Genomic DNA, 57,213 nt, shown 5'->3' on the forward strand with positions numbered 1-57,213 from the left:
GGGAGTCGATGCCACTGCGTGGCGATCGGTCGCTCACCGCGATCCGGTCCGGCTGTACGGCGGCGGCGCGCACGGCTCTCCCGCCCGCACCGGGATACAGCGACGCGAACACGGGCCGCCAGCCCGTCGAGCGTGGCCTCGGGTTGCCCGCCCAGGCCGGGCGTTCAGACAGCGAGCACCGCACGCGCCTGCTCGACCGATCCGAGCGGGCCGACGAGTGTGGCGATGCATGCAACGGTGCTCAACACCTTGTCGCGGTTGGCGAACCCGTCGCCGACCAGCCCGCACCGCCTCCGGCTTCCAAACTTGAGGAGTTCCCGCGCAGGAGCTCGTCGAACAGCAGCTTGCCCACGCCGGCATCGAACGGCGGTGGATCGCCCTCCACCGCGAGCAGGGCCGCCATGAAGCGCGAGCACGCCTTCGCGCACCACCTTGGTCAGCACCTCCACAGGCGGGCATGACGACGGCCTCATCGCGGAGCCTCGGCGCTCCGTGAACGCCTTTGCACTGCGTCTACCCACGCGCGGCTCACATCCTCGATGGACCCGAGCCGCCGCACGACGCCGCCCTCGAGCAGGTCTCGCAACGCTTCGACGCCATGCGGCAATCGCGCCACTCGGCCTCCGCCCGCGCCGCAAGGACGACCCGGATCGGTTCAGGTTCTCACGAAAAAGGCGCGAGCGCCCACAACAACTTTGCTCGAGATCCTTCCCCAGGTCCCGGCATAGTCGACCGCAAGCAGCAGCGGTCGTCCCGCTTTGCGCTGAATGTCATCAGTTCTCCGTGATCCACGCCACGCCGCAAACTCCTGCCGTCCAGCCCGCTCCGAGTTGCCGCTTGCACAGCTCGCGGACTAGACGCGTCTGCCGCTTCCCACCCGGCGCTGTCACCAGCCGGATCGCAAGCCCGGGCGTCTCGCACCACGCGGAAAAATCCGCGAGCATCGCCTCGCGCCCCGACATCGCCACGACTCCGCGCTCGGCGCGCAGCAGACGAAATCCGGGATCGACATGTCACCGGCCGGCAACTCTCGATACGGCTCCTCGAGCCGACGCCGACGGTCGTGGCGCAGCCACAATACCGCTCCGCGCCATCCCAGGCGGCTTCGGGGGGTCGGCCTCGTCGAGGTGGACGGCGTGAGCCGCCGCTGGCGATCGCGGCGCGCCGGCAACAGACGGTGCATGTCCACGTGCTCGTACGTCTGCACGCGTCCACCCCCAGCTTCCAGCTTGCCCACGACCTCTGGATCCGCGGCGCCAGAAGCCCCGCACGATGTCGGGATGAGCCCCTTCGTCAGCCACCAGGGTCTGCAAGCTCCCCATGAGTACATCGTCCCAGCCACCATAGCCGAGCACCACAAGCAGCGCCGGCTCGATCCATCGCCGCAGCGTCGACGGGAGCTGCCTTCGCTCGCGCTGGAGCAGTCGATCGGTGTGCAGGGTGTCGGCGCCGAACCAGTACCCGTGCACGTACACCACGTGCGTGCCATCCCCGCTGCGCTGTCCGGGGATTGCCGTCGCGCGTGAGTACCGTCCTGCGCGCCCGTACCCTGCACGCTTCACGGCGACCTCGATAGCCGGGTCAAAGTTCGTCGTAAACACCAGTCGCCCTGGGTCCTGCTGCAAGATCTCGCCGAGTGCCACGACAGAGGGACGCAGAGGAGCCAACCCGCGGGCGCATCGAGGAGTTCCTGGCACGCCGCGTGGCGGACCTCCCGAGTGGCCGACGACACCCGGGCTCGACGCGCATTGTCGAGGTATCGTGAGCCTCGAGCACCGCCTCGAGGATGACGCGATCGACCGCATCTGTCCGCCGCCACGGCGGAGCGGGGCATCGAAGCCTTCGCGGTACGCGACGCCGGGGATCCCCTACCGAACCACTTTCGTCGGCCCGCGCGACCGCCTCGTCGAACTTCACGCCACCGTCGCCCGCGAGCGCCGTGCGCAATCGATTCACCACCCCGCACGTCCGGGACTCCGACAGCCCGGGTCCTGGCTGCATCGTCAGCCGAACCCAACAGCAGCACTATCTTCCGTTCGCTCTTGACGATCCGCGCGATCAGATCGCGTGCACCCTCGCTGAGCTCACCTCCAGAGACCTCGGGCGCAGGCATGCATCATGGTATCGTCCTCCTGACTACTTGAGAAGTGCACGGCACACCGCACGGGCTCCGTCGACGCTACGCCGATCTCCTCTGCCCGCTTGGTCGACGCCCAGCCCACGTGCTGCTAACCATCTCCACCCAGCAAGCGCCTTCGTCCTGAACCGAGCGCTCGGGCCCTTTACAAGCGGGTCCGTGGTCCTTGACCTCGACGAACGTGGCCGACACGCGACATAAGGGCCTCGGAGGTAGGATTGCGAGGGCCGCCGCCACGCCCCCCGCCGTGTGACGCCTACCAAGACACGCCCCACCTCGAATCACTCTCACGCCGTACTTCCAGGCGTGGTGCAGGCCCCGCGACACCGGACGACACCCCACAACATGTCCCAAGCGACATGTCCGTACCGCCATGTCGCCCGCTCAGGGCCGGTGCGGTCCGGCTTCTCGGCGACGCCGACCGCACCGGCCTTTAGCGGAGGCTTGCCGTGCCGGAGGGCCGAGAGGGGTGTCGACCGAGTCCGGCGTAGACCGGGGAGTCACCCCGGCGACGGTGTGTCAGGGCGTGTTTGAGGGCGACCCCCCTCTCGGACATCCGGCTCCTCGAGCCTGCCCGCGCCCCCAGCCGGACCGCACCGGCCCGTGCCACGTCACCCGCGCCCCGATCGCTCACAGCACCGAGCGACTAACGCCGCCCGCGACCACCACCACCACCACCCACCACCACCCGAGCCCCACCCCCGCGACCACCACCGCCCCCGCCCCCAGCCGCCCGCGGCGAGCGCGGAGCCGCCGGCGCACGCGGCCCCGAGTTCGCCGCAGCGCCCTGGGCGCCCGAGCGTCGTCGGCCCCGGAGGCGGCCGCGACGGCGGATACGGGTGATTGTCGACCCGCTCGATGTGCTCCCCGAGCAGCCGCTCGATGTCCGCCAGGAACGGCCGCTCCTCGTCGTCGCAGAACGACACCGCGATGCCCGACGCGTCGGCGCGACCGGTGCGGCCGATGCGGTGCACGTAGGTCTCCGGCACGTTCGGCAGGTCGAAGTTGATCACGTGCGTCACCCCGGTCACGTCGATCCCACGGGCCGCGATGTCCGTCGCGACAAGCACCGCCAGCTCGCCCGACTTGAAGCCGTCGAGCGCGCGCGTGCGGGCCCCCTGCGACTTGTTGCCGTGGATCGCCGCCGCCGTCACGCCCGCCTTGTGCAGGTGCTCCGCGACCCGGTTGGCCCCGTGCTTGGTCCGGCTGAACACCAGCGCCCGCTCGACCTCCGGCGCCTTGAGCACGTGCAGCAGCAGGTTGCGCTTGGCGTCCTTGTCGACGAAGCAGACCCGCTGCGCCACCTTCTCCGCCGCCGACGACACCGGCGACACCGCGATGCTCACCGGGTCACGCAGCAGCGACCCCGCCAGCTCGCGGATCTCCGGCGGCATGGTCGCCGAGAAGAACAGCGTCTGCCGCACCTTCGGCAGCGCCGCCACGACCCGCCGCACGTCCGGCAGGAAGCCCATGTCGAGCATGCGGTCGGCCTCGTCGAGCACGAAGATCTGGATGTCCGCCAGGCTGATCAGGCGCTGCTGCATCAGGTCGAGCAGCCGCCCCGGCGTCGCCACCAGGATGTCGATGCCCCGCTTGATCTCCTTCTCCTGCGGCCCCTGGCTGACCCCGCCGAAGATCACCGCGTGCCACAGCTCGAGGTGCTTGCCGTAGCGGGAGAAGCTGTCCTCGATCTGCGCCGCGAGCTCGCGCGTCGGCGTCAAGATCAGCGCGCGCAGCTTGGGGTCGTCGCTCGCCATCGCGTCGATGCGCTGGAGGATCGGCAGGGCGAAGGCCGCCGTCTTGCCGGTGCCGGTGCGCGCGCAGCCGACGATGTCGCGGCCGGCCAGCGCCGGCGGGATGGCCTCGATCTGAATGGGAGTGGGGTCGGTGTAGCCCGCGTCGGTCACGGCGCGGACAAGGCTCGGTAGGAGCCCCAGGTCGCTGAAATGCACGCGCCTCCCCTGACACATTCCCGGCCGCACGTCGAGTCACTTCCACCGGCGCCCGCCGCGTGCGCGCGTGTTAGCCTGCCCGCGATGAAGCTGCGCGAGGCCAGGCGGCGCCTGCCGATCGTCGAGAGCTTGCCGCCAGGACGCGGCAGGCGGGTCCTGCCCGCCCCGCGCGGCGAGGTCCAGCGGCCGGGACTCGCCGTGTGGGAGTTCACGCTGGCCTGCGACCAGCGCTGCCAGGCCTGCGGCCCGCGAGCGGGCAGCGCCCGCCCGAACGAGCTCAGCACCGAGGAGGCCCTGCGCCTGGTCGACGAGCTCGCCGAGCTCGGCGTCGGCGAGGTCGTGCTCATCGGCGGCGAGGCCTACCTCCGCAACGACGTCCTGCTCGTCATCCGCAAGATCCGCGAGCGCGGCATGACCTGCTCGATGACCACCGGCGGCCTCGGCCTCACCCGCCAGCGCGCCGAGGCCCTCGCCGAGGCCGGCCTGCAGACCGTGTCCGTCTCGATCGACGGCCTCGAGGCCAGCCACGAATTCCTGCGCGGCACCCCCGGCGGCTGGCGCCGCTGCTTCGAGGCCCTCGCCCACGCCCGCGCCGCCGGCATGACGATCGTCGCCAACACCCAGATCAACCGCCACAGCTGGCGCGAGCTGCCCGCCCTGCTGGAGCTGCTCGCCGCCGCCGGCGCGCGCGCCTGGCAGATGTTCCTGACCATGCCCCACGGCAACGCCGCCGACCACCCGGAGCTGCTCCTACAACCATATGACATGCTCGAGCTCTTCGAGATCGTCGACCGCGTCATCGACCGCTGCCAACAATTAAACGTCCGCTTCTGGCCCGGCAACAACCTCGGCTACTTCGGCCCCCACGAGGGCAAGATCCGCCGCCTCCTGCAGAGCGACGGCCACTACAAGGGCTGCGCCGCCGGCCGCACCGGCCTCGGCATCGAGGCCGACGGCACCATCAAGCCCTGCCCCAGCGTCGGCGGCCCGCCCAACGAGGGCGGCAACTGGCGCGACCACGGCCTGCGCGCGTTGTGGGAGCGCGCCCCGGAGATCCGCTATATCGAGCACCGCACCCTCGATGATCTATGGGGATATTGCCGCGACTGCTACTACGCAGATACCTGCATGGCCGGCTGCACCGCCATGAGCGAGCCCCTGCTCGGCCGCCCCGGCAACAACCCCTATTGCCACCACCGCGCGATCGAGATGCAGCGCATGGGCCTGCGCGAGCGCGTCGAGCAGGTCGCCGCCGCCTCCGGCCAGCCCTTCGACCACGGCCTGTTCCGCCTGATCCGCGAGCCCGCCGACGCGGCCGAGCGAGCCATCCGCGGCCCGGTCCAGATCGACGACCCCCGCAGCCCCCGTACGCAGGACCCCCACGGCCCCGGCACCCGCTCCACATCCCCCGAGACGAGCCCACGACCTGAGCCCACGTCGTGCCATTGTCGAACGCCCCCAGCCTTGCTACCGTCGCCGCCCATGAAGCCCTGCACCCGCTGCCACCGCCACGTCCGCCGCGCGGCCGCGGCGTGCCCCTTCTGCGGCGAGGCGCTGCTCGAGCTCCCCGCACCCGCCATCGCCGCCACACTCGCCGCATGCGCCCCCTGGGCCCTCGGCCTCGCGGTCTTCGCCGCCTGCGGCGGCAAGGACGACGGCGACACCGACAGCACGAGCACCAGCGAAGCCAGCACGAGCACCGGCGAAGTCACCACCACCGTCGCCCCCACCACCAGCGCCACCGATGCCGCCAGCACCGGCTGCCTCACCGGCTGCAGCGACACCACCGTGGGCACCGGCTTCATCTACGGCACGCCTGACACCGGCGACACCCCCCTCGAGTGCGACGTGCAAGCCGAGGACTGCCCCGCCGGCGAGAAGTGCATGCCCTGGGTCGACGGCGGCGGCGCCATGTGGAACGCGCTCAAGTGCGTCCCCGTCGACCCCGCCCCGGTGGCCGTCGGCGAGCCCTGCGAGGCCCCCGGCGGCGGCCTCACGGGCGTCGACAATTGCGACAAGCACGTGATGTGCTTCGAGGTCCAGGGCAACACCGGCGTGTGCCGGGCGATGTGCGACAGCGGCACCTGCGAGGCCGGCTTCAACTGCTTCATCGGCAACGACAACGTCCTGCAGCTGTGCCTCCCCGCCTGCGACCTCAACATGCCCGACTGCCCGCCCGGCCGCACCTGCCTGCCGGTGGCCGGCGGCGGCGTGTGTGCCCCCGGAGGCTGATATGCCCGTCTTCTGGGCCGAGCTCACCGGCACCGCGCTGCTGATCGTCCTCGGCGACGGCGTGGTCGCCGGCGTGCTCCTGCGCCACAGCAAGAGCGAGAACGCCGGCTGGATCGTCATCACGATCGGCTGGGCCCTCGCCGTCACCCTCGCCGTCTATGCCGTCGGCAGCGTCAGCGGCGGCCACTTGAACCCCGCCGTCACCCTCGCGCTCGCCAGCGTCGGCGGGTCGCGTGGGCCCAGGTGCCCACATACCTGCTCGCCCAGCTGCTCGGCGCCTTCCTCGGCGCCACCCTCGTGTGGCTGCACTACCTCCCGCACTGGCGCGCCACCCAGGACCCCGCCAGCAAGCTCGCGGTCTTCTGCACCGCCCCCGCGCTGCGCCACGCCCCCGCCAACTTCCTCAGCGAGGCCCTCGGCAGCTTCATCCTGCTGTTCGGCCTCACCGCGATCGGGGCCCACCGCTTCGCCGAGGGCCTGGGTCCCCTGGTCGTCGGCGCGCTCGTGCTGGCGATCGGCCTGTCCCTCGGCGGCACCACCGGCTACGCGATCAACCCCGCCCGCGACCTCGGCCCGCGCCTCGCCCACGCCCTGCTCCCGATCGCCGGCAAGGGCGGCTCCGACTGGTCCTACGCGTGGATCCCCGTGCTCGCGCCGATCGTCGGCGCCGTCGCCGGGGCCGCGGCCCACCGCGCGCTGTTCTGACGCGAGCCCGCGTGCCTGAAATGAGCTCGTCCCCCGGAATGCCCGGGGGCCGCCCCACGTTGCCAGCGGCGCGAGGGTGTATCCTCGCCGACCAGGAGATTCCGCAATGCGTAGACCGTGGCGACGTGGGCCCCTCGCCGGGCTGGTAGCAGCTGTGTTGATGACCTCGCTGGCGCTGCCAGCCTGCACCCGCTCCGGCAGCCAGGCCGCCGCCGACGTCGTCGCCGACCCGCAGCTGCAACAGCTCCTGCGCCACGTCCCCGCCGACACCCCCTACGCCTTCATCGGCATGGGCAGCGCCGGCACCCGCGGCTTCATGGACAAGATGTACGGCTCGCTCACGCCGATGCTCAAGCTGCTCGACAGCAAGCGCGCCGAGCTCGAGCGCGGCATCCCGGCAGAGCACCGCAAGCTGGTCACCGCGATCCTCGACGAGCTGCAGGGCAAGCTCTCGGTCGACGGCCTCGCCGCCCTCGGCCTCGACGTCGAGGCCCGCTTCGCGATCTACGGCCTCGGCCTGCTCCCGGCCATGCGCGTCCAGCTGCGCGACGCCAAGGCCCTGCGCGCCGCCATCGACCGCGTGCAGCAGAGCGCCGGCGTCAGCTTCCCCACCCGCAAGCTCGGCGAGCTCGAGTACTGGCACATCGCCGGCAACTATGTCTCCGGCGCCGTGGCGATCGTCGACGACCAGCTGGTCCTCGGCGTCGCGCCGACCAGCCTCGCCGACCGCGTGTTCGCCCTGCTCCTCGGCAGCGAGCTCCCGGCCCAGTCGCTCGGCAAGTCGGAGCGCTTCCAGCAATTGCTCGTCGACCACGACCTGGCCCGCATCAGCGCCGGCTTCATCGACGCCCGCACCATCGCCGAGGCCTTCCTCGGCGAGGGCGACGCCCTCAACAAGGACGTGCTCGCCGCCCTCGCCCCCGAGCTCGCCGCCCGCTGGCCGCAGCTCGGCGACGTGTGCAAGCAGGAGATCCGCCAGCTCGTCGCGCTCGCCCCCCGCATGGTCTTCGGCACCGACAAGATCGACGCCGACGGCTTCTCCGGCAAGTTCGTCGTCGAGCTGCGCCCCGACCTCGCCCAGGAGCTGATGGCGATGCGCGCACCGGTCGGCGGCCTCGACCCCGCCAGCATCGGCGAGCCGATCTTCGCCATGGGCGCCGCCCTCGACATGGACCGCGCCCTCAGCTTCGTCCAGAACAAGGCCATGGCGATCCAGAGCGCCCCCTACGCCTGCCCCCAGCTCGCCGAGCTCAACACCGCCGCCAGCGACATCAGCCGCGAGCTCAAGTCGACCCCGCCCGAGCTGTGGAAGGCCCGCGGAGGCGCCCTCGTCCTCGACGACCTCAAGCTCGCCGGCTTCCTCCCCAGCGAGGTCCGCGGCTACGTCTCGATCGGCTTCACCGACACCAAGGCGCTGCTGAACGCCGCCCGCCAGATCCCGCCGCTCCAGAGCCTCGCCCTCAGCGACGATGGCAGCGTCCACAGCCTCCCCGACGGCACCATCCCCTTCCTCAACGGCCTCGCCTACGGCGTCCAGGCCGGCCGCGGCGGCGTGCTGGCGATCGGCAAGGACTCCGAGGCCCGCGTCAAGGCCCTGCTCGCCGAGCCCGCCTCCAGCGACCCGCCGTTGATGATGATGGCCTACGACATGCACCGCTTCGGCGAACTCATGGGCCAGCTCTCCAGCGCCACCGGCCCGATGCCCAGCGAGATGCAGATGGTCATGGACTTCTACAAGTCGGTCGGCGTCGTCACCTACGACGCCCACGCCAGCGAGCGCGGCGTCGTCATGACGACCCGCATGAAGCTGCGCTGAGCCCCCGCCGCCGCGCGAACACCACACCGAACGCCGCGCGGCTGCGACTGCAGCCGCGCGCGCCCGCCACGGCTCAGCGGACGAACACCACGCCGAACGCCGGCACGCTCTTGTCGCCGTTGTCGGGCGTGCAAAACGCGATGTTGCCGACGGAGCGCTCCGGACCGCCGCATGGGGCGCCCTGGTTGCCGATGCCGATATACGAGTCGCACGAATTGCAGTCCATCTCCTGATTGCCGAGGATGCCGATGCGGGTCCGCGACCCACCACAGGTGCCGTCGAAGCCCTCCCGGCTGCAGTTGGTCTGCAGCGAGCTGGCCGTGATCAGGGCCTTCCAGGCCGGGCGACCGATCGTCGACGGGACATACACATTGGGCGACATCAGGGCGAACATCGAGGCCTTGGCCCCGGTCGGGATCTTCTGCGTCTTCAGGTTCAGCGCGCCCATGTTCAGGATCGGCGACTCGAGCCCGATCAGCACATCCGTGAAGGCCACCGTGTTCCAGCTCGAGAACTTCGCCTCGTTGCGGTCCAGCGCCGTCATGCCGGCGTTGAGCAGCGCGTTGTTGGTCCACAGCACGGCGTCGTACAGGAAGGTGGCCTTGGAGCCGTCGGCCTTGAGCACCAGCGTCCAGCCGCCGCCGTCGGTCGTCATGTCGCAATAGATGTCGAAGGCCGGGACCGGCCCGTTGCCGTCCGGGTCGATGTTGAAGATCCCATCCTTGGCCATCGGGTCGGCGGTCTTGATCGCCTTGCAGCTCGGGGCCACGGCGCACTTGTTCATGGCGCAGAAGCCGGTGCCGCAGTCGCTGCCCTTCGTGCAAGCCAGCCCGAGCGCGCACTTGGGGCAGGCCGCCCCGCAGTCGATGTCGGTCTCCATCCCGTCCTGGATCTTGTCCATGCAGGTCGGCAGCTTGCACATGTTGGTGCACATGTCGAGGTTGCTCATGTTGCCGTCGTCGCACTCGTCGACCGTGTCCTGCACGACCATATCCCCGCACTTGGCGCTCTTGCAGGTGGTGAGACAAGCGTCGGTCTCGACGTCGTTGCCGTCGTCGCACTCCTCCATGCCGGCGAACACCGCCAGGTCGCCGCACACCGCGTTCTTGCAGGTGCTGAGGCACGCATCGTCGTCGGCCGCGTTGCCGTCGTCGCACTCCTCCATCCCCTGCACCTTGCCGTCGCCGCAGCTCTCGAGCTGACAGTCCGCGCCACAACCGTCGCCGTCGACCATGTTGCCGTCGTCGCAGCCCTCGACGCCCGCCTGGACCAGGCTGTCGCCGCAGATCGCCAGCACGCAGGCCGCGGTGCAGGCCTTTGTCGTCGCCGTTGTCGGTGCCGTCGTCGCACTCCTCACCCGGGTCGACCACGCCGTCGCCACAAACAGGACCCACGCCCGTGCTCCCGGTCGCCGTCGGGTCCGTGCTGCTCACCGTCGGGTCCGTGCTGCTCACCGTCGGGTCCGTGCTGCTCACCGTCGGGTCCGTGCTCGTCGGGCTGCTGCTACCCGAGCCGCCGGTGCCGTCCGTCGTCGAGTCTCCGGAGGTGGTCAGCGCGACCGTCGTCGTCACCGCCTCGGTGGCCGACGCGCTGCCAGATCCGCTCGATCCGCCGCTCGTCGCGCCGCCATCATCGCCACCGCAGCTGGCGAGCACAACCAGCGCCATCCCTACAACACCTGAAGCATATCCAAGTAGATTTTTCATATCTTCACCCAACCCCCAAGATCCGAACCTTCTCACATTCCGCTCATTCGCAACACGTCTGCGTTTGCCAGGGCGCGCGCGGCAGGCCCACGGACCGGGCGCACTATTGCCATTCGCCGCCGATCGGCGCGCCGGGCGCTCATGGCGGCCGCGTCGGCCATCTCGCACATTCACCATATTCCACGAACAAGCATTCAATGCGGCACATATGACTCGCCACGATTCGTAACCGAGTATCCGCCGCCCACGCGACGCGGCCCTCAGGCCTTGACCGCGCACACCCCGATCGCGTCGCTGTCCGGCGGGGTGTTCGGGTCCATCGGGTCGAACCACTGCACGCACTCCGTCCCCGGCGGGCACATCGTGTCCTGCTTCACGAAGTCGCAGAACGGCGAGCAACAGCCCGTGGAGCCCTTCATGCACTCGCTCGAAGCGCTCGTGGTGTTGAGGCAAACGAGGCCCTTGTCGCAGCCATTTACGAACTCGCACGGGTCCCCGGCCTTGCCCCCGGCACCCGAAGCGTCGAGGACGCAGAGGAAATTGTTGCCGTTGGGAATGCACAGGTCGGTGCCAGCGCAGTCCTGAAGCAGCGGGTCGCAAGTCGGCAGGCACAGGTTCAGCACCCCGTCGTTGGCGATCGCGCAGGCGAAGCCGTCGTCGCACACGGGCGCGTCGGGGCTGCCCGTGCACAGCGCGACGCAAATACCCTCATTCTTGTCATTGACGTTCCAGCACATCGCCCCGGCCTCGCAGTCGTCCATCCCGCTGACGCCGCCGCCCTCCGTCGTGCACAGGTCGCCGGGCACCTTGTCGCCCGTGACCTCGACGCACTTCGTCGCGTTCCAGGTCCCGCCTCCGTTATCCCCCATGCCGTGCACTTCTTGCCGGGCCCGCAATCCTGGGCAAACACGTCACACTCGATCTCAGGGTCCGGGCCGCCGTCGGGGGCCGCGTAGATGAACCCTCCGGCCTCATCGCTCGCCGTGCACTCGTCGCCGCAGCTGCTCGCGCCGCTCGTGCCCGTGACCGCGCCGCTCGTCGGAGCCCCGCCGGTCGAGCCACCGCCAGTCGTCACCCCGCCCGTCGAGACCTCGCCCGTGCTGTCCCCCTCGCTCGCGCCGCTGCTGCCACCACTGGCCTCCCCCGGCTTCCCCGGGCCGCACCCGACCAGCAGCGCCACGCACAGCCCCCACGCCGCCGCCGCGACCGGAGCGGCCACCTCGATCAACGCAGCGCCGCAGAACGGACAACACGCGTCCGCCCGGCGCACGTGACGATGACAGCGAGTACACGGCTTCATGACCGTTCATGCTATCAGCCCGCGCCCGGCAGGAACACCACCAGGCGAGCGGCCGCGGCGCCCGGCCTCACTGCGCCAGCGCGGCGAGCCAGGCCGCGAGCACGCGCCGCTCGTCGTCGACCACGCGCCGCAGATCGGCGAACGCCGCCGAGTCCCCCGCGAGCTGCGGCAACCGGGCCAACCGCTCGCTACACGCCGCCCGCAGCCTGAGATCGGCACCACTCCCGACCCGCGCCCGCAGTGCCTGCAGCGCCGATGGATCGACGGCCCCGTCCGCGTCACCGCCGTCGCCCGCCGCGAGCATGACCTCGCCGTGGCCAGGCAGCTCGAGCGAGCAGGCCCGCGCCGGGTTGTCCGCCTCGGTGAAGCCGTAGTTGAGCAGCAGGCGGGCGTTGCTGATCTCGCCGTAGCTGTGGTGCAGCTCGGCGCCCGCGGCCAGCGGACGCACCGCTCGCAGCACGAAGTCGCCGCGCGCGTCGAGCTGCCAGCCCGTGTTCGGCTGCGGGGCGTGGTTGAGCAGGTCGGCGAGGGGCACCAGCGCCTCGCCGTGCAGCTCGCCGAGGAAGAAGCAGCGCGAGCCGACCTGCGCCCGCGCGTGAAACCAGCGCGGCGCGTCGAGGCTGCCCATGCCCGGCACCTTCGCCCGCAACCACGCGAACTCCTCGACGATCTGCGCGTGCCGCTCGCCCATCCGCAGGGCCAGCGAGGTGCTGCACAGCGCCTCCGCCTCCGCCGGATCGTAGTACAGCGGCAGCCCCGGCAGCCGCGCCGGCAGGCTGTCGCGATAGGCCTCGCGCATCGGATCGTCGCGGGCCACCAGCAGCGCCGCGAGCAAGATCTGGTCGTGCGAGGGCCCGCGCCATTCGGCGGCGATCGTGCGCCCGAAGGCCGTGTCCGCGGCGCACTCCGGCGTCAACAGACAGGCCCGCGGCAGCGCCAGCAGCAGCTCGCCCTCGGCGATCGGCGCCGTCGCGAACACTCCGCGACCGGCCCGCGCCGGTCCGACCCGCAGCGAGCCCACGCGCCCGCCCGCGGCCACGATCCAGGCGATCAGCCGCGCGACAGCCGGGTCCTGCGCGACGGCCTGCACCGCGGGGATGGTAACACCACGGCCGCGCCCCGACCCGCCTGCGGCTACTCCGCCGGCTCCGGGTGCGGCTCACGAAAGTCGGCCAGCTGCAGGTCGCCGATCTCGAGCCGCGTGTTGAAGATCGAGTAGATGAGGAACGCCGCCAGGGTCGGCTGATTCTTGATCCACGCCGGCTCGTAGCGCGGCGGCGCGATCGCCCCGGCCCGGAAGTAGGCGTCGAGGTCGAGCACATCGCCGAGCGCCATCCGCCCGGCGAACAGGTCGCGAATATACTCGGGCCGGCTCTGGTGAATCGCCTTCAAGAAGAATGTGTGCACGCTGATCAGCCCCTGCAGGTAGACCACGTCCTTGGTGAACACCAGCCGCCCGCGCACGTCGCCGCCGCGAAACACCCGCGCCGACGAGTAGTAGCTCTCCTCATGGGTCTGGCCCGCCTCGAGGAAGAAGCGAAACAGATCGATGAAGTCGGCCCCGTCGAGGCCCATCTGGATCGCCTTCACCCGCAGCGCCAGACGCCGCAGCCGCGGCAGGTCCATCGCGTTGGTGATGAGCTCCGCGAAGGTCGCCATGCCCTCCTGCGTCGCCGTGGTCCTCGGCGCCCCGAGGCCCATGCTCTTGAGCACCGGCTGCTCGCGCCCGTTGATCGACGTGAGGCTGTGCACGAACACCTCGTGCTCCGCCAGCTGGGCGATGTCCTGCACCGAGAAGCAGGTCGCCCCGCGGATCCGCACCCGCGTGGCCCCGGCCGCCGCCTTCGAGGTCATCTCGGGGTCGATCTCCACCGCGATCGGGTGGTCGGTGAACACCGGTAGCACGCGCTCGAGCAGCCGCTCCGCGACGTACTCCGGGCGCAGGCAGACCTCCTCCGGCGCGTCGCCGACCCGACGAAAGTCATCGGTGAGCGACAGGAACTGTTCGGCCGCCTGCAGGTTCGTCACCGCGTTCGGGCCGATTCGATCGCCCGGCGCGCCGTAGAGCTCGATCGATCGCTGCGTGAACTCCGGCGTCCCGACCCGCTCGACCATCCGCGCCGCGGTCACATAACTGCGGGCCGTGCGGTACATGTAGCGCCCGATCGGCTCGTCCAGGTCACACGCCGCCATCACCGCGAGCAGCTCGTCCGTGTTGTCGTCGAGGCGCAGCCGCGGCCGCGGCGGATCCGGCAGCCGCGGGTTGGCGCTGCGCCAGTGCTTGAGGAACTCGTCCAGCAGCCGCGCTGGCCAGGCGAGGATGCTCAGCACCTTCAGGTCCTTGGCGGCGGCGACCAGGCGGCTGTCGGCGGCCGTGATCCGCTGGAGCGTCTCCGGGTCCATGGCCGTGCATCTTACGCGCGTCGGCGCAGGCGGTGAAATCTCCACGGCGCCGCGCCGCGAGTCCACGCCAGCGCGCAGATCGATGGCCGCAGCGCCCACGCAGAAAGCCCGGCTCCGCACGCGCTCACACGCCGCCTCGCAGCCCGCCCAGCGCCTCGCAAGACCCACGCAGCACGGACGCCTGTCCGCACGTCGCGCCGGTTGGCAGCGCGGCGACGCTGCCGTATTGTCTCGCCTGCTCATGGCCTTCAAGGTTGGCGAGGACATCGACGCGTGGTGCACCAAGTGTCGCACCGATACCCTTCACGTCGTCGTCGCGCTCAAGCCCGGCGCGCCCACGCCGAAGCGCGTCGAGTGCAAGGAGTGCCACGGCCAGCACATGTATCACGCGCCGAAGATCAACCCGGTGAAGCCCGCCGCCGCCGCGCCCGCGGTGCACAACCGGACCGCCGCCGCCCGCACGCCGCCGAAGCTCGCCCCGCCGCGGGCCGCCGCCAAGGCCCCCGGCGCCGCCAAGGCCCCGCGCGCCGCCAAGTCCAGCACCGCCGCACCGACCTCGCTCGGCGCCCGCGAGTGGGTCCGCCGCATGGACGAGTTCGCGTTGGACCACGACCGCATCATCCGCGCCTACTCGATGCGCGAGACCTTCGCCCTCGGCGAGCCGATCGACCACCCCAAGTTCGGCAAGGGCGTGGTCCTCGAGATCCTCGACGCCAAGAAGGTCGCGATCCTGTTCGAGGACGGCCGCAAGGTCCTGGCGATGGCCGCCACCGGCTGACATCCGGCTGGCCTTCGGCTGCGCCCTCGCCTGCGCCCCCAGAGCGCCGACAGCGGCGCGCGAGCGAGGTTCCCGGGCAATCCTCACTTCGTCGATAGCGCCGCGAATTCGCGGCCTGTCGGGCAAAGTCGCGGCGGCCGCGGAACCATCGCGAGGCCGGCCTGTCTGCTGCCCTCGCCATGTCCAAGCCCGCCCCGCTCCCCGCCCCTCGCTCCCCCCGTCGCCTGCTAGCGATCGCCTTGACGCGAACCGGCGCGCTCGTCGGTGCCACGCTCGTCGCGTGCAGCCCCACGCCCGACCCCTACTTCGTCGACCCGGACCAGGCGATCGAGGAGAACCGCTTCCTGCGGGTGATGCACAGCCCCGATCCGCTGCCCGAGGAGGAGGAGCCCCCCCCGGACGACCAGGAGAACACCGACGAGATCGCGGGCACTGGCCAGCGCCACCGCGGCGAGGAGGGCAAGATGGGCAGGCCCACCTCGAAGTCCAAGTCGGGCCTCTACGCCATGCGTGGCCCGAGGGACGCCATCCCGGCCGTGACCGCGCCCGGCGAGTGCCTCGGCTGCGAGGACCCCGGCCGCGACAGCTACTCGCGGCCCGATGACAACCCGTGGACCCGCGCGCTCGCCGAGCCGCTCTCGACCTTCTCGATCGACGTCGACACCGCCAGCTACAGCAACGTGCGTCGCTTCCTCCGCGGCCGCTCGCTGCCGCCGACCGCCGCGGTGCGCAGCGAGGAGCTGATCAATTACTTCGACTACGACTACGCGCAGCCCGGCGACGGCCGCCCGCTCGCCGTCCACGCCGAGGTCGCCCCCTGCCCGTGGAACCCCACCCACAAGCTCGTGCACGTCGGCCTCCAGGGCAAGCTCGTCACCTCCAGCGAGATCGGGCCGCGCAACCTGGTGTTCCTGGTCGACGTCTCGGGCTCGATGGAGAGCGAGGACAAGCTCCCGCTGCTGCGCGCCGGCCTCAAGCTGCTGGTCGCCGACCTCAAGCCGCACGACCGCATCTCGATGGTCGCCTACGCGGGCGCCTCCGGGCTGGTGCTGCCGCCCACCTCCGGCGCCAACAAGCTCCAGATCCTGCGCGCGATCGACGAGCTCTCGGCCGGCGGCTCGACCAACGGCGGCGCCGGCATCGCCCTCGCCTACGCCCAGGCCCGCAAGCACTTCATCCAGTCCGGGGTCAACCGCGTCGTGCTCGCCTCCGACGGCGACTTCAACGTCGGCGTCACCGACCACGACGAGCTCGTCCGCCTGGTCGAACAACAGCGCGCCAGCGGCGTGTACCTCAGCGTCCTCGGCTTCGGCCGCGGCAACCTCAACGACCACACCATGGAGCAGCTCGCCGACAAGGGGAACGGCAACTACGCCTACATCGACTCGGAGCGCGAGGCCGAGAAGGTCCTCGTCACCGAAGCCGCCGGCACCCTCGTCACCGTCGCCCGCGACGTCAAGCTGCAGGTCGAGTGGAACCCCGCCGCCGTCGCCGCCTACCGCCTCATCGGCTACGAGAACCGCCGCCTCGCCGCCCAGGACTTCAAGGACGACCGCAAGGACGCCGGGGAGCTCGGCGCCGGCCACGACGTCACCGGCATCTACGAGGTCGTCCCCGCCGGCACCCCCGCGCCCGGCGGCGGCGTCGACCCGCTCAAGTACCAGCTGCCGGCCGCCTCCGCGAAGCCAGGCGCCGAGCTGATGACCGTGAAGGTGCGCTACAAGCCCGAGGGCGCCGACGCCAGCAGCGAGCTTCAGCTCGCGGTCAGGGACACGAGCCAGCACGCCGGCCGCGGCTCGGACGCGCTGCGCTTCGCCGCCGCCGTCGCGGCCTTCGGCGAGCGCCTGCGCGACCCCCACGGCAAGGACGGCATGAGCTTCGCCGACATCGCCACGCTGGCGCAGTCGGTCCAGCTCCCGGACCCCCGCGGCGACCGCAAGGAGTTCATCCGCCTCGTACGCGAGGCCCAGAAGCTCGTCGGCGACGCGCCGATCGTCGTCGCCCGCCTCCAGGACGACGAGCTCGGCTAGCCAACGCCGATCGTCGTCGCCCGCCGCGAGGACCACGAGCTCGGCGAGCCAACCAACGACAAGGGGAGCGCAGGCCGTCGCCGCGCTCCCCTTCGTGTCGATCCGACACTCTCTCTACAGGTGCGCCTCGCCGCGCTGCTCGCCGCCCGGGCCCCGGTCGCCACGCTCGCCGCGCTCGCCATGCCGCTTGGCCTTGAACGCGGTCAACTCGGCGCTGCTCAGCTTGCCGTCCTTGTCGGTGTCGACCTCGGCGAACTTGCCCGCGAGCTTCGGGTGCTCAGCCACCTCGGCGGCCGACAGCGAGCCGTCCTTGTCGGCGTCGAACTTGTCCAGCATGTGCGCGGCCCGCTCGGCCGGGTCCTTGCCGTGCCACGCGCCCTTGCCCTCGCCCTTGCCCGGAGGCCCCTTCATCGCCTGCAGCTCGGCGCTGCTCAGCTTGCCGTCCTTGTCGGCGTCGAGCTCGGCGAAGTGCTCGGCGAGGCGCGGGTGATCGCCGACCTCCTCCCTGGCGATCGCGCCGTCCTTGTTGGCGTCGAACTTGCTCAGCATGTGCGCGGCCCGCTCGGCCGGGTCCTTCGGCCCGTGCTTGCCGTGCTCGCCCCCAGGCCCGCCATGGTGGCGCCCGCCGCCGTGGCGGCCCTTCATCGCCTGCAGCTCGTCGCGGCTCAGCTTGCCGTCCTTGTCGGCGTCGAGCTCGGCGAACTTGTCGGCGATGCGGTGATCCTTCGCCTCGGCCTGCGAGATGAAGCCGTCGTTGTCCGCGTCGAGCCGCGCGAGCCCGCGGTGCCCGTGGTGGCCCTCGTCGTCGGTCTTGGCCGCGACCGCCTCGTCGTTCGGCTCGGCGTTGTCGGTGTCCTCACGGTCGCAAGCGGCGAAGCACAGGGCCAGCGGGAGGAGGAAGAACTTGATGTTGCGCGTCATGGCGGGTTCCCTTCGTTCGGGGTTATCGACCCCGGCTACGGCTCTGTTATTCCGCATCCCAGCAGCCCACGCCCCCCGCTTTACGGGCACTTTACAGCCGCTTGCACGCGCTTCACAGGCCCGCTTGCGGTCCACTCGCCGCGCAGGCGCATGAGCATGGGTCCGCGATCACGCCGCCGAGGCCGCGTAGCGCTCGACCTCGGCGATCAGCGCGAGCTTGCGGTCGTGGACCAGGAACGAGGCCTGGAAGCTGTTCTTCGCCAGGGCGACCACCTCGGCGCGGGTCAGCCCCAGCGCCTGCGCCGCGGCGACGTAGTTGTCAGCGACGTAGCCGCCGAAGTACGCCGGGTCGTCGCTGTTGACCGTGACCATCAGCCCGCGGTCGATCATCCGCTTGAGGTTGTGCTGCGCCATCTCGGGGAACACGCGCAGCTTCACGTTCGACAGCGGACACACGGTCAACGGGATCTGCTCGCGCACCAGCCGCTCGACCAGCTCCTCGTCCTCGAAGCAGCGCACCCCGTGGTCGATGCGCTGGGCCCCGAGCAGGTCGAGCGCCTCGCGGATGTACGACGCCGGCCCCTCCTCGCCGGCGTGGGCGACCACCCGGAAGTTCTCCTCGCGCGCCTCATCGAACACGCTCTGGAACTTGCTCGGCGGGTTGCCGGCCTCCGAGCTGTCGAGCCCGACCCCGCAGATCCACGGCCGAAACGGCACCGCGAGGCGCAGCGACTCGAGCGCCGATGACGGGCTCAGATGCCGCAGGAAGCACAAGATCATCCGCGAGCTGATCCCCAGCCGGCTCTCGGCGTCCACGCAGGCCCCACGGATGCCCGTGATCACCGTCTCGAAGGGCACGTCGCGGCGCGTGTGCGTCTGCGGGTCGAAGAACAGCTCCACGTGGCGCACGTTGTCCTCTGCCGCCCGCTTGAAGTAGCTAAAGGTCAGGTCGTAGAAGTCCTGGACGTGCTGCAGCACGTCCGCGCCGCGGTAGTAGATATCGAGGAAGGACTGCAGGTTGTGGAAGTCGTAGGCCTGCCGCAGATCGTCGACGTTGTCCCAGGGCAGCGCGATGCCGTTGCGCCGCGCCAGCGTGAACATCAGCTCCGGCTCGAGCGCCCCCTCGATGTGCACGTGCAGCTCGGCCTTCGGGATGCCGCGGATGAATGCCTCGAGGGACGGATCGTGGATCATCGTGCGCTAGCGTCGCTCCAGTCGCGGCGAGGACGCAAGCCCGAAGCAGCGCCCACGCGCACGCGCGCCCAAACCCCGCCGGCGCGGCCCTTACAGCGAGCCCTCGCGTCCGCACGAAACCGCACGAGCCGCGCCGGGGCATTCCACCGCGGGGCCGCCCAGGGCCGCCCAGAGGCCATACGGAGCCATGCGGAGCCATGCGGGCCCACGCGAGCCCGCCCCGGTCCACGCGAGCCCGCCCCGGTCCAAGCCCGCCCGGTCCACGCGAGCCCGGATGGCCCGGTGTGGCCACGCGTGCGAGGCTCCGCACGCGTCCCGGACCGCGAGCCAGCGATGACATCGCCGATGATCAGCGTTTCCCCGCGGCCAGGATGTCAGCCCTCGACGACCGCGAAGCCACGCCGACCCGCCTCGGGGCGATCGTCCACGCCGCCAAGGTCCGCGTCCACCAGCTCGCCCGGACGCTCCGCGACCTCGGCTCCGAGCTCCACCCGGCCAGCCCGGGCGACGCGCTGCGCGGCGGCCCGCTGCTCGCCGAGTCGCGCAGCCGCCTGTGGACCGCCGAGGACCCGCGCGAGTGGCCACTCGAGCAGGGCAAGGTCGAGAACCTGCGGATCGCCGCGCGCAAGCTCGACGGCCTCGAGCTCCCCGCAGGCGCCACCTTCAGCTTCTGGGCCCAGATCGGCCGCCCGACGCGGTCCCAGGGCTTCGTCGCCGGGCGAGAGATCCGCGAGGGCTGCATCGTCCCCGCGATCGCCGGCGGGATCTGTCAGCTCTCCAACGCGCTCTACGAGGCGGCCCTGCGCGCCGGCCTCGAGATCCGCGAGCGCCACCCCCACAGCCGCACCGTCCCCGGCTCGCAGGCGGCGCTCGGCCGCGACGCGACCGTGCTGTGGAACTACATCGACCTCCGCTTCCGCAGCGACCGCCCGCTCCGCCTCGAGGTCCTGCTCGACGCCGAACAGCTCGTCGTCCGCCTCCGCGGCCCCGCGCCGCGGCACCGTCACCTACCTGTCCTTCAGGACAGCATCGCGGCCCCGAAGCTCGAGCACGACTGCCACACCTGCGGCGAGACCGTCTGCTTCCGCCACGACGAGCCCGCCATCGCCCCGGCCGGCCGCAGCGCCTACCTGGTCGACGAGCTCTGGCCCGAGTTCGACCGCCACCTCGCCCGCGAGCGCCACCGCGGCGACCTCCTGCTCCTCCCCCTCGACGGCCGCATGCTCGGCCGCCCGCGCTACGCGTGGAGCAGCGCCGGCTTCACCGCCCTGCAGCACCCCCGCGCCGCCCTCCTGCGCGCCTTCCACAGCCGCCGCCTCGCCGCCCAGGGCGCCGCCCGCCAGCGGGCCCTGCTCGCCGACGACGACCGCCTCGCCCTGGCGATGGCCCGCAGCCTGCCGCTCGACGTGCGCCACCTCGTCGTCGCCCAGAACCTGCTGCCCGCGTTGTGGCGCCACGGCACGCTCGGCGGTCGCCGCTTCGAGGTGCTCCTGACCCGCCTCCCGCTCGCCGATCTCCACGCCCGTCTCGACCGCGCCGCGGCTGTCCTGAAGGACAGCCCGACCCTCGCCGACTTCCGCGCCGAGGCCTGGCGCGTCGACGCCGAGCAGGCCGCCCTCGCCGCCGCCGATCGGGTGATCACCCCGCACGCCGGCCTGGCCGCGCGCTTCCCCGGCCGCTGCGAGCGACTCGCCTGGGAGCTCCCGCGAATCACCCCCGAGCCCGCCGATCGCCCGTCTCACGTCCACCCGCCGATCGCCCGCGAGCCCGCCGATCGCCCGTCCAGCCCTCGCCCATTGATCGCCTTCCCGGCCAGCACCGTCGGCCGCAAGGGCGCCTGGGAGCTGCGCGCCGCCCTGCGCGCGCTGGACCGCGAGGTCACCGTGTGGGTCGCCGGTCGCCCGCTCGAGGGTCCGGAATTCTGGCGCGGCCTCGACGTGCGTGAGGGCGGCGAGTGTCCTGGCCGACCCGACCTCGTCGTGCTCCCGGCCCACATCGAACACCAGCCGCGGGCCCTGCTCACCGCCCTCGCGCGCGGCGTCCCGGTGATCGCCAGTGACGCCTGCGGCCTCGACCCGCGCCCCGGCCTCGTCATCGTCCCCGCCGGTGACGTCGCGGCCCTGCGCGCCGCCATCGCTGCCGCCCTGCCGTGACCAACGCGAGCGACCCGCATCGCCGCCATGAAACGACGCGAGCGACCCACGCATCGCGTGGGTCGCTCGGGCCGCGCGCCGGCCCGCGCTCCCGTCTCACCGGGCGCAGGCCGGCGCTTCGCACCATCACTTGTCGATCAGCGCCGCCGAGATGACGCGGACCAGCAGGTCGTTGAGGATCTCGACCTGGTACTCGCCGATCGTGGGCTCGACGTGATTGCCGCCGATCCCGCTGTCGTTGGTGAGGAAGGTGTAGGTGCCGCCGGTGGCGATCGCCGTGAAGCGCAGCAGGAACTCGAGCTCCTTGTCGACGCCGCTGGCCGCCAGCGGAACGATCCGCACCCCGCGCTCCGCCGCCGCCGCCACGCTGCCCTGGACGTCGGCCAGCACCTCGCTGCCCTCGTGCGGCGGCGCGTCGAGCACGATGAAGCACAGGCGGGCCACCGCCGACTCGCTCCAGTCGTGCGCATCGATCGCGTCGCTGAGCGCCGCATCGACCGCCTCGGGCCAGTCACCGCCGCCGTTGGCCGACTGCTGGTTCAGGTCCTCGATCGCCAGGTCGATGTCCTCCGTGAACGGGAACGACTTGACCAGGTACTCGTCGCCGGAGTCGCGGTAGAAGTTCACGCTGACGCGGAACTTGAAGTCCTGCCCGGCCGTCTTGCGCACGCGGTCGATCACGTCGGCCAGCTCGACCTGCAGGTAGCTCAGCTCGTCGCCCATCGAGCCCGTCGTGTCGATCACGAACATCAGGTCCAGCACCTGCGCCGGCGCCTCGGCCACGTCTACCGGGACCACGATCGGCGTCATGCCGCCCGCCGTCACGGCCTCGACCACCGTGCTCTTGCCCGCGACCGTCACCTGCAGCGAGCGCGCCCCCTCCGGCGCCGCCGCGAACAGCCCCGCGAACAGCTCGGCCTCGCCGTGCGCGTCCGTGCGGGCCGACCACACCGTCTCCTGCCCGGCCAGCAGCGTCACGTCGGCGTCGGCCACGTGCTTGCCGTCCGACTCGACCACCACCGCGAAGCGCTCCTGCGTGGCGAAGCCCCAGCGCGCCGGCATCCCGGCCCACGCCGGCTGCTGCAGCAGGTCCTGCCAGAACTGCCAGTGGTCGAGGTCCCGCCACTCACCCGCGGTCAGCTGACCCGGCTCGGGGTTCACCGGATCGCCGCCCTCGGCCCCGCTGTCGCCCGCATCAGCACCGCTGTCCGCCGCGCTGTCGCCCGCCGTAGGGTCGCCGCTCGGGTCGCCGTCGCTGGCGCTGGCGCTGGCGCTCGGGTCGCCGCTCCCCTCGCCGCCGCTCTCGTACAAGCCCGAGTCCGCGGCCGAGTCCGAGGTCGGGCTCGTGGCCGAGACAGTGCCGGCCGACTCCTCGTAGAGGCCACCATCACTCTTGCTGTCACCACAGCCGACGGCCAGGGTGAGGAGGGCGAGACAGGGTGCGAACAGGGACAGGCGAGCGCGCGTCATGCCAGCCCCATATCCAAGGATCGTGCCAGCCGCCTATTCACCCTCCGTGTACCCCTGACCGACAAATTGCTGGCGAGCCATGACACCCCGATCACGGTGAGGACAGGTCCGCCCGGTCCTCCGTGGCGCCCACGGGCACCGTCGGCAGCTCGATCCGAGCCGCCGTCCCGCCGCCGGGCAGCCGGACCAGCTCGACCGTGCCCCCGTGCTGCTCGATGATCTTCTTGGCGATCGTCAGCCCGAGCCCGGTGCCCGTCGCCTTCGTGCTGACGAAGGGGCGGAAGATCTCACCGGCGACGCGCTCGTCGACCCCCGGCCCCTGGTCGACCACCCGGATGCACACCCGCTCGCCGATCTGCTCCCCCGCGATCACGATCTCGCCGTGGAGCTCCGCCTCACGCATCGCGTCGATCGCGTTGACCACCAGGTTGACCAGCACCTGGGTCAGCTTCGGCGGGTCGCCCATCACCTGCGGCAGCCTCGGCGGCAGGTCGAGGCGCAGCGCCACCCCGGCCGTCTCGGCCACCGGCTGCTGCGTGCGGCACACGTACTCGCACAGCGCCTTCACGTCGACCGGCGTGCGCTCGAGCGTGCGCGGCCGGGCCAGCCCGAGGAACTCCTCCAGCAGCCGCGACAGCCGGCGGATCTCCGACTGCACGAGGTGGGCACACTCGCCGATGCGGGCCCGCTCCGACTCGCCGCTGATGCGCGCGGAGATCCGCGTCAGCAGCTCGAGCTGCAGCAGCGCCGCGTTGAGCGGGTTGCGGATCTCGTGGGCCAGCCCGGCCGTGAGGGTCGCCAGCGACGCCATCGCCTCGGCGTCGGCGGCCCGCTTCTCGAGCACGCGGCGGTCGGTCACGTCGCTGCCGACCAGCAGCAGCAGCTCCCGGCTCTCGCCCTCCGGCGCGAACGCGACGATGCTCCAGCGCACCTCGCGACGACGACCGTCGCGCGTCTGTACCACGCACTCGCGGTCGACCAGACGCCGGTCCCGCCAGGCCGCGACCAGCAGCTTCTCGCACGCCGCGCGGTGCTCCGGCGCCACCACCGTCGCCACGAAGTCATGCCCGACCACCTCATCCAGGGCCCAGCCGGTGGTCGCGGCGACGCAATGGTTCCACATCTGGATCGCCCCGCTGCGGTCGAGGCTGACGATCAACGACTCGACCGTCTCGACCACGCCGCGGTACATCCGCTCCGACACCGCCAGCTCGGCGGCCAGGCGGGCGCGCTCGCGGCGGAGCTGCACCTGGGCCAGCGCCCGCACCGCGAGCGCCAGCAGGTCCTGCGGCGAGAAGGGCTTCTGCACGTACGCGAACACCCCCTCGCGCACCGCCGCGATCGCCGTGTCGAGCGAGCCGTCGCCCGTCATCAGGATCACCTCACCCTCGGGCATCCGCTTGCGCAGCTGCGGCACCAGGCGCACGCCGGTGAGGTCAGGCAGGCGCACGTCGACGATCGCCAGGTCGATCCCAGCGTCGACCGCCTTGAGCGCCTCGGCCCCGGTCCCGCACATCACCACGCGCACGCCCTCATCCCGCAGCAGCTCGGCGATGTTCTCCGCGAGCGCCAGGTTGTCCTCGACCACCAGGACGCGGCCGTTCAGGGCTTCCCCTCCGGCTTGATCTGGGCGAGCGCGCTGAGCAGCGACTCGGCGCTGACCGGCGCGCTGACGAACTGGATCGCGCTGGGGGTCGCGCTGCGCAGCTCGGCCTCCGTCTCCCGCCCGCTGAACACGATCAGCGGGATCCACCCGCGCCGCGCCGCGTCCCCGGCCCCGGCGCCCACCCCGGCACACAGCCGGCGAGCGAACGCCATCCCCACCCCGCCCGGCAGCGTGCAGTCGATCACCGCGATGTCCGGCCGCGCCCGCTGCAGCGCCTCCTCGGCGCCCTCGCAGGTGTCGCTCACGTGCACCGCATACCCGCCGCGGCGCAGGCTCTCCTCGAGCAGCCCCGCCAGCCGGCGATCGTCCTCGACCAGCAACACCCCCGAGCGCCGCGGCAGCAGCTCGAGCAGCCGCTCCACCGCCAGCGGCTTGGCCAGCACCGCCCGCACCACCCCCAGGTGCGACGCCGCCGACAGCACCTGGTCCGAGGTGTACGCCGTCATCAACAGATAGGTCGCCGTCGGCTCGCGCTGCGCCAGCAGGCGGACCAGCTCGACCCCGTTCATCCCCGGCATGCGAATGTCGGTGAGCACGAGGTCGAAGTGCGCGTCGGCGGCGGCGCGCAGCGCCTCCTCGGCGCTGAAGGCCGTGCGCACGCTGCAACCCTCGTCGCTCAGCAGCTCGGCGAGGTTCTCGGCCAGATGACGGTTGTCGTCGACCACCAGCACCCGAAGCAAGCCCGCGCTCACGCCTGCACCTCCCAGCCCGTCAACGGCACGCGGACGACGAAGGACGCCCCGCCGTCGGGGTGGTTGGCGGCCGAGATGCTGCCGCTGTGCTTCTCCGTGATCCTCCGGCACAGCGCCAGGCCGAGGCCCGTGCCGGTCGAGCGCGTGGTGAACAGCGGCTCGAACAGCCGCGCCTCGGCCTCGGCCGAGATGCCCGACCCGGTGTCCTGGACCACCAGCACGAGGTGGCGGTCCTCGACCTGCAGGCGCAGCTCGATGCGCCCCGCGCCCGCGATCGCCTGGGTCGCGTTCAACACCAGGTTGATCACCAGCTGACGAAACTGCCCCGGGTCGACCGCGACCGTCGGCAGCCCCGCGTCGATCTGCAGCGTCAGCGTCACCTCGGACGGGCGTGGCACCGACGTCGCCGCCTCCTCCACGACCGCGGCGAGGTCGGTCGGGCGACGCTCCGGCGCCCGGTCGCGGGCCAGCTCGAGCAGATCAGAGATGATCTCGTTGCACAGCGTGATCTGCTCGCACAGGCGGCGCAGGTGCTTCGCCGTGCGCTCCTCTTCCGGCAGCCGCCGCGCCAGCAGCTGCACCGAGGTCTGCATCACCGCCAGCGGGTTTCGCAGCTCGTGCCCGATCGACGCCGCCACCTGCCCGATCGTCGCCAGCCGCTCGGCGTCCTTCACCCGGGCGATGTACGCCTCGCGGTAGGTCTCCAGCATGATCGCCAGCTCCATGTCGCACAGGCGGTCGATCGCCCGGTGACCCAGGCGCAGCTTGTCCAGCGGCCACTGTGCGCTGGTGTCGAGCCCCTCGTGCAACTCGGCGCGCACGATGTTCATCCCGGCGAACATGTAGCGCTGGTCGAGGGCGATGCGCACGTGGGTGCGGCCGATGCGAGCCCGCCGCTCGATGTATTGTTCGTCGTAGACGCCGCCCACCAGCCCCTCGAGCCAGCCGTGCAGCATGACCTTCTGCCGCGCGATCTGCTCGGCCCCGCCGGTGAACACCGCCGCCGCCCCCGGGGTGCGATCGATCGCCTGATAGAAATGATCGATGACGGCAGGGAAATGTGACCTCAGCAGCGGGCCCATCTCGCTCATCAGCGCCGCATCCTCCGCCGAGAATTCGATGTAGCGCATGAGTTCATCGAGCAGACGCTTCGACGGCATGGCGGGATGGCCATACCACAGATCGGCCCCGCCGATCGGCGTCAACGATGAATCGAGGTACCACGCGCCCAGCCCGACGAGGCCCGCAACTATTTGGGGTCGCCCCGAAAGCTTTGCCGCCGATCGACGCCGCCTCCTCGGCGGGCCCCCGATCACCCCGCGGTGGGCATGGAGACGCTCCGCGAGCCGTCCTCGCCTCCGCCCCTGCGGGCCTTTAGACCCGGCGCCCGCGCCCCGGGCTCAGTGCACGCCCTTCTTGGCCCGCAGCGGCGCCCCCTCGCTCACGTGCTCGTTCCAGGTCGCCGGCCGCAGCCCGTTCTTCACCTCGACCATCGAGATGCAGTCCGGCACCGGGCAGACGATCTGACACAGGTTGCAACCGACGCACTCGCTCTCGTCCACGACCGGCACGCGACTCGCCCGATCCCCCCCCACCGAGCCAGCCGGGTGGATGCACTGGTGCGCCCCGTCGTGGCAGGCGACCACGCAGGCCTGACAACCGATGCACTTGCTCGCGTCGATCTTGGCGATCGTCTCGTAGTTGAGGTCGAGCTCGCCCCACTCCGAGTAGCTCGGCACCGCCTGCCCGCGCATCGCCTCGAGGTTCGCGTAGCCGTGGTCACGCATGTACTGCGTCAGCCCCTCGAGCATGTCCTCGACCACCCGATACCCGCGCAGCATCACCTCGGTGCAGACCTGCACCGACGAGCACCCGAGCAGGATGAACTCGACCGCGTCGCGCCAGTTCGACACGCCGCCGATGCCAGAGATCGGCAGCTTGAACGCCGGATCGCGGGCCAGGCTGGCGATCATGTGCAGCGCGATCGGCTTGACCGCTGGCCCGCAGTAGCCGCCGTTGGTCGACAGCGACCCGACCCGCGGCTCCAGCACCTTGCGCTCGATGTCCACGCCGATGATGCTCTTGATCGTGTTGATGAGCGACACCCCGTGGGCCCCGCCGGCCTGCGCCGCCAGCCCGTGCGGCCCGATCTCGTCGACGTTCGGCGTCAGCTTCACCAGCACCGGCACCGTCGAGTATTCGACCGCCCACGAGGTGATCCGCTCGTTGATGCGCGGCTCCTGCCCCACCGCCGAGCCCATCCCGCGCTCGCACATCCCGTGTGGGCAGCCGAAGTTCAGCTCCAGCCCGTCAGCGCCCGCGTCGATGGACCGCTTGATGAGGTCCTGCCACTCCTCGCGGGTCTCCACCATCAGCGACACGATCACCCCGTGCTTCGGGTAGCGCCGCTTGACCTCATAGATCTCGCGGAAGTTGACCTCGAGCGGCCGGTCCGTGATGAGCTCGATGTTGTTGAAGCCGATCGCCCGCGTGCCCTTGTAGTGGACCGCCCCGAAGCGGCTCGACACGTTCTGGATCGGCGTCCCCAGCGTCTTCCACACCGCCCCGCCCCAGCCGGCATCGAACGCGCGCATGATCTGCCCGCCCGAGTTCGCCGGCGGCGCCGAGGCCAGCCAGAACGGGTTCGGCGTCACGATGCCGCCGGTGTTGCTCGTCAGGTCGGGAGTCACTCGCCGCGTCTCAGACATCACGCACTCCTTCACGCAACACGCGGTCGATCGCCAGCGCCGCCCGCTTGCCCTCGGCGGTCGCGTTGACCACCTCCTTGCCGCCGTTCGCACAGTCGCCCGCGGCGTACACGTTGGGCCGCCCGGTCGCCCCCTCGGCGTCGACGACGATGCGCCCGTCCTCCACCTGCACCCCCGGCAACGCCGTCGCCAGCGCCCCCAGCCGCGCCTGACCGATCGCCAGCAACACCAGCTGCGCCGGCACTTCGAACTCCGACCCCGCGATCGCCCGCCGATCGGCCCCCACCTGCGCGCAGCGCAGCCCCGCGACCGCCCCCGCGGGCCCGGCACCCTCAGGCCCGGAGGGCCGTGAAGACACGTACGCGAGCGGCTGGCAGCGCCAGCGGACCTTCGCCCCCTCGACCTTCGCCGCCTTCCATTCGTGCCCGTAGCCGCTCATCTGCGCCTCGTCGCCGCGGTACAGCATCGTCACCTCCGGCACGCCGAGGCCCAGCAGCTCGCGCACCGCGTCGACCGCCGTGTTGCCGCCGCCGAGCACCACCGCCTGCGTGACCCCCGAGAGGTCGACCTGCCCGAGCTTGAACCTGGCGATGAAGGCCACCGCCCCGTGGATCCCCGCCAGCTCGCGGCCCGGGATCTCGAGCATGCGGTCCTCCCCGAGCCCGAGCGCGATGACCAGCGCGTCGTGCCGCCGCTCGACCTCGAGGAAGGTCAGGTCGCGGCCGACGACCACATCGCTGACCACCTCGACCCCGCCGATCTGCAGCACCCACTCGACCTCCGTCAGCGCCCGGTCGGCCCGCATCTTGTACGGCGCGACGCCCGTGGTGTTGAGCCCGCCGAGCAGACCGCCCGCGTCGTAGATCGTGCAGCCGTGGCCGCGCCGGCGCAGCTCGTGCGCCGCCGCCAGCGCCGCCGGACCGCCGCCGATGATCCCGACCGTCTTGCCGGTCGCCGGCCCGGCCGTGAAGAACTGCCAGCCTGCATCGAACGCCGCGTCGGTCGCGTAGCGCTGCAGCTTGCCGATCTCGATCGCCGGCGAGTCGAGGTCGTTGTACACGCAGGCGCCCGCGCACAGCACCTCGACCGGACACACGCGCGCGCAGCTCATGCCCAGCACGTTGGCCGTGAAGATCGTGCGCGCCGCCCCCTCCACGTTGCCGGTGGAGATCTTGCGGATGAACTCCGGGATGTTGATCGCCGTCGGGCAGTGCTGCACGCACGGCGCGTCCACGCAGTACAGGCAGCGGTTCGCCTCCGCCAGCGCCTGCGTCGTCGTGTACGCGGGCTTGTAGTCCGCGAATCCTGCCTCTGCACGTTCGGGAGGGAGCTTGGTCATCGTGCGCCTGCGGGGTCGCAGGATACACCCGGCCCCTCGCGGGTCACACCCACCTCGCCGCGGACCGCCGCCCGCGCAGGGATTTTTTCCGCGGCAATGTTGCGGCGATCGCCGTCACGGGGGCATGCTAGCGGCCCGAGACTACCGTGGCCCCCGTGGCTTCCGGTATGCTCCGCCCTCCCGGATCTCGCCCGCCTGGATCTCGCATGAACGACACCGTCAAGATGTTCCTCATCTCCCTGATCACGGCCGTCCTGGTCCAGGTCCTGCTCGGCCCGCAGATCATGAAGATGCAGCAGGCCCAGGGCCTCCTGCCCCCCTTCGCCACCACACCGGTGGCTGGCGTGGGACCTGGCCCCGGACCTGGCCCGGGCGCCGGGCCTGGCGTCCAGCCCCAGCCGGTACCCCAGCCCGTCGTGCAGCCCGACCCCGGCGTGGCCGCGATCCCGGCCCCCAACCTGGTCGGCACGCCGATCAAGGACGCCCGCAAGGTCGCCAGCAGCCAGGGCATCGTCCTCATCGAGGACGAGTCGCGCGACGCCCCCGACGCGACCCCCGGCGAGATCCTCGAGCAGATCCCAGCCCCCGGCGTCAGCCTCAGCACCCGCGAGATCCGCGTCGTCACGGCCAAGGCCCGCGAGGCCCGCGTCCCCGACCTCGTCGGCAAGCCGATCGCCGAGGCCAAGCAGGCCCTCGCCGACCTCGGCATCGAGGTCACCGAAGTCCAGAAGGACTCGAGCAAGGCCCCCGGCACCGTGCTCTCCCAGAAGCCCCTGCCCAAGGCCAAGCTCAGCCCCGGCACCCCCGTCGAGCTCACCATCGCCGCCCTCCCCCTGATCGAGGTCCCCGTGCTCGCCGGCAAGTACCTCAACTCCGCCAAGACCGCCCTCAAGGACACCGGCCTCGAGCTCGGCGACATCCGCCGCACCGAACACGAGGAGCACGGCGAGAACTACGTGCTCCGCCAGGACCCCGCCGCCGGCAGCAAGGTCCCCTTCGGCACCGCCGTCAACCTCACCGTCGTCGCCCCGAACTGAGCCCCGCGTGCGCCGCCTCCTGCACCTGTCTCTCGGGACACTGACCTTTGGGACACTGGCCTTTGGGACACTGGCCTTTGGGACACTGGCTCTTGGGACACTGGCCTTTGGGACACTGGCCCTCGGGACAGCCTGTAGCCCGGCCGCGCCGACGCTCACCACCAGCGAACTGCAGATCCACGGCATGGTCTGCGCCTCGTGCTCGGAGGCGATCACCCACGCCCTCCAGAAGCAGGACGGCGTCGAGTCGGTGGTCGTCGACCACGTGACCGGCAAGGCCGTGATCCGCCACGACCCCGCCCGCGTCCAGCGCGACGCGCTCGTGCACGCCGTCACCGCGCTCGGCTACACGGTCGCGCCCTGACCATGCCCGCACCGCCCGAACTCGCCTGTCCCTGCTGCCTCGGCGGCCTCGACCCCACCGACCAGTGCCGGCCGATCCCCAGCCTCGCGTGCCCGCGCTGCGACCGGGTCTACAGCGCCGAGGCCGGCTTCCTCGACTTCCTCGGCGAACCCGACGACGACCACGCCGACGATCGCCGCCCCGACCCGCAGGGCCCCGACCACCCCGATCCCAGCCGCCGCAAGGGCCGCGGCCTGCGGGGCCTCGGCCCCCGCCTCATGCACTCGCCCGCGCTCGCCCGCGTGTACGAGAAATTGTGGCGCCCCTTCTTCGTCGCCGTCGCCAGCGCCGGCCAGGCCAACTACCCCGACGAGCTGGCCCAGGTCCGTGAGTGGCTGCGCCCGGCCCACGGCGGCGCCCTCGTCGACCTCAGCTGCGGCCCCGGCTTCACCGGCCGCCACCTCGCCAGCTCCGGCGACTTCTCCCGCGTGCTCGGCCTCGACTGGTCGGTCGCCATGCTGCAGCGCGCGCTCGCCAGCGCCGGCCCCGACTTCCCGCTCCTGCGCGCCGACGTGGCCCGCCTCCCCTTCGCCCACGCCAGCCTCGCCGGCGCCCACGCCGGCGCCGCCCTCCACCTGTGGCCCGACCCCGACGCCGCGATCGCCGAGGTCGCCCGCGTGCTCCGACCCGGCGGCGTCTTCGTCGCCAGCACCTTCATCCACCGCGAGGCCCTGCGCCCGCTCACCAGCAGCTTCCAGGCGATCGCCAGCGCCCGCGTGTTCGAGCAGGCCGAGCTCGCCGGCATGTGCCGCGCCCACGGCCTCCTGCACTTCACCCCCGAGCGCCGCGGCGCCCTGGTGATGTTCTCCGCCACCCGCGCCTGACGCCGCGCCATGCAGCTCCCCACGCACCGCGTCCCCGCCCCCGACGGCTGGGTCCTCGACGTCCTCGACCTCAGCCCGACCGGCGAACCCCGCGGCATCATCATCGCCGGCCACGCGATGATGGTCGACCGCCGCACCTTCCGCCCCGGCCGCAGCGACCGCCCGGGCCTCGCCCAGGCGCTGGTCGACGCCGGCTTTCGCGTGCTCCTGCCCGACCTCCGCGGCCACGGTCGCAGCGGCCCGACCCCCCGCGCCGGCGGCGACTGGACCTACGACCAGCTGGTCGCCGACACCGCCGTCTACGTCGAGCTCGCCCGCAGCCTCGCCCCGCAGCTGCCGATCGCCCTGCTCGGCCACTCGCTGTTCGCCCACACCTCGCTCGCCTGGCTCGGCCAGCACCCGCACGCCCCCGTCGCCGCCCACGTCGCCCTCGCCATGGACGTCTGGCTGCGCAGCAGCGAGCCGAGCCGCGCCCGCTGGCTGCTCAAGCGCGGGGTCATGGCCGCCGCCGCCCGCCTCGCCGCCGCCCACGGCCACTTCCCGGCCACCCGCCTGCGCCTCGGCAACATGGATGAGTCCGCCGGCTACTGGCAAGACATCGCCCGCAACGTCCGCGACGGCCGCTGGCTCGCCCGCGACGGCACCGACTACCACGCCGGCCTCGCTCGCGTGACCTGCCCCTGCCTCCACGTCGTCAGCGTGCACGACCGCCTCTACGCCCGCCCCGCCTCCGCCCTGCGCCTCACCGCCGCGATCGCCCACCGCACCGTCTGGCAGCTCGGCCAGGGCCCCGACCACGCCGAGCTCCGCCCCGACCACATGGGCCTGCTCACCGGCGCCAGCGCGCCCCTGTGGCACGCCGTCGCCGCCTGGCTCACGGCCACCCTCCCACCGCCCGCGTGATGAGCCAGCAACGCGACGTCGCCGCCTGGCTCACGGCCACCCTCCCACCGCCCGTGTTATGAGCGAGCCCATGCACCCGCCGCACGACCCACACGGCCGCGTGTGGCTCAAGGCCATGACCCGCCCGCAGCTGCTCGCGTGGGCCACTGCAACACTCGGCGCCCGCCCGGCCCAGGCCGACAACTTGTGGGCCGGCCTGCACCGCCGCCTCGCCGCTGACTTCAGCGAGCTGCACGACATCGACGCCGAGCTGCGCGCCCGCCTCGCGACCGTCGCCCGCATCGACGCCCTCGCCCTGCACGCGATCCACCGCGCCGCCGACGGCACCTGCAAGCTCGCCCTGCGCACCGACGACGGCGCGATCATCGAGTCCGTCCTCATCCCCGACGTCACCCGCCACGACGAGGCCCCGCGCGCCACGCTCTGCGTCTCGAGCCAGGTCGGCTGCGCGATGAACTGCCAGTTCTGCCTGACCGCCAAGATGGGCCTCATCCGCCACCTCAGCACCGCCGAGATCGTCGAGCAGCTGATCCTCGCCCGCCGCAACTTCCCCGAGCTGTGGATCTCCAACGTCGTGTTCATGGGCATGGGTGAACCGCTGCACAACATCGACGCCGTGATCGCCGCGACCCACATCCTCTGCGACGACCACGGCCTCGGCCTCTCGCAGCGCCGCGTCACCGTCTCGACCTCCGGCCTCATCCCCCAGATCCAGCGCTTCTTCGCCGAGTCCCCGGCCCGCCTGGCGATCAGCATCAACGCCACCACCGATGCCGTCCGCGACCGCATCATGCCGGTCAACCGCAAGTACCCGCTCGCCGACCTGCTCGCCGCCCTCCGCGCCCTGCCGCTGCGCCGACGCGAGCGCCTCACCCTCGAGTACGTCCTGCTCGCCGACCTCAACGACAGCGACGACGACGCCCAGCGCCTCGCCGACCTCGTCGCCGGCCTCCCCTGCAAGCTGAACCTCATCCCCTTCAATCCCCACCCGGGCAGCGAGTTTCGCCGCCCCGCCCCGGACCGCGTCGCCGCCTTCAAGGCCGCCCTGCAGGCCCGCCACCTCAACACCTCGATCCGCACCACCCGCGGCGATGAACGCATGGCCGCGTGCGGCCAACTGGGCCAGGTGGGCCAGGTGGGCGCGAATCATGGTTCTGACCGCCCCGCCGGGCCTCCGGGCCCGCGGCAGCGCCGCCCGCCCGGGCTCGCGCTGCTGTGAATCCTCCGCCCACCTGGCCCACCTGGCCCACCTGGCCAATTAGACGCCCGAGATCTCCGGCCCCGCAAAACCACTGACAGCGGGTTCCCTCGCCCGCACACCCTACGGTACCATCCGCTACCAGGGCGTTCGCCCCGTCCCCCGATGTTCGACTCGTTCAAGAAGCTGAAGCTCGCCGGCGCCTTCCTCGGCGCCGCCGACGACGCCGCAGCCGCACCCGAGAGCCTCGACATCTCCGAGCTGTTCGGCCGCCTCAGCCTCAAAGACCTGCGCGGCATGACCCTCCAGGCCGACACCCTGCTCGACCAACCCGGCGTGCGTGCGCTCTATGAGACGCACTACATGCCGCCCGCCGAGCCGCTCGACAAGCTCCACGACCTGGGCGAGGGCACGCTCGGCTTCGAGTACGTCCGCTACCTCCGCCACTACAAGCTGCCGCAGCCGCAGCTGCCGCGCCGCTCCGACTACGCCGAGGCCGCCGACTACTTGCTCCAGCGGGTCCGCATGACCCACGCGCTGCTGCACGTGCTCACCGAGTACGACGCCAGCCCGCTCGGCGAGCTCGCGCTGCAGGCCTACTACATCGGCCAGCTCGGCAACATGATCAGCGGCGTCATCGTGTCGTCGGCGATCCTCCAGATCACCCGCGACACCCCCGAACTCCTCGGCCCCGCCCTCGAGGTCACCTCCGAGGCCTTCCAGCGCGGCAAGGCGGCCCGCACCTTCCTCGGCGTCGCGTGGGAGGAGCTGTGGTCGGCCCAGGTCCCGCAGCTGCGCGAGCTCATCGAGATCCCCGCGCGCACCTCGAGCGTCGCCCAGCTCCGCATCGAGGCGCCCGCACGACCCGCACCCGAACCACGCAACTCGTCCTCGTTGGGCAGCGGTCGCAGCGGCGTCTTCAGCGTCAGCGCCTTCGCCGGCGCCGAGGACGGCCTCGCCGCCCTCGGCCGCAGCGCCAGCCCGAGCCCGCCGCCGCAGCCCCGCGTGTTTAGCGGCTTCGGCAGCGCCCCCGCCAGCTCCTTGAACGATCCCGCCCCGACCAGGCCCGCCCCGACCAGGCCCGCCCCGGCCAGGGCCGAGCCCGCCGCCCCGGTCGAGCGCCCGCGCAATTCATCGACCTCCAACACCTCGTCCTCGCTGCTCGCCAGCTTCATGGCGCTCTCGGAGGAGGCCGCCCACGAGCCCGAGCCCAAGCCCGCGCCCAAGCCCGAGCCCAAGCCCGAGCCGAAGTCACTGGCGCCGCGCCCCGAGCCGCCGCCGATCCCGACCGCCAAGCCGGCCCCGCCCCCGTTGCCGGTGCGCCCGCCCGCGGTGCCCGAGCCCACGTACAAGGTCGAGGATCAGGCCAAGCACATCGTCCCGGCGCTCACGCCCGACGACCCCGACTACTTCTAGATCGGCCGGTCCGCCACGAGCCCGCGAGCACCTCATGACGATCCCCCGCCTCACCGACACCGACCGCAGCGCCGGCCTCGCTCGCCTCCCCGAGTGGCGCCTGCTCCCGCACCGCGACGCGATCCAGCGCAGCCTGCAATTCGTCGACTTCAACGCCGCGTGGGGCTTCATGGCCCGCGTCGCCCTCGTCGCCGAGAAGCACGACCACCACCCCGAGTGGTTCAACGTCTACAACCGCGTCGACATCACCCTCAGCACCCACGACGCCGGCGGCCTCAGCCAGCGTGACCTCGACCTCGCCGCCGCGATCGATCGCATCGCCGGCTAGCCGCAGCGGCGCCCACGACACCATGCGCCCCGCCCTCGCCCGCCTGCTGCAACTCGGCCTCCCCGCGCTGCTCGCCTGCACGCCCGCCGAGAGCACGAACCCACCCGCCCCGGCACCCACACCCGTCGGGCCCGCGACCACGCCCGCGACCCCCGTCGACCCCGAGCCCCCCGACGAGCAAGCAGCGGACGCCGGCGGCTTCGCCGACCCCAACCTCGGCGCCGACCCGCCACCGCCGACGCCCGCCCAACCACCGCAAGACCCCGCGCTCGCCGCCCGCGTCCGCGAGAAGTTCGGCGAGCGCTGCAAGCTCGAGCGAAGCTGCGGCGACCTGCTCGGCGTCGACTGCGGCGCCGCGGTCGATGGCCCCTACTACTACGTCCAGCGCGCCGACCTGAAGACCGTGGCCACCTGCGGCGGCGCCTGCATGACCGGCCGCTGCACCGACTGCCCGCCGAAGGCCTGGACCTGCCCCACCTACTGAGTCACGGACACACCGACGCACCGACGCACGGCTGACTCACGACTGACTCCACGACTGACTCCACGACAGGCCCCACGATCGGCCCCACGATTTGGGAGACCCCCATGCTCCTGCCCCTGGTCGAACGCCTCATTCGCCGCCGCCTCAACGGCCTCGGCATCGTCAGCGGTCAGCAGACCACCGCCATCGGCGACCTGCACTTCTACAGCAGCGAGGGCGCGCAGCCCCTGCCGCCGCTGGTGATCCTGCACGGCTTCGGCGCCAGCTCGACCTCCTTCGCCCGCGTGCTCGCCTACCTGCACACCCGCGTCGGATCGATCCTCGCCCCCGACGCCCCGGGCCACGGCTTTAGCAGCGCCCGCAACCCCGGCCTCACCGTCGACCTCGCCTACGCCGGGCTCGCCGAGCTGCTCCTGCGCCGCCTCGACGCCCCGGCGATCCTGTTCGGCAACTCGCTCGGCGGGGCCTTCGCACTCCGCTTCGCCCTCGAGCACCCCGAACGCGTCCGCGGCCTGTTCCTCTCGTCCCCCGCCGGCGCCGCCCTCGACGCCCAGGACTTCGCCAACCTCCAGGGCAGCTTCCGCGTCGGCTCCCTCGCCCACGCCAGACGCCTCGCCGACAGCCTCACCCACCTGCCCGCCTGGTACAACGCCCTCCTCGCCCCCGACCTCCTGTGGCGCTTCGGTCGCGGCCACCTGCGCAGCGTCCTCGAGTCCTTCCAGCCCGCGCACATGTTCACCACGGAGCAGCTCGCCGAGCTCCGCACGCCCACCCTCGTCAGCTGGGGCCGCTCCGAACGCGTGCTCCCGCCGGCCTCGCTCGAGTTCTTCCGCCGCGCCCTGCCGTCCCACGTCGTCTTCGAGGAGCCCGAGGGCTTCGCCCATTGCCCCTACATGGACCGCCCGCGCGAGCTCGGCGCCCGCATCGTCGAGTACATGCGCGAGCTCGCCTGACCTGTCCCTCGGGACATGTTTTGCTGTGAGCATGCGACCCGCCGCCCATGCGGCGAGCGACCTGGCTCGCCTGACATGTCCCTCGGGACATGTTTACGCCGACTCCGGCCAGCGAATGCAAGGTCTGCACCCGCCACACAAAGCCCGCCCGCCCCCAGGGGGGGGGGGGGGGGGGCCCGGGGCCGCGGGGCGGGGCCGCGCCCGGCGGGGCGCGGGCGCGGGGGCGGGGGGCGCCGCCGCCGCGGGGGCGGGGGGGGGGGGGGGGGGCCCGGGGGGGGGGGCGGGGGGGGGGGGGGGGGTGAGCCACCCGCGCGGGGCGCTCCGTGCTATCGCTGCCGCCGCATGGCCGCACGCTCTCTCGAGCTGACCTTCCTCGGCGCCACCGGCACCATCACCGGCGCCAGGTACCTCCTCGACACCGGCCACGCCCGCGTCCTCGTCGACTGCGGCCTCTACCAGGGCTTCAAGCAGCTGCGGCTGCGCAACCGCGGCCTGTTCCCCGCGCTCCCGCTCGACGCGATCGTCCTCACCCACGCCCACCTCGACCACAGCGGCTTCCTGCCCCAGCTGTGCCGCGCGGGCTTTCGCGGGCCTGTGTACTGCACCCCCGGCACCGCCGACCTGTGCCGCCTCTTGCTCCCCGACAGCGCCGCCCTGCAGCTCGAGGACGCCGCCTTCGCCAACAAGAAGGGCTACACCAAGCAGCACCCCGCGACCCCGCTCTACGACGTCGAGGACGCCGCCCAGGCGCTGCGCCAGCTGGTCCCGGTCGAGTTCGGCGAGCGCTTCGCCCTGCCCGGGGAGCTCCACGCCGGCTTCACCCGCGCCGGCCACACCCTCGGCGCCGCCAGCCTGCGGGTCGACGACGGCGTCCGCCGGGTCCTGTTCTCCGGCGACCTCGGCCGCGAGCAGGACATCATGATGGCGCCGCCCGACTCGCGCCCGCACGCCGACGTGGTCGTGCTCGAGTCGACCTACGGCGGCCGCGCGCACGACGGCGAGGACCCGGGCGAGGTGCTCGCGGATCTCATCCGGCGCACCGCGGCCCGCGGCGGCCGCGTGCTGATCCCCGCCTTCGCCTTCGGCCGCGCCCAGGCCCTGCTCGTGCTCCTGCATCAGCTCCGCCGCGCCCGCAAGATCCCCGAGCTCCCGGTGTTCGTCGACAGCCCGCTGGCCTGCGACCCGAGCGAGCTCTACGCCGCCCACCCGCACGACCACCGCCTCAGCCGCGAGACCTGCGAGGCCGCCTTCGCCGGCGTCACGTACCTGCGCGACCCCGAGGACTCGCGCCGCTGCAGCGAGTCCCACGAGCCCGCGATCGTGCTCGCCGCCGCGGGCCTGGCCACCGGTGGCCGCGTCCTGCACCACCTCAAGCACACCGGCCCCGACCCGAACAGCGCGATCGTCCTCGCCGGCATCCAGGCCGCCGGCACCCGCGGCGCCACCCTGGCCAGCGGCGCCGACAGCCTCAAGATCCACGGCCGCAACATCTCGATCAACGCCGAGGTCGCCCACTTCGACATGCTCACCGCCCACGCCGACCAGCACGAGCTGCTCGGCTGGCTCGAGCACGACGACGCCCCGCGCCACACCTTCCTGGTCCACGGCGAACCCGAGGCCGCCGACGCCCTGCGCCGCGCGATCGAGGAGCAGCTGCGCTGGCCCGTCAGCGTCCCGGACTACCGCGACCACGTCGACATCCACGCGCTGTGATCCGGCCCGCTCGGCCGCCTTGTCGGCCCCCGCGCTCCTGTGCCATCCTCGCCGCGTGATCTCGCAGGTCCGCTTCGAGAACTTCAAGGCGCTGCAACAGGTCACCATCGACCTCGAGCGCCTCACCGTGCTCGTCGGCGCCAACGCGACCGGCAAGACCTCGGTGCTCCAGGGCCTGCACGCCTTCAGCACCTTCGATGACCGCAGCGGCTTTCCCAAGATTGTCGTGCTCCTCCAGAATTTCGCGAACGGCTCGCGCACCCTGGGAAGCTCTGGCGACGTCGTTGTGAACGTGTCAGGCGACTTCTCGGCCGAATTTCGCGCGACGCCGGGCCCGTCGGACAAGCCGGACGCGTGTGGATTCAAGCTCACGCTCGGGGATCAAGCGATCGACACCGAGTCCTCACCAGCTGCAGCCGCGGCATTCGCCGTTCGTCTCGCCCGCACCGGCCTGAGCCATGCGATTCGGCTGCAGTTCGACCCGCGACGCCTCAGTGCCCCGTCCTATGTCGACGACGAACACCCACGCGTCGGCAACGACGGGTTCGGGCTCGCCTCGGTTCTCGCCGTGGCCAGCGGCCAGCGATCCGGCGCCCTCGGGCAGATCGAGCGCGAGCTGCAGAAAATCCTGCCGTGGGCACGAAACCTGCGGACCTTTCCTGCTCGCGTCCAGCGCAACGAACGCGAGTACATCACGGTCAACGGCAAGACGATCGAGAACGCAGTGGAGCGCACCTATATGGGCCAGCGCTTCGAGCTCGAGATCGACGGCGTCGGATCTGTCCCCGCGGACATGCTCAGCGAGGGCACGCTCCTGGTCCTCGGCCTGCTGACCGTCCTGCACACCACGCCCAACCTGCGCCTGCTCCTGCTCGACGACCTCGACCGCGGCCTCCACCCGAATGCCCAGCGCGACGTGGTCCGCAGCCTCCGCGCCGTCCTCGACGAGAACCCCCAGCTGCAGATCGTGTGCACCACCCACTCACCCTACGCCCTCGACGTCTTCGAGCCGCATGAGGTCCGCGTCCTGCAGCTGAACGCGGAGGGCCGAGCGGGCTGCAAGGCGCTCACCGACCACCCGGACTGGCCGCGCTGGCGGGACTTCATGAACCCCGGCGAGTTCTGGAGCTCGGTCGGCGAGGACTGGATCTTCGGTGAACGCGATGGCACTCCCTGAGCTGCCGCTTCGCTTCGCGGTCGCGGGCGAGGACGAGGCCCACCACTTCGCCGTCACGACCCTGACCGACCGGATCCTGACGGAACAGGTCGCATGGCTCGACGGGAACCTCGATGCCTGCCGCATCTGGTGCGAGACCCAGGAGGGTCGATCATGGTCCGTCTTCGTGCGCGCGCGGAAGGAGCTCCGCCAGCGCGACCTGCGGCGCAGCCTCCCGACCGGCCACTTCGGCCGCGGCGACCCCGCTCAGCCCGACGCCCGCTTTGCGCGCGCCCAGCTGCACATCTGGAAGGACGCCAACGATCGCGGTGAACGCCTCGACGTCGTGTTCATCGCCCGCGATCTCGATCACAAGGACGGTCGCTTGCTTGGGCTCCGTCAGGCGATCGCAGAGCGTCCGTGGCCCTTCGCGGTCGTGCTCGCGTGGTTTCAGCCCGAGGCCGAGGCATGGTTCATCGCCGGCCACGAGCCTCGCGGCGAGGACCAGCGTGAGCGACACGCCCAACTCCGGAGCCGGCTCGGTTTCTGCCCGATCGAGCAGCCGCACCGACTGCTCTCCACCCGAGACGACTCGGAAAAAGACGCCAAGGTCGTCTGGGCGACCCTCAAGGCCGACGACCCCGACGCGCGCCTCCGCAGCATGCAGGTCGACCTCGATCGCCTGCGCCGCAACGGCGCCCAGGCCGGCGTCGCCGACTTCCTCGATCGCATCTTCCAGAGCATCGTCCCCCTGCTCAGCGGGCCATCACGCTGAGCCCGCCTCAGCGTCTGCTCCGCAGCGCGAACCACAGCTCGACCTCGACGCCGAGCGAGAGCTCCGCGCCGCCGAGCACGAACACCGGCGCCTGGCCGGCCGCGCGGGCGATCTGCGGGACCCGGCCGCTGCTGCGGGCGCTGCCCGCCAGCTCGACGTAGCCGCCGATCCGCGCCGACATCCCGCGTCGCTGCACGCGGCCGCCGAGGCCCACGCGCGCCAGCCCGCCGAGCAGCAGCGAGGCCCCGCTCGAGCTCGTCGTCGTGTACTTCACTGGCGCGCCGTCCTGCGTCACCTGCCAGGTCTCGAGCGTCGGTCCGACCAGCGTGGTCAGCTCGAAGGCCCCGCGCCGCAGCAGGTGACCGACCACCGCGGCCCCGCGGAAGCGGCCAAGCGCGAGCCCGTCGTGCAGCCGCGTGTGCCCGCGAAAGCCCGCCCCGAGCAGCAGCGAGCGGCGCAGCTTGAGGTCGACCCGCAAACCACCGCCACCGCCCGCCAGCCCGGCCCCGGCTGCCGGCGCACCCAGTCCAAAACTTGCCCCGAGCTCGAGCGCCACCCCGAGCTCGAGCGTCCGCGCGGCCCCCGTCGCGTCCTGACGCGGGCGCTCCGTCGTTGCGGCGGGCGTCGTTGCGGGTGCACGCGTATCGACCGGCCTCCCTGCGCCCGCCCCGACCGCGCCCCGTCCTGCGGCGACCGGCCCCGCCGCGCTCGCATCGTCCTGCACCGCGGTTGGCATCGTCGCCTCGGGCCCGCGCAGCGGCTCCGAGCTCACCGCCACGGGCGCGACGAACACCCCGTCGCTGCGATCCGGCCGGGCCGTCTCGTCCTCGATCGACGCGAGGGTCGCCGCGATCAATCGCGCGGCCGTCCGCTCGCGGCCCGCGGCCGGCGCGGTGATCTTGCGCTGGTACACGCGACCGTCGCCGAGGACCACCTCGAGCACGAGCTGGCCGTCCTGCGCCGTCACGTGGCACAGCGCGACCAGCCCCGCGATCGGCCCCGCCGCCTGACCGGCCGCGAGGATCTGCTTGTCCGTGAGGCGCGTGGCGACGGCCTCGGCGAGCGCGTCCGCGTCGAGCCCCGCGCCGCGCAGCCACACCCGGACGATCACCCGCCCAGACGTGGGTGTGGACGCCGAGATAGACGGGGCCTCGGGCGGCGCCGGCAGGTCAGCCGGCGCCCCGAGCAGGAGCACGCTGAGGCGAAGCCCGAGCAAGGGCGCGAGCCTTCCACAACCACGTCGGCGAGGCCAGCGGCGCGGCGCCTAACAGTCCGGGTCCATCGGCACGTTGGGGTCGCAGACGCCGTCCTTGCAGTTGGGGTCGTTCGGGTCGTTGCACACGCAATCCGGGTCGTTCGGGTTCATCGGATCGCAGACCATGTCGGGGCAGTCCGGCGAGTTCGGGTCGCACACGCACGAGCCCTGATCGCACACCTGGCCGGCGCCGCAGTCGGCATCCTTGGCGCAGGGCGGGGCGCCGCACAGCCCGTTGATGCACACCTGGCCCGGCGCGCAGTCGTTGTCGACGTTGCACTGCAGCAGGCCGCAGTCCGGGTCCTGCGGGTTCATCGGGTCGCAGATCCCGTCGAGGCACATCGGGTCGTTGGGATCGCAGGCCGGGCAGTCCGGGTCGTTGGGCGTGTTCGGGTCGCACATCCCGTCGCCGCCGCAGACCCCGTTGACGCACAGCTGTCCCATGGGACAGTCCGCGTCCTGCACGCACATCAGCGGCGGGCAGTCCGGGTCCTGCGGGTTCATCGGGTCGCAGACGTTGTCCGGGCAATTCGGGTCGCCGGGCTGGCAGGCGCAGTCGGGGTCGACCGGGTCGCCGCTGCAGAAGCCGTCGCTGCACATCGGGTCGTCCGGCGCGCAGCAGTCGGGGTCGTCCGGCAGCATCGCGTTGCAGAAGCCGTCGCTGCAGTTCACGTCGTTGGGGTCGGCGCAGGCGCAGGCGCCATTGAGGCAGACCTGGCCGGGGCCGCAGTCGGCGTCGTCCATGCACGTGGGCGTGCAGCCCGGCGCGTTGGGGTCCTGGCACACGCAGTCGGGGTCGACCGGGTCGCCGTCGCAGAAGCCGTCGCTGCACATCGGGTCGCCCGGCGTGCAGCAGTCGGGGTCGTCCGGCAGCATCGGGTCGCACACGCCGTCGCCGCAGCCGGGCGTGTTGGGGTCGCAGTTCGGGCAGTTCGGGTCGCCCGGCTGACACTGCGGGCAGTCCGGGTCCTGCGGGTTCATCGGGTCGCAGACGTTGTCGACGCACATCGGGTCGCTCGGGTCGCAGGGCCCGCCCGACGGGTCGCTGTCGCCCTCGTCGGTCGACTCGCCGCCGTCGCCGCAGTCGCCCTCGTCGCCCATCTGCTTGGGCACGGGGCAGCCGGTGGTGGTCAGCAGGCCGAAGCCGGCGACCAGCAGGGGAGAGAGCACGCGCCGGGTCATCCATCGAAGTGTTGTCATCGTCGCTCCTGCGCCGGGGTAGCCGGCAATTTCGAGTCCAGGGGGGTGGTCGCTGGCCGGGCCGTCGGCGCCGGTCGGGAAGACATTGCCGCGGGGCCGGATTTACTTACAGCCGCCGCGCTCGTCGCAGCATCATCGTCACCGAGTTGTGGCTCGGCCTCGCCGCTCGACGAGCAGCTGTCGCTGTCGCCGAAGATCACGAAGTCGTCGGTCGCGCAGCCCGCGAAGGCGAGCGCCGTCAGCAGCAGGACCCTCATGGCTGGGCCTCCGTCGCCTCGTCGCGGTGGGCCCCGGCCGGGAGCTCGGCGAGGTAGCGCGACCAGCAGGCGGCCCGCGCGTCGTCGGCCTCGCTGCGGCACAGGCCGGCCCGCGCGTCGTCGGCGAAGCCGCCGCCCGGGAAGCGGTCGAGGTAGGCCCGCCACAGGCGCCGCTGGGCGGCCAGGTCGTGGCGCGCGCGCGCCAGGCCGAAGCGGTCGACGAGGGCGTGCTCGACCTCCGGCCGCGAGCCGCCGATCGCCGCGATCTCGATGTAGCGCTCGTCGGCGCCGGCGAGGTCGCCGGCCCGCAACAAGGCCTCGGCCTCGTCGTCGAGCCGGCGCAGGCGCGCCGCCAGGTCCTCGCCCGCCTCGCTCCGCGTCGCCCGGGCTCGCCTCGCTGGACGCGCCGGGCAATCGACCTGTCCCTCGGGGCAGCTCGCCGGCGTGGCTCGCTCGCAGCCAACCTGTCCCTCGGGGCAGCTCGTCGGCGCGGCCCGCTCGCCCCTCGGGGCAGCTCGTCGGCGCGGCCCGCTCGCAGCCAACCTGTCCTTCGGGGCAGCTCGTCGGCGCGGCCCGCTCGCAGTCCGTCTGTCCTTCGGGGCAGCTTGTCCGCTCGCAGCCGGCCTGTCCCCCGGGGCATGTCGACGCCGACGCGGCCCGCTCGCAGTCCGTCTGTCCTTCGGGACATGTAGGCACCGGCCCCGCGCTGGCGGGCCGCTGCGGGTCGTCGGCGCCGCCGAGCAGCCCGGCGAGCGAGCCCGGCGCGGCGGCCTCGCGGCGGGCGAAGCCCTGCTGCAGCGCGAGCGCCAGCACCAGCGCCGCCGCGATCGCCAGGACCAGCGCGGTCCCGCGGGCGCGTGGGCCTCTCGGGGCGATCGTCGGCGCCGGCGCGCCGCGGCGGGCCGCGTCGATCCACCCGTGGGGGACCGCCCGCGGGTCGATGCGGTGCGCCCGCGCGACGATCTCCGCGAAGTCGGGCCGCGACCCGGCCGCGGCCAGCTCGCGCCCCGCGACGCCGCGCGCCGCGGCCCCGAGCTCGTCGACGACCCGCTCCAGCGCCTCAGAGTCTCGTTCGTGGCTCACGTGCTCCCTCCCTCGCGCGGCAACCAGCCCAGGGCGCGCAGCGCAGCGCCGATCCGGGCCCGGGCCCGGCTGATCCGCACCGCCAGGTTGCCGGGCGAGATGGCCAGCCGCGCCGCCGCCTCCTCCGTCGACATCCCCTCCAGCTCGCGGACCGTGAACGCCTCGCGCAGCGACTCCGGCAGCTCCGCGAGCACCGCGTAGAGCACCCGGCTGCGCTCGCGTTGGAGGTGCAGGCGGTCGAGCGCCGGCCCGGCGCCGTGGACCTCGGCCACGCACTCGAGCCGCGCGTGCGCCCGCTGGGTGCTCTGCCGGCTGCGCCAGTGCTTGCGCGCCATGTTGAGGGCGATGCCCGCCAGCCAGGCCTCGAGGCTGCGCCCCGGCTCGTAGCGGGCGCGGCTCGCCATGGCCTGGGCGAAGGTCTCCTGCGCCAGCTCCTCGGCGACCGCGAGGTCACCCGTCAGGTGCCGCAGCTGCCGCAGGAGCCGGCCGTAGTGGCGGGCGTACACCTCGGACCAGGCCGCCAGATCGCCGTCGCGGGCCCGCAGCTCGAGCGCATCGTCGGCCACCGGGGTCGGGGCAGACGCGGCGATCGGTGGCAGCAGCTGGAGGTGCGGGGCCGGCTTCATGCGCGAGCTCAGCAGGCATTACCGCGGACCGGCGATTTCTTACACGGAAATTCGCGCGATCACGCGCCCAGCCGCGGACGGTGTCCCCGTGCCCGTGTGCGCCGCTGCGGCCTCATGGGCAATGGGCCGCCACCGGGAGCCTGTCCGAAGGGACAGGCGCTCCCACGAGCTTCGCCGCGCTGTCGGCCGCCTACGCGATCGCGGCGCGCACGCCGTTGGCGAGGATCTGCAGGCCGAGGCCGGCGGTCGGCAACAGGCCGGCGGCGCGCTGGGCCAGCCAGCGCGGGTGGTTCTCGGGGTACAGGTACGCCTCGGGGTGCGGCATCAGGCCGAAGATGCGGCCGCTCGGGTCGCACAGGGCCGCGGCGCCGCCGGGCGAGCCGTCGGGGTTGTCGGGCCAGGCCTCGGTCGCGCGGCCCTCGGCGTCGGCGTAGCGCAGGGGGATCTGGTGCCTGTCCTCGAGGACAGCTCGCTGGGCGGCGTCGGCGTGGACCAGCTTGCCCTCGCCGTGGCGGCTCGGCAGCTCGAGCTCGGCGATCCCGCGGGTGAACACGCAGGGGCTCGCGGGGTCGACGACCAGGCGCACCCACGCGTCCCAGTAGCCGAGGCGGTCGTTGTCGATCAGGGTCACGCGCTGGTGCAGCCCAGGCTCGCCGCCGGGCAGCAGGCCGAGCTTCACCAGGGTCTGGAAGCCGTTGCAGATGCCGAGGCAGAGCCCGCCGTCGCCGACGAAGCGCAGCAGGCGGTCGCCGAGGCGGTAGCGCAGGCGGTTGGCATGGACCCGGCCGCTGGCGATGTGGTCGCCGAAGGAGAAGCCGCCGATGAAGGCGAGCAGGCCGTAGGGCGTGAGCGCGTCGGGGCCGGCGTCCAGGACGTCGGCGACGTGGCGGAGGTCGACCTGGGCGCCGAGCATGCGAAAGCCGGCCGCGGTCTCGGCCTCGCAGTTGAGGCCGTAGCCGGTGAGCACGAGCACCCGCAGCTCGCGCGCCGCAGCGCGATCGATCGTGGGCTCAGACATGGTCACCCCGGCGCTGGAAGGCGGCGCGCAGCGCCTGTGCGTCGTGCTCGAGCAGGACCACGCCGTCGCGGCAGATCCGCAGCCAGCCGCCACCGGGGGGCGGCAGGCCGCCGCGCACCGCCGGGGCCGGCTCGCTGCTGGCGCGGGCCGGCGCCACCGCGCCGAGCATGCAAAGGCCGTGGCCCGCGAGCGCCCGCTCGAGCGCGGCCGCGTGCTCCGGCGCGCAGGTCAGCAGCACCCGCCCGGTCGACTCGCCGAACAGCGTCGCGGCGCTGGCCAGCGGGTCCGCTGTCTGTTCAGACATGTCCGTGAGGACAGCGTGTCCAGCCCCACCGGACCGGTCCGCGAGGCCAGCGCGCGCGGCTGTCTCTGCGGACATGTCCGCGAGGACAGGCGCCAGCTCGACCGCGAGGCCGAGCTCGCCGGCCATGGCCATGTGCGCGAGGGCGACGGCCAGGCCGCCGCGGCTGAGCACGTGGGCCGAGCGCAGCAGGCCGGCGTCGCGCGCGGCCGCGAGGGCCAGGTAGCGGGCGGCGGCGCGGGCCAGATCGGTGGTCGGGACGCCGTCCAGGGTGAGGCCGCGCAGGCGGGCGAGCTCGCTGCCGCCGAGCTCGACGCGGGTCTCGCCGAGCAGGTAGATGCGGTCGCCGGGGGCGACCGGCACGAGGTCGAGGGCGCGGCTCACGTCGTCGATCTGGCCGATCGCCGAGACCAGCAGGGTCGGCGGGATCGAGATCTTCACGCCGCCCAGGTGGGCGTCGTTCTTCATCGAGTCCTTGCCGCTGATGAGCGGCACGCCGAAGGCCTCGCAGGCGGCGCGCAGGCCCTCGCAGCAGCGCACCAGCTGGGCCAGCTTGTGCTCGCCGTCGGGGGTCTTCGGGCCCTGCACCGGGTCGGGCCAGCAGAAGTTGTCGAGCGCGCTGATACGGTCGATCCGGGCGCCGGCGCAGACCAGGCGGCGCACCGCCTCGTCGACGCAGGCGGTCGCCATCGCGTGGGTGTCGAGGTCGCTGTAGAACGGGTGGATGCCCTCCGCGAGCACGACGCCCTCGGGTCGGAGGTGGCGGGCGCGCAGCACCGTCGCGGTCGCGGGCACGTCCTGGCGCACGCCGACCCACGGCTTGATCACGGACAGGCCCTTGACCTCGTGGTCGTAGCGGCGGGCGATCGACTCGTTCGAGGCCAGGTTCCAGCGCGCCAGCAGGGCCGGCAGGGTGCTCGCCAGAGCCGCGTCGGCCAGCGCCTCGCGCACCCGCGCGGGCGGCGAGAGCGGGCGCGGCGGCGGGCTCCAGCGGGCGCGCAGCGGCCAGCGGGGCAGGCCGTCGTGGAGGAACTCGAGCGGCAGGTCGCACACCGGCAGCTCGCCGTGGGTGACCACGAGCCGGCCCGAGTCCGTGAACTCGCCGAGCACGCAGGCCAAGACCTCGCGGCGGCGGGCCAGCGCGAGGAATGCATCGATGCTGGCCTTCGGGACAGCCAGGGTCATGCGCTCCTGGGCCTCGGAGATGAGGATCTCCCACGGGGCGAGGCCGGGGTACTTGAGCGGCGCGCGGGCGAGGTCGATGCGGGCGCCGCCGGTGGCCCCGGCCATCTCGCCGACGCTGCTCGACAGGCCGCCGGCGCCGTTGTCGGTGATGCTCGAGTAGAGCCCGAGCTCGCGGGCCTCGTGCAGCAGGTCGGCCATCATCTTCTGGGTGATCGGGTCGCCGATCTGGACCGCCTGGACCGGCGAGGACTCGTCGAGCTCGACGCTCGAGAAGGTCGCGCCGTGGATGCCGTCCTTGCCGATGCGACCGCCGAGCATGACCACCAGATCGCCGACCGCCTGGCGCTTGACGTGGGTGGGCTGGCCGGCGGAGGTCACCGGCATGACCGCCACGGTGCCGCAGTAGACCAGCGGCTTGCCGGCGTAGCGCGCGTCGAACAGCTCGAAGCCGCGGCTGTAGGGGATGCCCGACTGGTTGCCGCCGTCGATGACGCCGTGGTGCACGCCCTCGCGGATCCGCCGCGGGTGCATGAGGCCAGCGGGCAGCGGGTCGGCGTGGTCGGGCGCGCCGAGGCAGTAGCCCCACACGTTGGTCAGCAGCTCGGCGCCGAGGCCGGTGCCGAGGCTGTCGCGGTTGACCCCGACGATGCCCGTCATCGCCCCGCCGTAGGGGTCGAGCGCCGACGGGGAGTTGTGGGTCTCGACCTTGTAGACGAGGTGGTCGGCGGCGCTGAAGCGGACCACGCCGGCGTTGTCGTGGAACACCGACACGAGGTAGGGCTCGCCCTCGGGGTCCAGGCCCGCGGCGACGCGGCGGGCCGCGACGGCCTCGGTGGCGCCGCGGATGTACTCACGAAACAGGCCGCGGCCGATCTCGCGGGTTGCCCCCTGCGGGTCGGTGTAGGTGATCGGCGCGGCGAAGATCTTGTGCTTGCAGTGCTCGCTCCACGTCTGCGCCAGGCACTCGAGCTCGGCGTCGCTGGGGTCGCGGCCGCGGGCGACGAAGTGCTCGCGGATCGCCTGCATCTCCGCCAGCGACAGCGCCAACACGCCGGCGCGTGAGATCTGCTCGAGGGCCTGGTCGTCGGCGGCGCGCAGCGGCACGGTGGCGACGCGGGGCAGCGCCTGGGTGCCGGCCCGCGGCACGTCCAGCGCGCCCGGACCCGGGGGCGAGGACTCGAGGCGCACGCGCTGGATCAGCGGGTTGTGCAGCTCGCGGGCCGCCCGCTCGAGCTCGGCCGGCGTGAGGTCCATGAAGAGGTAGAGCGTGCTGGTATAGACCTGCCCCGCGAGTGTGCGACCGAGGCAGTCCTCGACGGCTCGCTGCACGCTGCGGCCGACCGCGTCGGTGACCCCGGGGCGCAGGCCCACGCACAGGCGCTGGGCGCCCGCGGGGTCGGCCAGGGCGCCGATCGCCCCGAGCTCGCTGATTGGGTCGGTGAGCGCCGCGAGCACCCGCGCAAGCTCGCCGGATCGGTCTGCATCGCGGCCCGCAGCGAGGCCCAGATCGCGAGGCCCAGATCGAGGCCCAGATCGAGGCCCAGATCGAGGCCCAGATCGAGGCCCAGATCGAGGTGGTAGAGCTTGCGTGTGCGGAGCGCGGGCGTGCGACCGAGAGCGGCGCGCAGGCGCGTCGCCGTGGCGAGGGCCAGCGCGTCCGGCAATTCGGGCCGCGTCGCGATCTCCAGGCGCACGACCCCGGAGCTGGCCGAGTGTTCGCTGGAGGTGCCTGCCGTGGTGCCTGACTCGGTGGCGGACGTGATGCCTGACGTGGTCACGGATGCGATCACTGGTGCGGCCTTTCCTGCCCGCTCGGCCCCTGCCCTGTCAACCACGGGCCACACGCGAGGGGGTTTGCTGTTTCACACTACTGCCAGCGTCGGCCTTGACAGCCACGGCGGCGGGCTGCATGCTCGGCCGCATACGTGGTGGGCCTGGGTTCTTGGACCGAGCTTCGCTTGCCACTGCACTTGAGGTGCATCTGTGAACAATCTGGAAGAACGGGACGACCGGGTGGACGACACCTGGGCGGCGAGCCTCCGCGAAGTCCTACGTGACGTGATCAAAACGCTGCCGAGCAAGGTGACTCTCGGCGAACTCGTCGATGCGACGCGGAGCAATCCGCAGCTCGCGCCGGTGCTCGAGCACTTTACGGTGCAGGAGCTCATCGACCTGGTGAAGGACCGGCCGCGCGACGAGGCGGAGCCTTCGCTCGCCAGTCTGACGGCGAAGGCGGGCAAGCCCGCGGCCACCGGCGAGGTCATCTTCGACGAGGAGGGCAACCCGATCCTCGACCTCGAGAGCGGGCCCGCGGTCATTCGTCGCCGGGCCGACGTGCCCGACGGCGACGTGCGCCTGCTGTCGGCGCTCAACAAGCAGAAGTCCGGGCGCCGCGAGAACGAGCTGCTGCAGACCACCGGCCTCGCCTCGGACCAGGTGCGGCTCATCCTCCGCAACCTGCGGACCAAGGGCTTCATCCACGTCGAGGGCAGCGGCATCAAGCGGCGGATCAAGATCACTCGCCACGGCACCGCGTACCTCCGCAAGTTCGAGCCCGGCGCCGCGTTGCTGTAGAGCTCGCGGACCGGCAATTACGAAGGGGCGCACCAGGAGAACCTGGGCGCCCCTCCTTGCGGGTGGACGGCGTGCGCTCAGCCGGCGGGCTTGAGCTCGTCCTTGAGGATGCCGGCGAGGCAGTTGATCGCGTTCGAGAAGTCGGTGTCGCAGATCGACTCGATGCAGCAGCGCAGCTTGGCCTCGTTGGTCGGCGTGTTGGGGTCGTCCGGGATGTTGAGGCTCTCGCAGACCTCCTTGACGCGGACCGGCGGGACGGCCTGGCCGGTGGCGGCGTTGCTGCAGCCCGGCCCGATGCCGAACTCGTACTGCTTCTGCTCGGCGGTCTTGGGGTCGCCGGGGAGGATGTCGGCCGGGGTCCAGTCGCGGTAGACGAGCGACTGGACGCCGCCCATGGTCGGCTCGAAGGGCGGCAGCGGGTTGTGCTCGGTGACCGGCGGGACGCCGAGGATGCCGAGCATGATGACCTGCTTCTTCTTGTCCTTGATCAGCACGTCCTTGAGGTAGTTGATGTACCGCGAGGTCGGCTGGAGCACGCCCTTGTCGGCGGCGACGCAGCTCTCGTAGATCGTGTCGGCGTTGGCGTCCTGGCAGTCGGTGCCGGCGTTCCAGCACACCGCGCTGGTCGGGTCCTTCTTCATGCCGGGGGTGCCCGGGAAGTCCTCCCAGTACTGGTTGTAGTTGGGGTCGTTGACCTTGGCCGGGTCGAAGTAGTCGTAGTTCTTGGTGGCGCAGTCCTCCTCGTCGGTGACGATGACGATCGCCAGCACCGCGCCGACGCGGAGGAAGGGCGCGCCGCCCTTGTTCCAGTCCTTGTTGGGGTCGAGGGCCTGCAGCATGGTCTCGAGGCTCGGCCTCCATGCCGCAGCCGTCGATGCCCTGGGGGCCGATGCAGGACAGGGCGTCGGCGACCGGGTCACCCACGCCGTCGAAGCCGACCACGTTGTTGGTGTCGGCGGTGAAGTGGATGAAGGGGCCGTCGGGGACCGCGGCGGCGCCGGGGGTGCAGCCGTTGGTGCAGGCCTGGGGGACCTTGGGGCCGCCGCCGATGCCGTTGAAGCGCTCGAGGCGGTCGACGCAGGCGGTGTTGATCGGCGCGCCCTTGGCCGGCGTGTAGTCGGGCTTGTAGAACGAGGTGCACAGCGGGTGACCGAAGTCGCTGGTGGTCACCATGATGTTGACGTCGGCGTTGACCAGCTGCTCCTCGTCGTCCTTGAGGTCACGGATCTTCTGGATGAGGTACGGGAAGTTGGCCGCGAGGTTGGTCTGCTCCTCGCCCATCGAGCCCGAGTTGTCGATCACGAACAGGATGTCGAGCAGGTTGCACGAGCCGTCGGTGGTCTGGCAGCCGGTCACGACCTCGGTGTCCTCCGACGGGAGGTCGAGCTTCATCATCGAGGTGTCGTTGGTGAGCGTGACGGCGGTCGTCGTCGGCTCGGTGGTCGCGTTGGTGTTCGAGATGCTGCCGACCGAGGCGACGGTGGTGGTGCTCTCGTCGTTGCCGCCCTTGTCGTCGCCGCACGCGCCGAGCAGTCCGGCACACAGCGCCAGCGCGGGAAGGCCACCGGGGAGATAAGTTCGGGGGGAGTAAACAGGGGTATTGCTCATGGTCAACGCTCCGCGCACAGGCTTCGCCCCATCGTCGCACAGGCGACGCGGGTCACAAAAGAGAGAAGTGAGGCCAGCCCGCGTGTCCCTCGTGGGAGGGCGAGAGGGCGAGGCGAGGGCCAGTCGATGTTGGGGGCACGAGCCTACGACCGCGGCTGCTCGCGTCGATGCTCCACCTGGGCCGCTGGGCTCCACGAGTCCGCTGGGCTCGCGTGGACGGAGTCTTCGCGAGCGCCGTGCCAGGCGCGAGGCAACTCACGGTTTTGCTTGCATCGGCACTGGCTAGAACACGACCTGAAGCTGCAGGCGGACCTGGTCGGTGCCGAGGCGGATCTCCGTGTTCCACGAGTGGAAGTAGTCGAGTTGGAGCTTGAGCGAGTGGCGGGCGAAGTAATAGTTGAAGACGCCGCCGAGGTCGTTCTGGCTCTTGAGGCTGGTCTGGGCCGGCGTGCCGGCGGCGAACATCTGGCCCCAGCGTGCGCCGATCTCCAGCGGCAGTCGGGGCAGCAGGTAGCCGGCCTGGGCGAAGTACGCGGAGCCGTTGCGCGCGGCGACGACGGGGATCGGGGCGCCCATGTCGTCGACGTTGGTCCCGCCGAGGCGCTTGCCCTTGCGCCAAAAGAAGCCGCTCTCGATCGAGAAGCCGGCGTAGCGGAAGCTCATGTCGGCGGTGGCGTTGTGGGTGGTCGTCTTGCCGCCGTCGGCGGGGATCGCCCCGGCGAAGCCGTGGGTGTCGTGGGGGTCGCGGTCGATGTACGAGTAGGCGCCGCCGATCAGCATCTTCGGCTTCTTGCTGCGCTCGTGGTCGGCCTCCTCGAGGTCGTCGTATTGGCCGAAGGGCAGCACCTCGACGCGGGCGAGGTAGGCGAGGCCGAAGTCGCTGGGGCCGTAGAGGGCGATGCCGTCGCCGAGGTACACGCCGGCGTAGTAGCGGAGGTGGCCGAGGCCGCCGACGTCCTTCGAGCGGATGTCGAGGCCGATGTCGCGGTCCATCGTGAATTCGTTGTTGGCCGTGGAGCGGTCGACGAACTGCAGCCCGGTGATCCGCATCATCCGCTGGTGGTTGTAGGGGACCTTGTACTGGCCGACCTGGACGGTGGCGTCGCGCAGGCGATCGAAGGTGAAGAACCAGTCGAGGATCGGTGAGCGGGTGATCGTGCCGTTCTTGTAGCCGAGCTCGATCGGCGAGAAGGTCAGGGCGATCCGGTACTTGATGTTCGGCGTGAAGAGGTTGCCGGCGAACCACACGCGGGCGCGGCGAAACACCAGGTCGAAGTCGTTCTTGGCCGCGGTCGGCATGCCGCCGTCGACGCCGGGGATCGCCGGGGTGTGGCGCGCGATCAGCTGCAGCTGCGAGAAGGCGTTGAACTGCAGCGAGAAGCGCTTGTCCTTGCTGGTCACCTCGAGGCCGACGCCCGGGCGCCACTTGACCTGCTTGGCCTCGTCGACCGGGGCCTCGGCCATGCGCGCGGGATCTCCGGGCGGCAGGAAGCGCGAGGGCTCGGCGGGGGGCGTCGCGCCAGTCACGGCCGGCGGGGTGGTGGTCGCGAGCGCCGGGGACGTCGCGGTGGGGCTTGTGTTGTTGGTGGCGGCCGTGGTCGTCGCGGAGGTCCCGACCGTCGCGGGCGCGGTGGTCACTGACGGGGTGGTCGCGGCGGTCGTGGTCGGGCTCGTCGCTACGGGTGTGGCCGGGCTCGTCGCGACGGGTGTGGCCGGGCGGGCTCGTCGCTACGGGTGTGGCCGGGCTCGTCGTGGTCGGGCTCGTCGCGGCCGCGGTCGTCACGGGCGGAGCGGCCGTCGTGGGCGTGGTGCTCGGAGCGGCGGTCGTGGGCGGCGTGGCGGGTACAGGAACAGCGGTTCTCGCCGCTGAGAGCGCGATGTACAGGAGAATCGTCTGCATGGACTCGACCTTCGGGAGGTGTGCGCTCTGACACCTGCCCTGTCAAACGTGAATTACCGGGCTCCTGTTATTCCCGGCGACCCGGCGTTTGCGACGCTGGGCATCACACCACGATGTTGAGGAGTTTCCCGGGCACGTAGATGACGCGACGCGGGGTCTTCCCCGCGAGGTGACGCTGGACCTCGGGGCTGGCGAGCGCGAGGGAAGTGATGTCGGCCTCGCTGGCGCCCTGGGAGATCGCCAGCTCGGCGCGGCGCTTGCCCTGGATCTGGACGACCAGCGGGAAGGTGGCGTCGACGAGCAGGGCCTCGTCGGCGGCGGGCCAGGGCTCGTGGGCGAGGGAGTGCGGCTTGCCGAGGGCGCGCCAGATCTCCTCGGCGAGGTGGGGGGCGAAGGGCGCGAGCAGCAGGCTGAACTGGGCCAGCGCGTCGCGGTGCAGCGGCTCGCCGGGCTCGACGATGTCGCGGACGAAGATCATCATGGCGCTGATCGCCGTGTTGAAGGCGAGGCGATCGATGCGCTCGCTGACGGCGGCGATCGTTCGGTGCAGGAGCCGGCGCTGGCGGTCGCTGCCCTCCCCTGGCGGCAGCTCGCGCAGGCGATCGGGGCCGCTGTCCGCGGTGCCCGAGGCGTCGCCGTCGAAGGCGAGGCGGTAGGCGCGTTGCAGGAAGCGGTGGCAACCGGCGACGCCGTCGGTCTGCCACGGGGCGCTGTGCTCGAGCGGACCCATGAACATCTCGTAGAGGCGCATGGTGTCGGCGCCGAACTGGGTGACGACGTCGTCGGGGTTGACGACGTTGCCGCGGCTCTTGGACATCTTGTCCCACTGCACGTCGACGAGCTCACCGGTGGCCTTGACGCGCCACTCGTCGCTGGCGGGCGCGAGCGACTCGACCTCGGCGGGCTTGAAGATCACGGCGCTGCCGTCGGCGTGGCGGCGGCGGTCCTTCGGCAGATACGTCGCGCCGAGGACCATGCCCTGGTTGACGAGGCGCTGGAACGGCTCGCGGGTGCCGACGTGACCGAGGTCGAACAGGACCTTGTGCCAGAAGCGGGCGTAGAGCAGGTGGAGCACGGCGTGCTCGGCCCCGCCGATGTAGAGATCGACGGGGAGCCAGTAGTCGGCGGCGGCGCGGGAGAAGGGCGCGGCGTCGTTGCTGGGGTCCATGAAGCGGAGGTAGTACCAGCAGCTGCCGGCCCACTGCGGCATGGTGTTGGTCTCGCGGCGGCCGCCATCAGGGAGCTGGACCCACGCCTCGGCCTTGCTGAGCGGGGGCTCGCCGGTCTCGCTGGGCTGGAAGTCGGCGAGCTCGGGCAGGGTGACCGGGAGCTCCTGCACGGGGACGACCTCGTCGTCGCCGTCGGGGGTGCTGCGATGGATGAGCGGGAAGGGCTCGCCCCAGTAGCGCTGCCGCGAGAACAGCCAGTCGCGCAGCTTGTAGGTGACGCGGCGGCGGCCGAGGCCCTCGGCCTCGAGCCATTCGATCATGCGCTGCTTGGCGGCGGCGGTGGGGAGGCCGTCGAGGAAGCCGGAGTTGATGGCGACGCCGGGCTCGCTGAAGGCGGCGTCGGCGATCGGGTGCGCACCGCCGCCCCCGACGACCCCGACGACCTGGACGATCGGCAGGGCCATCGCGCGGGCGAAGGCGTGGTCGCGCTCGTCGTGGCCGGGCACCGCCATGATGGCGCCGGTGCCGTAGCCCATGAGCACGTAGTCGGAGATCCAGACCGGGACGTGGGCGCCGTTGGCGGGGTTTCGGGCGAAGGCGCCGGTGAACACGCCGGTCTTCTGGCCCTCGGCGGCGTCGGCCTGGCGGTCGCGCTCGCTGCGACGGGTGGCGCGCTCGACGTAGGCGGCGACCGCAGCGGCGTGCTCGGGCGTGGTGATGCGTTGCACGAGCGGGTGCTCGGGCGCGAGGACCATGTACGTCGCGCCGAACAGGGTGTCGGGGCGGGTGGTGAACACCTCGATCGCGCTGGCATCGGCGTCGTGCTGGTGGACGAGGTGGAAGCGGACCTCGGCGCCGTCGCTGCGGCCGATCCAGTGGCGCTGCATGTCGAGCACGCTGGCCGGCCAGTCGAGGCCCTCGAGGTCGGTGAGGAGGCGCTCGGCGTAGGCGGTGATGCGCATCATCCACTGGCGCATCGGCCGACGGACGACGACGAGGCCCTTCTCGACCTGCTCGGCGACCTCCTCGTTGGCCAGCACGACGCGCAGGGCGGGGCACCAGTTAACGGGGGCGTCGTGGAGGTAGGCGAGGCGGTGATCGTCGCGATAACGACGGACGGCGGCGGGGCCCTGCGCGGCGATCTCAGCGGGGATCGGGAGCTCGTCGATCGGGCGGGCGCGGGCCTGCGTGGGGTCGTAGAAGGCGCCCCACAGCTGCAGGAAGATCCACTGCGTCCACTTGTAGTAGCGCGGGTCGGTGGTGTCGACCTCGCGCTCCCAGTCGTAGGAGAAGCCGAGGGTCTTGAGCTGGCGCTTGAAGTTGACGATGCACTCGGCGGTGCGCACGGCCGGGTGCACGCCGGTCTGCATGGCGTAGCGCTCGGCGGGCAGGCCGAAGGCGTCCCAGCCCATCGGGTGCAGCACGTTGAAGCCGCGCATCCGCTTGTAGCGGGCGACGATGTCGGTGGCGGTGTAGCCCTCGGGGTGGCCGACGTGGAGGCCGTCGCCCGACGGGTACGGGAACATGTCGAGGACGTAGTACTTGGGGCGCTCGGGGTCGACGTCGGCGCGGAAGCTGTGGTGCTCGTCCCAGAAGCTCTGCCAGCGGGCCTCGATGGCGCGAAAATCGTAGGTCATGGGCGGGGCTACGCTAGACGCTCGCGCGGAAAAAGCCAAGCGTCGCGCGCGGGCCAGCGGGGGCGCTGCCTGGGCGTTGCGACGACATGTCCCTGGGGACATGCGACCGCCGGGTCATGACAGGTCAGAGCGCGTCGCGGCAGGTCGAGCCACGTCGGGTCAGGTCGGGCCAGGCCAGGTCAGGGCGCGGGGCAGGGCTTGCTGGTGGTGGTGACGTAGAGCTCGCGGCGCGCCTCGAGGTCGGCCGCGCTGACGAGGGTCGGCACCGTGGCGTCGAGACCGAAGCACAGGCTCTGGAAGCCGGAGGTGGTGGCGACCTTCGCGTCGATCTGGAAGCGGCCGGTGACCGGGACGGCGACCTCCACGTCGAGCAGGGTCTGGCCGCTGGGACAGGCGATGACATCGCCGTCCCACTCGCGGTAGGGGCTCACCTCGAGGGTGCAGGGGGCCGGGGGCGCCTGCTCGCAGCCGACCCGGCGGGCGATGAAGCGGATCGCGGTGGCGCCCTCGAAGCCGCACAGGGCGATGGCGTCGAGCTTGGCGGCGAAGGTCGCGTGCGGCTCGGGATCGTCGGCGGCGCCGGTGCTCGTGCCGGTGGCGGTGGCGGTGTCGTCGTTGGGCGTGGGCTCGCTGCAGGCGGCGAACAGGACAGTGGCGAGGACCAGGCGGGCGCGGGGCATCGGCTCAGTTCGCCTTGTCCTTACCAGCTTTTCCGGTCTAGGTCTCCGACCGATCGCCGGGGCATCGGCTCAGTTGGCCTTGCCCTTGCCACCTTTGCCGGTGCCCTTGGGCTTGTCCTGCTTCTCGACGTGCTTGTCGCCCTTGGCGCCCTTGCCGGTGACGCCGGCGGCGGCCGCCTCGACGCCGGCCTTGCTGGCCTTGAGGGTGTCGAACCACAGCTTCTTGCGCGCGGAGGGGAGGACGGCGAGGCGGCCCTCGACGTCCTTCTCGACGGCGGACCAGTTCTTGCCGCGGGCGAGCACATCCTCGAAGGCGGCGAGGATCGGT

The 57,213-nt window shown here is 72.0% G+C and carries 49 protein-coding genes and 1 pseudogene (1 of these 50 only partly in view); 23 read left to right on the forward strand and 27 right to left on the reverse strand.

The window, feature by feature from the left end:
- Nucleotides 1–241 precede the first annotated feature (241 nt).
- The 3 genes from IPJ59_RS14250 to IPJ59_RS14260 form a co-directional block, all read right to left on the reverse strand.
- Nucleotides 242–403: a hypothetical protein gene (locus IPJ59_RS14250; RefSeq protein ID WP_293272135.1), complete on the reverse strand. Its 162-nt coding sequence runs from the start codon at nt 401–403 to the stop codon at nt 242–244.
- A gap of 610 nt (nt 404–1,013) precedes the next feature.
- The gene (locus IPJ59_RS38690; RefSeq protein WP_463673361.1) at nt 1,014–1,805 is read right to left on the reverse strand and encodes an SIR2 family protein; all 792 of its coding nucleotides are present in this window, start codon (nt 1,803–1,805) and stop codon (nt 1,014–1,016) included.
- Between the two features lie 943 nt (nt 1,806–2,748).
- Nucleotides 2,749–4,044, reverse strand: a complete 1,296-nt coding sequence (locus IPJ59_RS14260) for a DEAD/DEAH box helicase (protein ID WP_293272137.1) — start codon at nt 4,042–4,044, stop codon at nt 2,749–2,751.
- Nucleotides 4,045–4,173: 129 nt separating this feature from the next.
- Here IPJ59_RS14260 and IPJ59_RS14265 point away from each other — a divergent pair, with 129 nt between their 5' ends.
- From IPJ59_RS14265 to IPJ59_RS14275, 3 genes and pseudogenes are all read left to right on the forward strand, one after another.
- Entirely contained in the window at nt 4,174–6,321 is a 2,148-nt protein-coding gene (locus tag IPJ59_RS14265; RefSeq protein ID WP_293272138.1) for a radical SAM/SPASM domain-containing protein, read from the forward strand.
- Nucleotide 6,322: 1 nt separating this feature from the next.
- Nucleotides 6,323–7,026 (forward strand): annotated as a pseudogene (locus tag IPJ59_RS14270) (MIP/aquaporin family protein).
- 160 nt (nt 7,027–7,186) lie between these two features.
- Nucleotides 7,187–8,842 carry a hypothetical protein gene (locus IPJ59_RS14275; RefSeq protein ID WP_293272139.1) on the forward strand — a complete coding sequence of 552 codons (1,656 nt, stop codon included), beginning with the start codon at nt 7,187–7,189 and terminating at the stop codon, nt 8,840–8,842.
- A 73-nt stretch (nt 8,843–8,915) separates the two neighbouring features.
- On the opposite strand, the gene IPJ59_RS14280 is transcribed toward IPJ59_RS14275, so the two are convergent.
- Nucleotides 8,916–10,199, reverse strand: a complete 1,284-nt coding sequence (locus IPJ59_RS14280) for a fibrinogen-like YCDxxxxGGGW domain-containing protein (protein ID WP_293272140.1) — start codon at nt 10,197–10,199, stop codon at nt 8,916–8,918.
- Nucleotides 10,200–10,264: 65 nt separating this feature from the next.
- Between IPJ59_RS14280 and IPJ59_RS14285 the strand changes: the two genes are divergently transcribed.
- On the forward strand, nt 10,265–10,777 hold the full coding sequence (locus IPJ59_RS14285) for a hypothetical protein (RefSeq protein WP_293272141.1): 513 nt from the start codon (nt 10,265–10,267) through the stop codon (nt 10,775–10,777).
- A 31-nt stretch (nt 10,778–10,808) separates the two neighbouring features.
- Here the strand turns inward: IPJ59_RS14285 and IPJ59_RS14290 are convergent, their stop codons facing one another.
- Nucleotides 10,809–11,417: a ribulose phosphate epimerase gene (locus tag IPJ59_RS14290; protein ID WP_293272142.1), complete on the reverse strand. Its 609-nt coding sequence runs from the start codon at nt 11,415–11,417 to the stop codon at nt 10,809–10,811.
- A 114-nt stretch (nt 11,418–11,531) separates the two neighbouring features.
- Here IPJ59_RS14290 and IPJ59_RS14295 point away from each other — a divergent pair, with 114 nt between their 5' ends.
- Nucleotides 11,532–11,822 (forward strand): hypothetical protein, encoded by a 291-nt coding sequence (locus IPJ59_RS14295; RefSeq protein ID WP_293272143.1) that lies wholly within the window; start codon nt 11,532–11,534, stop codon nt 11,820–11,822.
- Between the two features lie 93 nt (nt 11,823–11,915).
- Here IPJ59_RS14295 and IPJ59_RS14300 read toward each other — a convergent pair whose 3' ends face one another.
- Both IPJ59_RS14300 and IPJ59_RS14305 read right to left on the reverse strand, forming a co-directional pair.
- On the reverse strand, nt 11,916–12,938 hold the full coding sequence (locus IPJ59_RS14300) for an SET domain-containing protein (protein WP_293272144.1): 1,023 nt from the start codon (nt 12,936–12,938) through the stop codon (nt 11,916–11,918).
- Nucleotides 12,939–12,982: 44 nt separating this feature from the next.
- Nucleotides 12,983–14,251, reverse strand: coding sequence for a tyrosine/phenylalanine carboxypeptidase domain-containing protein (locus IPJ59_RS14305; protein WP_293262303.1), 1,269 nt, complete (start codon nt 14,249–14,251; stop codon nt 12,983–12,985).
- A 226-nt stretch (nt 14,252–14,477) separates the two neighbouring features.
- Here IPJ59_RS14305 and IPJ59_RS14310 point away from each other — a divergent pair, with 226 nt between their 5' ends.
- A complete protein-coding gene (locus IPJ59_RS14310) occupies nt 14,478–15,029 on the forward strand; it encodes a hypothetical protein (RefSeq protein WP_293262306.1) in 552 nt (183 codons plus the stop codon).
- Between the two features lie 179 nt (nt 15,030–15,208).
- Nucleotides 15,209–17,059, forward strand: a complete 1,851-nt coding sequence (locus IPJ59_RS14315; protein ID WP_293272145.1) for a vWA domain-containing protein — start codon at nt 15,209–15,211, stop codon at nt 17,057–17,059.
- Nucleotides 17,060–17,173: 114 nt separating this feature from the next.
- On the opposite strand, the gene IPJ59_RS14320 is transcribed toward IPJ59_RS14315, so the two are convergent.
- Nucleotides 17,174–17,980 carry an EF-hand domain-containing protein gene (locus tag IPJ59_RS14320; RefSeq protein WP_293272146.1) on the reverse strand — a complete coding sequence of 269 codons (807 nt, stop codon included), beginning with the start codon at nt 17,978–17,980 and terminating at the stop codon, nt 17,174–17,176.
- A gap of 168 nt (nt 17,981–18,148) precedes the next feature.
- The gene (locus IPJ59_RS14325) at nt 18,149–19,174 is read right to left on the reverse strand and encodes an adenosine deaminase (RefSeq protein ID WP_293272147.1); all 1,026 of its coding nucleotides are present in this window, start codon (nt 19,172–19,174) and stop codon (nt 18,149–18,151) included.
- Nucleotides 19,175–19,545: 371 nt separating this feature from the next.
- On the opposite strand from IPJ59_RS14325, the gene IPJ59_RS14330 reads away from it, so the two are divergent.
- Entirely contained in the window at nt 19,546–21,327 is a 1,782-nt protein-coding gene (locus IPJ59_RS14330; RefSeq protein ID WP_293272148.1) for a VanW family protein, read from the forward strand.
- A 126-nt stretch (nt 21,328–21,453) separates the two neighbouring features.
- On the opposite strand, the gene IPJ59_RS14335 is transcribed toward IPJ59_RS14330, so the two are convergent.
- The 6 genes from IPJ59_RS14335 to IPJ59_RS14360 form a co-directional block, all read right to left on the reverse strand.
- Nucleotides 21,454–22,797 carry a VWA domain-containing protein gene (locus IPJ59_RS14335; RefSeq protein ID WP_293262321.1) on the reverse strand — a complete coding sequence of 448 codons (1,344 nt, stop codon included), beginning with the start codon at nt 22,795–22,797 and terminating at the stop codon, nt 21,454–21,456.
- Between the two features lie 91 nt (nt 22,798–22,888).
- On the reverse strand, nt 22,889–24,385 hold the full coding sequence (locus IPJ59_RS14340; RefSeq protein ID WP_293262324.1) for a hybrid sensor histidine kinase/response regulator: 1,497 nt from the start codon (nt 24,383–24,385) through the stop codon (nt 22,889–22,891).
- 14 nt (nt 24,386–24,399) lie between these two features.
- Nucleotides 24,400–25,155 (reverse strand): response regulator, encoded by a 756-nt coding sequence (locus IPJ59_RS14345; protein ID WP_293262327.1) that lies wholly within the window; start codon nt 25,153–25,155, stop codon nt 24,400–24,402.
- On the reverse strand, nt 25,152–26,315 hold the full coding sequence (locus tag IPJ59_RS14350) for a protoglobin domain-containing protein (RefSeq protein WP_293262330.1): 1,164 nt from the start codon (nt 26,313–26,315) through the stop codon (nt 25,152–25,154). Before IPJ59_RS14350 ends, IPJ59_RS14345 begins: the two co-directional genes overlap by 4 nt.
- A 240-nt stretch (nt 26,316–26,555) precedes the next feature.
- Nucleotides 26,556–27,863 carry an NAD-dependent dihydropyrimidine dehydrogenase subunit PreA gene (preA, locus tag IPJ59_RS14355; protein WP_293272149.1) on the reverse strand — a complete coding sequence of 436 codons (1,308 nt, stop codon included), beginning with the start codon at nt 27,861–27,863 and terminating at the stop codon, nt 26,556–26,558.
- On the reverse strand, nt 27,856–29,202 hold the full coding sequence (locus tag IPJ59_RS14360) for an FAD-dependent oxidoreductase (RefSeq protein WP_293272150.1): 1,347 nt from the start codon (nt 29,200–29,202) through the stop codon (nt 27,856–27,858). Before IPJ59_RS14360 ends, preA begins: the two co-directional genes overlap by 8 nt.
- Before the next feature lie 206 nt (nt 29,203–29,408).
- Here IPJ59_RS14360 and IPJ59_RS14365 point away from each other — a divergent pair, with 206 nt between their 5' ends.
- From IPJ59_RS14365 to IPJ59_RS14420, 12 genes are all read left to right on the forward strand, one after another.
- On the forward strand, nt 29,409–30,239 hold the full coding sequence (locus IPJ59_RS14365) for a PASTA domain-containing protein (RefSeq protein ID WP_293262339.1): 831 nt from the start codon (nt 29,409–29,411) through the stop codon (nt 30,237–30,239).
- Between the two features lie 7 nt (nt 30,240–30,246).
- Nucleotides 30,247–30,603 carry a heavy-metal-associated domain-containing protein gene (locus tag IPJ59_RS14370; protein ID WP_293272151.1) on the forward strand — a complete coding sequence of 119 codons (357 nt, stop codon included), beginning with the start codon at nt 30,247–30,249 and terminating at the stop codon, nt 30,601–30,603.
- A gap of 2 nt (nt 30,604–30,605) precedes the next feature.
- Nucleotides 30,606–31,466 carry a class I SAM-dependent methyltransferase gene (locus IPJ59_RS14375; protein WP_293272152.1) on the forward strand — a complete coding sequence of 287 codons (861 nt, stop codon included), beginning with the start codon at nt 30,606–30,608 and terminating at the stop codon, nt 31,464–31,466.
- A 9-nt stretch (nt 31,467–31,475) separates the two neighbouring features.
- Complete coding sequence (locus IPJ59_RS14380; protein WP_293272153.1) at nt 31,476–32,369, forward strand: alpha/beta fold hydrolase; 894 nt, start codon at nt 31,476–31,478, stop codon at nt 32,367–32,369.
- A gap of 70 nt (nt 32,370–32,439) precedes the next feature.
- Complete coding sequence (rlmN, locus tag IPJ59_RS14385) at nt 32,440–33,588, forward strand: dual-specificity RNA methyltransferase RlmN (RefSeq protein ID WP_293272154.1); 1,149 nt, start codon at nt 32,440–32,442, stop codon at nt 33,586–33,588.
- Between the two features lie 144 nt (nt 33,589–33,732).
- On the forward strand, nt 33,733–34,983 hold the full coding sequence (locus IPJ59_RS14390) for a Coq4 family protein (protein WP_293272155.1): 1,251 nt from the start codon (nt 33,733–33,735) through the stop codon (nt 34,981–34,983).
- Nucleotides 34,984–35,017: 34 nt separating this feature from the next.
- Entirely contained in the window at nt 35,018–35,311 is a 294-nt protein-coding gene (locus tag IPJ59_RS14395) for a 4a-hydroxytetrahydrobiopterin dehydratase (protein WP_293262357.1), read from the forward strand.
- Nucleotides 35,312–35,333: 22 nt separating this feature from the next.
- Nucleotides 35,334–35,795 carry a hypothetical protein gene (locus IPJ59_RS14400; protein WP_293272156.1) on the forward strand — a complete coding sequence of 154 codons (462 nt, stop codon included), beginning with the start codon at nt 35,334–35,336 and terminating at the stop codon, nt 35,793–35,795.
- 104 nt (nt 35,796–35,899) lie between these two features.
- On the forward strand, nt 35,900–36,748 hold the full coding sequence (locus IPJ59_RS14405; protein WP_293272157.1) for an alpha/beta fold hydrolase: 849 nt from the start codon (nt 35,900–35,902) through the stop codon (nt 36,746–36,748).
- Between the two features lie 342 nt (nt 36,749–37,090).
- The gene (locus tag IPJ59_RS14410; RefSeq protein ID WP_293262366.1) at nt 37,091–38,461 is read left to right on the forward strand and encodes an MBL fold metallo-hydrolase; all 1,371 of its coding nucleotides are present in this window, start codon (nt 37,091–37,093) and stop codon (nt 38,459–38,461) included.
- A 55-nt stretch (nt 38,462–38,516) separates the two neighbouring features.
- Nucleotides 38,517–39,638, forward strand: coding sequence for an AAA family ATPase (locus IPJ59_RS14415; protein ID WP_293272158.1), 1,122 nt, complete (start codon nt 38,517–38,519; stop codon nt 39,636–39,638).
- Nucleotides 39,625–40,392, forward strand: a complete 768-nt coding sequence (locus IPJ59_RS14420; protein WP_293272159.1) for a hypothetical protein — start codon at nt 39,625–39,627, stop codon at nt 40,390–40,392. The genes IPJ59_RS14415 and IPJ59_RS14420 overlap by 14 nt, the downstream gene beginning before the upstream one ends.
- Nucleotides 40,393–40,399: 7 nt before the next feature.
- Here the strand turns inward: IPJ59_RS14420 and IPJ59_RS14425 are convergent, their stop codons facing one another.
- From IPJ59_RS14425 to IPJ59_RS14455, 7 genes are all read right to left on the reverse strand, one after another.
- A complete protein-coding gene (locus IPJ59_RS14425; RefSeq protein ID WP_293272160.1) occupies nt 40,400–41,608 on the reverse strand; it encodes a hypothetical protein in 1,209 nt (402 codons plus the stop codon).
- 48 nt (nt 41,609–41,656) lie between these two features.
- The gene (locus IPJ59_RS14430) at nt 41,657–42,817 is read right to left on the reverse strand and encodes a hypothetical protein (RefSeq protein ID WP_293272161.1); all 1,161 of its coding nucleotides are present in this window, start codon (nt 42,815–42,817) and stop codon (nt 41,657–41,659) included.
- A 26-nt stretch (nt 42,818–42,843) separates the two neighbouring features.
- A complete protein-coding gene (locus IPJ59_RS14435) occupies nt 42,844–43,104 on the reverse strand; it encodes a hypothetical protein (protein ID WP_293272162.1) in 261 nt (86 codons plus the stop codon).
- Nucleotides 43,101–43,646, reverse strand: a complete 546-nt coding sequence (locus IPJ59_RS14440; RefSeq protein ID WP_293272163.1) for a hypothetical protein — start codon at nt 43,644–43,646, stop codon at nt 43,101–43,103. The genes IPJ59_RS14435 and IPJ59_RS14440 overlap by 4 nt, the downstream gene beginning before the upstream one ends.
- Nucleotides 43,647–44,183: 537 nt before the next feature.
- A complete protein-coding gene (locus IPJ59_RS14445) occupies nt 44,184–44,813 on the reverse strand; it encodes an RNA polymerase sigma factor (protein WP_293272164.1) in 630 nt (209 codons plus the stop codon).
- Nucleotides 44,814–45,003: 190 nt separating this feature from the next.
- Nucleotides 45,004–45,831, reverse strand: coding sequence for a phosphoribosylformylglycinamidine synthase subunit PurQ (locus tag IPJ59_RS14450; RefSeq protein WP_293272165.1), 828 nt, complete (start codon nt 45,829–45,831; stop codon nt 45,004–45,006).
- Nucleotides 45,824–48,772, reverse strand: a complete 2,949-nt coding sequence (locus IPJ59_RS14455) for an AIR synthase-related protein (RefSeq protein WP_293272166.1) — start codon at nt 48,770–48,772, stop codon at nt 45,824–45,826. The genes IPJ59_RS14450 and IPJ59_RS14455 overlap by 8 nt, the downstream gene beginning before the upstream one ends.
- 603 nt (nt 48,773–49,375) lie before the next feature.
- Between IPJ59_RS14455 and IPJ59_RS14460 the strand changes: the two genes are divergently transcribed.
- Nucleotides 49,376–49,891, forward strand: a complete 516-nt coding sequence (locus IPJ59_RS14460) for a hypothetical protein (protein ID WP_293262396.1) — start codon at nt 49,376–49,378, stop codon at nt 49,889–49,891.
- 77 nt (nt 49,892–49,968) lie between these two features.
- Here the strand turns inward: IPJ59_RS14460 and IPJ59_RS14465 are convergent, their stop codons facing one another.
- Nucleotides 49,969–50,730, reverse strand: coding sequence for a hypothetical protein (locus tag IPJ59_RS14465; RefSeq protein WP_293272167.1), 762 nt, complete (start codon nt 50,728–50,730; stop codon nt 49,969–49,971).
- A 332-nt stretch (nt 50,731–51,062) separates the two neighbouring features.
- Between IPJ59_RS14465 and IPJ59_RS14470 the strand changes: the two genes are divergently transcribed.
- Nucleotides 51,063–51,467 carry a hypothetical protein gene (locus IPJ59_RS14470; protein WP_293272168.1) on the forward strand — a complete coding sequence of 135 codons (405 nt, stop codon included), beginning with the start codon at nt 51,063–51,065 and terminating at the stop codon, nt 51,465–51,467.
- Nucleotides 51,468–51,781: 314 nt separating this feature from the next.
- On the opposite strand, the gene IPJ59_RS14475 is transcribed toward IPJ59_RS14470, so the two are convergent.
- Entirely contained in the window at nt 51,782–53,137 is a 1,356-nt protein-coding gene (locus tag IPJ59_RS14475) for a porin (protein ID WP_293272169.1), read from the reverse strand.
- Nucleotides 53,138–53,235: 98 nt separating this feature from the next.
- On the opposite strand from IPJ59_RS14475, the gene IPJ59_RS14480 reads away from it, so the two are divergent.
- The gene (locus IPJ59_RS14480; RefSeq protein ID WP_293272170.1) at nt 53,236–53,430 is read left to right on the forward strand and encodes a hypothetical protein; all 195 of its coding nucleotides are present in this window, start codon (nt 53,236–53,238) and stop codon (nt 53,428–53,430) included.
- A gap of 72 nt (nt 53,431–53,502) precedes the next feature.
- Here the strand turns inward: IPJ59_RS14480 and leuS are convergent, their stop codons facing one another.
- The 3 genes from leuS to IPJ59_RS14495 all read right to left on the reverse strand — a co-directional run.
- A complete protein-coding gene (gene leuS, locus IPJ59_RS14485) occupies nt 53,503–56,205 on the reverse strand; it encodes a leucine--tRNA ligase (protein WP_293272171.1) in 2,703 nt (900 codons plus the stop codon).
- A 179-nt stretch (nt 56,206–56,384) separates the two neighbouring features.
- The gene (locus IPJ59_RS14490; protein ID WP_293262411.1) at nt 56,385–56,885 is read right to left on the reverse strand and encodes a hypothetical protein; all 501 of its coding nucleotides are present in this window, start codon (nt 56,883–56,885) and stop codon (nt 56,385–56,387) included.
- A 69-nt stretch (nt 56,886–56,954) separates the two neighbouring features.
- A protein-coding gene (locus tag IPJ59_RS14495; RefSeq protein ID WP_293272172.1) for an IPT/TIG domain-containing protein crosses the window boundary here: on the reverse strand, nt 56,955–57,213 show its 3' portion. 1,907 nt of this gene lie beyond the right edge of the window; the window shows 259 of its 2,166 coding nt (coding positions 1,908–2,166); its start codon lies off the right edge, out of view; its stop codon occupies nt 56,955–56,957.

The sequence above is a fragment of the Nannocystis sp. genome, from assembly GCF_016714285.1.
Classification (GTDB): domain Bacteria; phylum Myxococcota_A; class Polyangia; order Nannocystales; family Nannocystaceae; genus Nannocystis.

Bases quoted from the DNA above. Each gene is read 5' to 3' on its own strand.
- IPJ59_RS14250 (WP_293272135.1), bottom strand. From the start codon at position 403: ATGGCGGCCCTGCTCGCGGTGGAGGGCGATCCACCGCCGTTCGATGCC.
- IPJ59_RS38690 (WP_463673361.1), bottom strand. From the start codon at position 1,805: ATGCGGTCGATCGCGTCATCCTCGAGGCGGTGCTCGAGGCTCACGATA.
- IPJ59_RS14265 (WP_293272138.1), top strand. From the start codon at position 4,174: ATGAAGCTGCGCGAGGCCAGGCGGCGCCTGCCGATCGTCGAGAGCTTG.
- IPJ59_RS14275 (WP_293272139.1), top strand. From the start codon at position 7,187: ATGACCTCGCTGGCGCTGCCAGCCTGCACCCGCTCCGGCAGCCAGGCC.
- IPJ59_RS14290 (WP_293272142.1), bottom strand. From the start codon at position 11,417: ATGGGGGATAACGGAGGCGGGACCTGGAACGCGACGAAGTGCGTCGAG.
- IPJ59_RS14305 (WP_293262303.1), bottom strand. From the start codon at position 14,251: ATGGACCCGGAGACGCTCCAGCGGATCACGGCCGCCGACAGCCGCCTG.
- IPJ59_RS14315 (WP_293272145.1), top strand. From the start codon at position 15,209: ATGTCCAAGCCCGCCCCGCTCCCCGCCCCTCGCTCCCCCCGTCGCCTG.
- IPJ59_RS14320 (WP_293272146.1), bottom strand. From the start codon at position 17,980: ATGACGCGCAACATCAAGTTCTTCCTCCTCCCGCTGGCCCTGTGCTTC.
- IPJ59_RS14325 (WP_293272147.1), bottom strand. From the start codon at position 19,174: ATGATCCACGATCCGTCCCTCGAGGCATTCATCCGCGGCATCCCGAAG.
- IPJ59_RS14330 (WP_293272148.1), top strand. From the start codon at position 19,546: ATGTCAGCCCTCGACGACCGCGAAGCCACGCCGACCCGCCTCGGGGCG.
- IPJ59_RS14335 (WP_293262321.1), bottom strand. From the start codon at position 22,797: ATGACGCGCGCTCGCCTGTCCCTGTTCGCACCCTGTCTCGCCCTCCTC.
- IPJ59_RS14350 (WP_293262330.1), bottom strand. From the start codon at position 26,315: ATGCCGTCGAAGCGTCTGCTCGATGAACTCATGCGCTACATCGAATTC.
- preA (WP_293272149.1), bottom strand. From the start codon at position 27,863: ATGTCTGAGACGCGGCGAGTGACTCCCGACCTGACGAGCAACACCGGC.
- IPJ59_RS14360 (WP_293272150.1), bottom strand. From the start codon at position 29,202: ATGACCAAGCTCCCTCCCGAACGTGCAGAGGCAGGATTCGCGGACTAC.
- IPJ59_RS14365 (WP_293262339.1), top strand. From the start codon at position 29,409: ATGAACGACACCGTCAAGATGTTCCTCATCTCCCTGATCACGGCCGTC.
- IPJ59_RS14375 (WP_293272152.1), top strand. From the start codon at position 30,606: ATGCCCGCACCGCCCGAACTCGCCTGTCCCTGCTGCCTCGGCGGCCTC.
- IPJ59_RS14380 (WP_293272153.1), top strand. From the start codon at position 31,476: ATGCAGCTCCCCACGCACCGCGTCCCCGCCCCCGACGGCTGGGTCCTC.
- rlmN (WP_293272154.1), top strand. From the start codon at position 32,440: ATGCACCCGCCGCACGACCCACACGGCCGCGTGTGGCTCAAGGCCATG.
- IPJ59_RS14390 (WP_293272155.1), top strand. From the start codon at position 33,733: ATGTTCGACTCGTTCAAGAAGCTGAAGCTCGCCGGCGCCTTCCTCGGC.
- IPJ59_RS14395 (WP_293262357.1), top strand. From the start codon at position 35,018: ATGACGATCCCCCGCCTCACCGACACCGACCGCAGCGCCGGCCTCGCT.
- IPJ59_RS14400 (WP_293272156.1), top strand. From the start codon at position 35,334: ATGCGCCCCGCCCTCGCCCGCCTGCTGCAACTCGGCCTCCCCGCGCTG.
- IPJ59_RS14405 (WP_293272157.1), top strand. From the start codon at position 35,900: ATGCTCCTGCCCCTGGTCGAACGCCTCATTCGCCGCCGCCTCAACGGC.
- IPJ59_RS14410 (WP_293262366.1), top strand. From the start codon at position 37,091: ATGGCCGCACGCTCTCTCGAGCTGACCTTCCTCGGCGCCACCGGCACC.
- IPJ59_RS14420 (WP_293272159.1), top strand. From the start codon at position 39,625: ATGGCACTCCCTGAGCTGCCGCTTCGCTTCGCGGTCGCGGGCGAGGAC.
- IPJ59_RS14435 (WP_293272162.1), bottom strand. From the start codon at position 43,104: ATGAGGGTCCTGCTGCTGACGGCGCTCGCCTTCGCGGGCTGCGCGACC.
- IPJ59_RS14445 (WP_293272164.1), bottom strand. From the start codon at position 44,813: ATGAAGCCGGCCCCGCACCTCCAGCTGCTGCCACCGATCGCCGCGTCT.
- IPJ59_RS14450 (WP_293272165.1), bottom strand. From the start codon at position 45,831: ATGTCTGAGCCCACGATCGATCGCGCTGCGGCGCGCGAGCTGCGGGTG.
- IPJ59_RS14465 (WP_293272167.1), bottom strand. From the start codon at position 50,730: ATGCTGCAGGCCCTCGACCCCAACAAGGACTGGAACAAGGGCGGCGCG.
- IPJ59_RS14470 (WP_293272168.1), top strand. From the start codon at position 51,063: ATGATGTTGACGTCGGCGTTGACCAGCTGCTCCTCGTCGTCCTTGAGG.
- leuS (WP_293272171.1), bottom strand. From the start codon at position 56,205: ATGACCTACGATTTTCGCGCCATCGAGGCCCGCTGGCAGAGCTTCTGG.
- IPJ59_RS14490 (WP_293262411.1), bottom strand. From the start codon at position 56,885: ATGCCCCGCGCCCGCCTGGTCCTCGCCACTGTCCTGTTCGCCGCCTGC.